Annotated in this window: 51 protein-coding genes and 1 tRNA gene (1 of these 52 cut by a window edge); 19 read left to right on the forward strand and 33 right to left on the reverse strand. The window is 67.6% G+C overall.

Annotated features, from left to right (window positions below; translation table 11 throughout):
* The first annotated feature begins 111 nt into the window (after positions 1-111).
* Positions 112-924, forward strand: a complete 813-nt coding sequence (locus ASF53_RS00005; protein WP_056191948.1) for an IS5 family transposase — start codon at positions 112-114, stop codon at positions 922-924.
* 458 nt (positions 925-1382) lie between these two features.
* On the opposite strand, the gene ASF53_RS24585 is transcribed toward ASF53_RS00005, so the two are convergent.
* The 8 genes from ASF53_RS24585 to ASF53_RS00040 all read right to left on the reverse strand — a co-directional run bounded on the left by ASF53_RS24585 (position 1383) and on the right by ASF53_RS00040 (position 6774).
* Entirely contained in the window at positions 1383-2363 is a 981-nt protein-coding gene (locus tag ASF53_RS24585) for an AlbA family DNA-binding domain-containing protein (protein WP_082482264.1), read from the reverse strand.
* Positions 2364-2445: 82 nt separating this feature from the next.
* Entirely contained in the window at positions 2446-2829 is a 384-nt protein-coding gene (locus ASF53_RS24590; protein ID WP_082482265.1) for an RNase H family protein, read from the reverse strand.
* 111 nt (positions 2830-2940) lie between these two features.
* Entirely contained in the window at positions 2941-3171 is a 231-nt protein-coding gene (locus ASF53_RS25480; protein WP_156635308.1) for a hypothetical protein, read from the reverse strand.
* Positions 3101-4477 (reverse strand): site-specific integrase, encoded by a 1377-nt coding sequence (locus ASF53_RS25485; protein ID WP_156635310.1) that lies wholly within the window; start codon positions 4475-4477, stop codon positions 3101-3103. The genes ASF53_RS25480 and ASF53_RS25485 overlap by 71 nt, the downstream gene beginning before the upstream one ends.
* A gap of 45 nt (positions 4478-4522) precedes the next feature.
* Positions 4523-4609: transfer RNA gene (locus ASF53_RS00025), tRNA-Leu, on the reverse strand.
* A gap of 34 nt (positions 4610-4643) precedes the next feature.
* Positions 4644-5831 (reverse strand): FAD-dependent oxidoreductase, encoded by a 1188-nt coding sequence (locus ASF53_RS00030; protein WP_056191961.1) that lies wholly within the window; start codon positions 5829-5831, stop codon positions 4644-4646.
* Between the two features lie 16 nt (positions 5832-5847).
* Positions 5848-6114: a zinc-finger domain-containing protein gene (locus ASF53_RS00035; RefSeq protein ID WP_056191964.1), complete on the reverse strand. Its 267-nt coding sequence runs from the start codon at positions 6112-6114 to the stop codon at positions 5848-5850.
* A 231-nt stretch (positions 6115-6345) separates the two neighbouring features.
* A complete protein-coding gene (locus ASF53_RS00040) occupies positions 6346-6774 on the reverse strand; it encodes a bleomycin resistance protein (protein WP_056191967.1) in 429 nt (142 codons plus the stop codon).
* A gap of 467 nt (positions 6775-7241) precedes the next feature.
* Between ASF53_RS00040 and map the strand changes: the two genes are divergently transcribed.
* The 5 genes from map to ASF53_RS00065 all read left to right on the forward strand — a co-directional run bounded on the left by map (position 7242) and on the right by ASF53_RS00065 (position 13766).
* Positions 7242-8096 (forward strand): type I methionyl aminopeptidase, encoded by an 855-nt coding sequence (gene map / locus ASF53_RS00045; protein WP_056191970.1) that lies wholly within the window; start codon positions 7242-7244, stop codon positions 8094-8096.
* A 14-nt stretch (positions 8097-8110) separates the two neighbouring features.
* Entirely contained in the window at positions 8111-8857 is a 747-nt protein-coding gene (gene radC / locus ASF53_RS00050; protein WP_056191974.1) for a RadC family protein, read from the forward strand.
* A 302-nt stretch (positions 8858-9159) separates the two neighbouring features.
* Positions 9160-10599 carry a circularly permuted type 2 ATP-grasp protein gene (locus tag ASF53_RS00055; RefSeq protein WP_056191976.1) on the forward strand — a complete coding sequence of 480 codons (1440 nt, stop codon included), beginning with the start codon at positions 9160-9162 and terminating at the stop codon, positions 10597-10599.
* Positions 10600-10706: 107 nt separating this feature from the next.
* Positions 10707-11651, forward strand: coding sequence for an alpha-E domain-containing protein (locus tag ASF53_RS00060; protein WP_056191979.1), 945 nt, complete (start codon positions 10707-10709; stop codon positions 11649-11651).
* Positions 11652-12302: 651 nt separating this feature from the next.
* Positions 12303-13766 (forward strand): MFS transporter, encoded by a 1464-nt coding sequence (locus tag ASF53_RS00065; protein WP_056193736.1) that lies wholly within the window; start codon positions 12303-12305, stop codon positions 13764-13766.
* 113 nt (positions 13767-13879) lie between these two features.
* On the opposite strand, the gene ASF53_RS00070 is transcribed toward ASF53_RS00065, so the two are convergent.
* Genes ASF53_RS00070 through ASF53_RS00080 form a run of 3 tightly spaced genes read right to left on the reverse strand, consistent with a single transcriptional unit; the run spans position 13880 to position 14997 of the window.
* Positions 13880-14131, reverse strand: a complete 252-nt coding sequence (locus tag ASF53_RS00070; RefSeq protein WP_056191982.1) for a hypothetical protein — start codon at positions 14129-14131, stop codon at positions 13880-13882.
* 40 nt (positions 14132-14171) lie between these two features.
* Complete coding sequence (locus ASF53_RS00075; RefSeq protein ID WP_056191986.1) at positions 14172-14612, reverse strand: hypothetical protein; 441 nt, start codon at positions 14610-14612, stop codon at positions 14172-14174.
* A gap of 7 nt (positions 14613-14619) precedes the next feature.
* Positions 14620-14997, reverse strand: coding sequence for a hypothetical protein (locus ASF53_RS00080; protein ID WP_056191989.1), 378 nt, complete (start codon positions 14995-14997; stop codon positions 14620-14622).
* A gap of 225 nt (positions 14998-15222) precedes the next feature.
* On the opposite strand from ASF53_RS00080, the gene ASF53_RS26200 reads away from it, so the two are divergent.
* From ASF53_RS26200 to ASF53_RS00095, 3 genes are all read left to right on the forward strand, one after another.
* Positions 15223-15735 carry a hypothetical protein gene (locus tag ASF53_RS26200; RefSeq protein ID WP_200943143.1) on the forward strand — a complete coding sequence of 171 codons (513 nt, stop codon included), beginning with the start codon at positions 15223-15225 and terminating at the stop codon, positions 15733-15735.
* A 363-nt stretch (positions 15736-16098) separates the two neighbouring features.
* Entirely contained in the window at positions 16099-16977 is an 879-nt protein-coding gene (locus tag ASF53_RS00090) for a transglutaminase family protein (RefSeq protein ID WP_056191994.1), read from the forward strand.
* 123 nt (positions 16978-17100) lie between these two features.
* Positions 17101-17847: a proteasome-type protease gene (locus tag ASF53_RS00095; protein ID WP_056191997.1), complete on the forward strand. Its 747-nt coding sequence runs from the start codon at positions 17101-17103 to the stop codon at positions 17845-17847.
* A gap of 110 nt (positions 17848-17957) precedes the next feature.
* Here ASF53_RS00095 and ASF53_RS00100 read toward each other — a convergent pair whose 3' ends face one another.
* Together ASF53_RS00100 and ASF53_RS00105 are read right to left on the reverse strand one after the other, a co-directional pair.
* Positions 17958-18668: an SIR2 family NAD-dependent protein deacylase gene (locus ASF53_RS00100; protein ID WP_056192000.1), complete on the reverse strand. Its 711-nt coding sequence runs from the start codon at positions 18666-18668 to the stop codon at positions 17958-17960.
* Between the two features lie 8 nt (positions 18669-18676).
* Complete coding sequence (locus ASF53_RS00105; RefSeq protein WP_156635357.1) at positions 18677-19948, reverse strand: hemolysin family protein; 1272 nt, start codon at positions 19946-19948, stop codon at positions 18677-18679.
* 332 nt (positions 19949-20280) lie between these two features.
* Here ASF53_RS00105 and ASF53_RS00110 point away from each other — a divergent pair, with 332 nt between their 5' ends.
* Entirely contained in the window at positions 20281-23349 is a 3069-nt protein-coding gene (locus tag ASF53_RS00110) for a glycosyltransferase (RefSeq protein WP_056193745.1), read from the forward strand.
* Positions 23350-23439: 90 nt separating this feature from the next.
* Positions 23440-23670 (forward strand): hypothetical protein, encoded by a 231-nt coding sequence (locus ASF53_RS00115; protein WP_003597189.1) that lies wholly within the window; start codon positions 23440-23442, stop codon positions 23668-23670.
* Between the two features lie 122 nt (positions 23671-23792).
* On the opposite strand, the gene ASF53_RS00120 is transcribed toward ASF53_RS00115, so the two are convergent.
* A complete protein-coding gene (locus ASF53_RS00120; RefSeq protein WP_056192005.1) occupies positions 23793-24044 on the reverse strand; it encodes a hypothetical protein in 252 nt (83 codons plus the stop codon).
* 376 nt (positions 24045-24420) lie between these two features.
* Between ASF53_RS00120 and ASF53_RS00125 the strand changes: the two genes are divergently transcribed.
* The gene (locus ASF53_RS00125) at positions 24421-25647 is read left to right on the forward strand and encodes a GGDEF domain-containing protein (protein WP_056192007.1); all 1227 of its coding nucleotides are present in this window, start codon (positions 24421-24423) and stop codon (positions 25645-25647) included.
* Between the two features lie 77 nt (positions 25648-25724).
* Here the strand turns inward: ASF53_RS00125 and ASF53_RS00130 are convergent, their stop codons facing one another.
* From ASF53_RS00130 to ASF53_RS00145, 4 genes are all read right to left on the reverse strand, one after another.
* Positions 25725-27191: a DegQ family serine endoprotease gene (locus ASF53_RS00130; protein ID WP_056192010.1), complete on the reverse strand. Its 1467-nt coding sequence runs from the start codon at positions 27189-27191 to the stop codon at positions 25725-25727.
* A gap of 300 nt (positions 27192-27491) precedes the next feature.
* On the reverse strand, positions 27492-28280 hold the full coding sequence (locus tag ASF53_RS00135; RefSeq protein ID WP_056192013.1) for a phasin family protein: 789 nt from the start codon (positions 28278-28280) through the stop codon (positions 27492-27494).
* A 163-nt stretch (positions 28281-28443) separates the two neighbouring features.
* Positions 28444-28800: a phasin gene (locus tag ASF53_RS00140; RefSeq protein WP_056192015.1), complete on the reverse strand. Its 357-nt coding sequence runs from the start codon at positions 28798-28800 to the stop codon at positions 28444-28446.
* A gap of 229 nt (positions 28801-29029) precedes the next feature.
* Positions 29030-30334: a glycosyltransferase family 4 protein gene (locus ASF53_RS00145; protein WP_056192018.1), complete on the reverse strand. Its 1305-nt coding sequence runs from the start codon at positions 30332-30334 to the stop codon at positions 29030-29032.
* A 214-nt stretch (positions 30335-30548) separates the two neighbouring features.
* On the opposite strand from ASF53_RS00145, the gene ASF53_RS00150 reads away from it, so the two are divergent.
* Together ASF53_RS00150 and ASF53_RS00155 are read left to right on the forward strand one after the other, a co-directional pair.
* Positions 30549-31820, forward strand: a complete 1272-nt coding sequence (locus tag ASF53_RS00150; protein ID WP_056192021.1) for a glycosyltransferase family 4 protein — start codon at positions 30549-30551, stop codon at positions 31818-31820.
* An 87-nt stretch (positions 31821-31907) separates the two neighbouring features.
* Positions 31908-32087: a hypothetical protein gene (locus ASF53_RS00155; protein WP_056192024.1), complete on the forward strand. Its 180-nt coding sequence runs from the start codon at positions 31908-31910 to the stop codon at positions 32085-32087.
* Between the two features lie 45 nt (positions 32088-32132).
* Here the strand turns inward: ASF53_RS00155 and ASF53_RS00160 are convergent, their stop codons facing one another.
* From ASF53_RS00160 to ASF53_RS00170, 3 genes are all read right to left on the reverse strand, one after another.
* Entirely contained in the window at positions 32133-34067 is a 1935-nt protein-coding gene (locus ASF53_RS00160) for a C1 family peptidase (protein ID WP_056192026.1), read from the reverse strand.
* A 405-nt stretch (positions 34068-34472) separates the two neighbouring features.
* Positions 34473-36161, reverse strand: a complete 1689-nt coding sequence (locus ASF53_RS00165; protein WP_056192029.1) for an acyl-CoA dehydrogenase family protein — start codon at positions 36159-36161, stop codon at positions 34473-34475.
* A 162-nt stretch (positions 36162-36323) separates the two neighbouring features.
* The gene (locus ASF53_RS00170; protein ID WP_056192030.1) at positions 36324-37214 is read right to left on the reverse strand and encodes a DMT family transporter; all 891 of its coding nucleotides are present in this window, start codon (positions 37212-37214) and stop codon (positions 36324-36326) included.
* Between the two features lie 107 nt (positions 37215-37321).
* Between ASF53_RS00170 and ASF53_RS00175 the strand changes: the two genes are divergently transcribed.
* Complete coding sequence (locus ASF53_RS00175; RefSeq protein WP_056192034.1) at positions 37322-38269, forward strand: YihY/virulence factor BrkB family protein; 948 nt, start codon at positions 37322-37324, stop codon at positions 38267-38269.
* Here the strand turns inward: ASF53_RS00175 and ASF53_RS00180 are convergent.
* The 4 genes from ASF53_RS00180 to ASF53_RS00195 all read right to left on the reverse strand — a co-directional run bounded on the left by ASF53_RS00180 (position 38181) and on the right by ASF53_RS00195 (position 42612).
* Entirely contained in the window at positions 38181-39221 is a 1041-nt protein-coding gene (locus tag ASF53_RS00180; RefSeq protein WP_056192037.1) for an alginate O-acetyltransferase AlgX-related protein, read from the reverse strand. The two genes, ASF53_RS00175 and ASF53_RS00180, sit on opposite strands and share 89 nt — an antisense overlap.
* Positions 39222-39464: 243 nt before the next feature.
* Positions 39465-40874 carry a sulfate adenylyltransferase subunit CysN gene (cysN, locus tag ASF53_RS00185; RefSeq protein WP_056192040.1) on the reverse strand — a complete coding sequence of 470 codons (1410 nt, stop codon included), beginning with the start codon at positions 40872-40874 and terminating at the stop codon, positions 39465-39467.
* Positions 40874-41803, reverse strand: coding sequence for a sulfate adenylyltransferase subunit CysD (gene cysD, locus ASF53_RS00190; protein ID WP_056192043.1), 930 nt, complete (start codon positions 41801-41803; stop codon positions 40874-40876). Before cysD ends, cysN begins: the two co-directional genes overlap by 1 nt.
* Complete coding sequence (locus ASF53_RS00195) at positions 41803-42612, reverse strand: phosphoadenylyl-sulfate reductase (protein WP_056192046.1); 810 nt, start codon at positions 42610-42612, stop codon at positions 41803-41805. The genes cysD and ASF53_RS00195 overlap by 1 nt, the downstream gene beginning before the upstream one ends.
* Positions 42613-42876: 264 nt before the next feature.
* Between ASF53_RS00195 and ASF53_RS00200 the strand changes: the two genes are divergently transcribed.
* The 3 genes from ASF53_RS00200 (at position 42877) to ASF53_RS00210 (ending at position 47300) form a co-directional block, all read left to right on the forward strand.
* Entirely contained in the window at positions 42877-43380 is a 504-nt protein-coding gene (locus ASF53_RS00200; protein WP_003603570.1) for an Lrp/AsnC family transcriptional regulator, read from the forward strand.
* A 112-nt stretch (positions 43381-43492) separates the two neighbouring features.
* A complete protein-coding gene (locus ASF53_RS00205) occupies positions 43493-45268 on the forward strand; it encodes a diflavin oxidoreductase (RefSeq protein ID WP_056192049.1) in 1776 nt (591 codons plus the stop codon).
* 193 nt (positions 45269-45461) lie between these two features.
* A complete protein-coding gene (locus tag ASF53_RS00210; protein ID WP_056192052.1) occupies positions 45462-47300 on the forward strand; it encodes an NADPH-dependent assimilatory sulfite reductase hemoprotein subunit in 1839 nt (612 codons plus the stop codon).
* Between the two features lie 166 nt (positions 47301-47466).
* Here ASF53_RS00210 and ASF53_RS00215 read toward each other — a convergent pair whose 3' ends face one another.
* From ASF53_RS00215 to curA, 7 genes are all read right to left on the reverse strand, one after another.
* Positions 47467-49647 (reverse strand): TonB-dependent siderophore receptor, encoded by a 2181-nt coding sequence (locus ASF53_RS00215; RefSeq protein ID WP_056192055.1) that lies wholly within the window; start codon positions 49645-49647, stop codon positions 47467-47469.
* Between the two features lie 309 nt (positions 49648-49956).
* The gene (gene panC, locus ASF53_RS00220; RefSeq protein ID WP_056192058.1) at positions 49957-50811 is read right to left on the reverse strand and encodes a pantoate--beta-alanine ligase; all 855 of its coding nucleotides are present in this window, start codon (positions 50809-50811) and stop codon (positions 49957-49959) included.
* A 75-nt stretch (positions 50812-50886) separates the two neighbouring features.
* Positions 50887-51246, reverse strand: coding sequence for a hypothetical protein (locus ASF53_RS00225; protein ID WP_056192061.1), 360 nt, complete (start codon positions 51244-51246; stop codon positions 50887-50889).
* A 265-nt stretch (positions 51247-51511) separates the two neighbouring features.
* Positions 51512-52117, reverse strand: a complete 606-nt coding sequence (locus tag ASF53_RS00230) for a helix-turn-helix domain-containing protein (protein WP_056192064.1) — start codon at positions 52115-52117, stop codon at positions 51512-51514.
* A 102-nt stretch (positions 52118-52219) separates the two neighbouring features.
* Positions 52220-53272, reverse strand: coding sequence for a GSU2403 family nucleotidyltransferase fold protein (locus ASF53_RS00235; RefSeq protein WP_286134028.1), 1053 nt, complete (start codon positions 53270-53272; stop codon positions 52220-52222).
* Between the two features lie 285 nt (positions 53273-53557).
* A complete protein-coding gene (gene ssb / locus ASF53_RS00240) occupies positions 53558-54127 on the reverse strand; it encodes a single-stranded DNA-binding protein (protein ID WP_056192069.1) in 570 nt (189 codons plus the stop codon).
* Positions 54128-54333: 206 nt separating this feature from the next.
* Entirely contained in the window at positions 54334-55350 is a 1017-nt protein-coding gene (gene curA / locus ASF53_RS00245; protein WP_056192072.1) for an NADPH-dependent curcumin/dihydrocurcumin reductase, read from the reverse strand.
* Positions 55351-55443: 93 nt separating this feature from the next.
* On the opposite strand from curA, the gene ASF53_RS00250 reads away from it, so the two are divergent.
* Complete coding sequence (locus ASF53_RS00250) at positions 55444-55851, forward strand: DUF4174 domain-containing protein (protein ID WP_056192075.1); 408 nt, start codon at positions 55444-55446, stop codon at positions 55849-55851.
* A 52-nt stretch (positions 55852-55903) separates the two neighbouring features.
* Here the strand turns inward: ASF53_RS00250 and ASF53_RS00255 are convergent, their stop codons facing one another.
* Positions 55904-56461, reverse strand: partial view of a hypothetical protein gene (locus ASF53_RS00255; protein WP_056192079.1) — the 3' portion only. The gene runs 3 nt beyond the window's last position; only the last 558 of its 561 coding nucleotides appear in the window; its start codon lies beyond the right edge, outside the window; its stop codon occupies positions 55904-55906.

Below are 56461 nucleotides of genomic sequence, written 5' to 3' on the forward strand. Positions count from 1 at the left end.
AGAGCCCGTCCGATAATGTCTGGAGAGCCCGTCCGATAATGTCTGGCCGGGGTTGAGTGGCCGGGATGGCGGTGATTCCAGAAGGGTGCTGAAGCCTGATCTGGACGTGCCATGTGGACCCCGACCACTCGCCGGCAGCATAACCGTGCGCGCTTGCGATACGAAACCGACCTGACGGATACGGAATGGGCGGTGGTCGCGCCCTTGATGCCAGAGCCCGCCTCGCGTGGTCGCCCGCCCGTCTGGACAATGCGGGAGGTCTTGAACGCAATCTTCTACGTGCTGCGCGGCGGCATCGCATGGCGGTTGATCCCAAAGGATCTTCCTCCGCGCAGCACGACGTTCGGCTACTTCAGCCGCTGGCGGGACGAGGGATTGTTCGGGCGGATCAACCACACCCTGGTCATGGCCGACCGGGAGCGGGCCGGTCGCGAGGCCTCGCCGACGGCGGCCGTGCTCGACAGCCAGAGCGTGAAGACCACCGAGAGCGGCGGCCCGYGCGGCTACGACGCTGGAAAGAAGGTCAAAGGCCGCAAGCGTCAGGCCATGGTCGACACAGACGGGCGGGCCCTCGTGCTCGATCCGCAGGCCGCCGACATTCAGGATCGCGATGGGGCCGGACCGGTGCTGCGCCTGTCGCGGCGGACCTTCCCGTTCATCGTCAGAGCGTTCGCCGATGCAGGCTATGCCGGCGACAGACCCGCGACCGCCACCGTCATCACCATCGACATCGTGCGCAAACCGAAGGATCAGGTCGGCTTCGCCGTGCATCCACGACGATGGGTGGTGGAACGCTTCTTCGGATGGATCAGCCGCAACCGACGCCTCTGGAAGGACCCGGAGGCGACCCTCGCCTCGGCCCAGGCCTTCCTCTACGCCGCCGCCGTCATGATCCTCGTCCGAAGGCTCGGGCGAGCATCATGACTTATCGGACGGACTCTACCCTCGCCTCGGCCCAGGCCTTCCTCTACGCCGCCGCCGTCATGATCCTCGTCCGAAGGCTCGGGCGAGCATCATGACTTATCGGACGGACTCTTAGGGCCGATGCCCGGTGCAGCGCCATTATTGGCTGCGCGCGAAGCTCAACGCATCCTCAATGGCCAAGTCAAAGTCGATTTCAACCCCCACGGGCCCGCTGAGACCAAATGAACAAGTTATATCGTCTTGTACTTTGTTCCAGAAGTCCTTCAGCGCGCCCCTCGGCGGCATCTGATAGTCCGACACTCTATTATTTTGCTCAATGGGAGCGACGAAAACGAGTCCGCTATATCCGTCCTCGCCCCTGATGGCGAGTTGAGTTCCTGACGGAAACCGCCATTCAAAATCTAGAGCGAAATCCAATTCCGGACGCCCAATCAGGCACCTAAACACCTCAACCCTAATTAATGACTGTGAAAAAACCATTGTATCTTTGGATATGGAAGGCCAAATTTGGTTGGGCTGGAAAATAAACGCTGCTGCGATACATAAGTCGAATCAATTAGGCCATCGTACCGCATGGAGTGAACAATTTGGTCGTGCTCATCTGGCTTATCAATTGAGCGCAGCCCTCGCAGCATCGGCCTCCAAATTGGAAACTCACCTGGTGAGAAATTTGCCGTCCTTCCAGTTGTGTCCACTACCCTGGAGAGCGAGGGAATTTTTAATTCGTACCGACGGAGGCTCGTTATTTCATCTATTGATACCCTATCGAGAGGGTAGGCAGATGATCGAAGGCCGCACAGCGTGACAGGGTAGGATACATTTTCGCTATCGCTGACCCACGCATTGCTCGGCTGTTCGATCACAAATGCATTTCTTCGCTGTTCTATAACATCTCTGATTGAATCATTTTCCCGTGCCTTTGCCACGCATAAATCTTGCACTTGCCGCATGGTCATCGGCACCGATTTGTCCCCTATGCGGAGGTAACATTCCCTTTCATCTTTGTCTCGATGCGGGGCAGCATGAGAGGGCGGCACACGAAAAACGACAACTCCATCTAAACCATCCCGCTCAATCCCGAGGACTTCGAGCGATGTTAGTGGTGGATCGACGCTGGCGGTTATGCTCGCACCCAGCCTATCAGCAAGCTCCCGACAATTCGGCACGCAGACGACGCCACGCGCACGGGCATCACCATCCTCATCGATTCCTAGTATAAGGGTCCCGCCTGCCGTATTCGCGAAGGCTATTAGCTCCTTGGTAATGTCTTTCTTTGCCGTATTTCCAATTTTGCCTTGACCGGACATCCAGGTATCCGGAGCCCCGTCTCTAGTGGAAAGGGTTTTTTTGAATTCGAGCGTTCTATCTTCCTGAGCGCCTCGTGCAATCAGCGCATCAATGTCATCTGACGTCACTTCGGCAAGCGGCTTGCGAAACATTGCTGCCCCTATCTTCAACGCCCCTACGGTAGCATAGGCATCCCGCACGAACAGCGCCGAGCGATCCGTCCTGAGTGGTTGCTCACGCCTTCCTCCACGTCACCCTCCGGTGCTTCTTCACCGCCTCGATAAGCGCCTCCCAAAGCTCCCGGTGCTCGACCCGTCCACCGCCGCCTTTGCGCCAGCCGTTCGCCTGCCACTTGGCGATCCACTCGTTCATGCACTGGACCACGTAGTTGCTGCCGATCATGGTAAGGCTCGCACCGGCCTTCACGCGCAGGACGCCTTCCAGGGCGGCCGTCAGCTCCATGCGGATGTTCGTGGTGTTTGGGACGTCGCCTGTCGGGGTGTCCTGCTTCCGGGTCGCCGGCTCCCACAGGTGGGCCTTCCAGTTCCCTGGTCCGGGGTTGCCCTTACAGCTACCGGTGAACGTCACGGTCACTTCTCGCGGGGTCTCTTCAGTCATCGGTTCATTCCATGCGTAAGGGATGGGCGGAGCCCCCGCGAAGGGGCCCCGTCCAGGTGATTGAGAGGGTCGTGATGGTGATGATGGTGATGCGCGGACGGGCGGCGGCTGTTACCACTTGCTGTCCCGGAGCTTGATGGACGGCTTGAACGGGCTGGCCTTCGGCTTGAGAGCCTCGCCCAGGCGCTCCAGGCCCTCGGTCTCGGCTTCCTGCTGAACCTTGGCGGTCCTCGCCGCGTCCTCGCGGATGCTTTCGAGCTGGCGCGGGCTCTCACGGTCGATGTTGCGGTTGATCTGTTTTACCTCCGCGGGCGAGTGCCCGGACAGGTTCGGCTTGCTCATGCCGATGGTCGTGCCGGGGATGACGAAGAGCGGATCGTAACGCCCCGTAATCCGCTGGCGTGTCTCGGCATCCACCGCCGCCTGACGCGCCGCTTGGGCACGCTGCAAGTCCGCGATGCGGAAGACCCCGTCCGAACGGTCGTCCACCGGAACGCCATCGGCCTTCCGCACGATGTGCCAAACATCGCCCGCGCCGATGACGTTGCGGACGGTCAGCCCGTTCGCCTCGATGCCCTCGGTCTTCCGATCCGGCCGTGGTCGCGTTGAGGATGATGCGCCACTCCTCATCGAGGAACTCGCGTTCGCGTACCTTCGGGGCGGCCTTGCCCACCGTGACGCTCACGCCCTCGAAGGGGTTGAGCGGGATGCGCTTGTTGTCCCGCGCCCAGCCGAACGCCACGCGTGCCGCCCTGAGCCACACGTCGTTGACCACTCCGGCCGTTCGCTCCGGGGTCACGAGGGTGCTCTTCCAGGCGATGGCATCCTCGCCCGTGATGGTCGCGATGTCCCGGCCCTCGAAATGCGCCTCCATTCCCCTGAACACGGCTCGCCAGCGGTTCACGGTGGAGGCCCCAGGTTTGCGCTCGAAGACCCACGCCTCGAAGAGGGACCAGCACGTGAGGCCCGAAACCTTCGCCGTCCGCTTCGGGACGAAGTCGGGGCGCTTCTCGGCATGGGGGTCGGGGGCGTAGTTGCCCTCAGCGCGCCGCCTGAGCGCGGCAGCGGCGGCAGCTAGGTCGCGCTCCACGATGTCGAGGAGGGCATCCGTGGCCTCCTGTGTGAGATTGACGCCCTGTTCCCCGAGGAAGGTCGTGACGCGCCCCACTTCGTTGGTGACGCCCCGCCGATGGCGCTGCTGGGTCTCGGTCTCCTCTTCGTCGTCCTCGTGGCGTGAGCCCCAGGAGCGGGCCGCCTCAAGTCGCTCGATGATGTCTTCGCCTACGCCCTCGGGCTCATCCTCGTGGCGGGCAACGAACCACGCGTACCACTGGCCCGCCAGCCCGTGCGCCTCGCGCGGCGTGAGCCCGTGACCCTCGCCCCTCGTCGCTGCTCTCAGCGCCTCGATGCGGCCCGTTACGGTCGCGTTCCAATCTCGTAGCTCAGCCTTCGCCGCGCCTGTGGACAGGCTCCCAGGGCGACGGAAACGCTCCTCCCGGGCCACGCCGTAAGCCGCCTTGTAGGCCGCTCGGATGTCCTTCGGGATGCCTTTACGGGCGAACCAATCGCCATTCGAGGCGCGGCTCAGAGAGGTCATGGGAACGGCCACTTTGTAGCGCCCTTTGTAGCGGTGGGCGCCGAAAAACACCTGTGTCTCAGTGTGTTACTGATGGTGCTTACAATTTCAACAGTTTGGTGCGGACGGCGGGACTCGAACCCGCACAGCCTTGCGGCCGCAAGATTTTAAGTCTCGTGCGTCTACCGGTTTCGCCACGTCCGCATCCCGGCAGCGGTAGCGGTCCGGGGAGGCCAGATCAAGCGGGTGGGTGCCAGCCGTAGACCCAGGCGTAGCGCGCGCTCATGCCTTCGGGGCCGGTGCGGCGCATCACCGTGTCCCGGGCGAAGCTGATCAGCCGGCCGGCATGGTAGAAGCGCCCGTTACGGCGAGCGGCCCGCTGCACCGCGCGCACGCGGGACTGGCGCGCCGCGGCATAGGCCGCCAGCGCCTCGGGCACGCTCGCCTGGGCCGACAGGCTCGCGGCCAGCACCGCCGCGTCCTCAATGGCGAGCGCCGCGCCCTGGGCCAGGAATGGCAGCACCGGATGGGCGGCATCGCCCAGAAGCGCGATCCGACCCCGTGCCATCGGCCGCACCGCCGGCCGGTCCACCAGCGACCACACCATCCAGCTATCGGGCAGGGTCAGCAGCTCCGTCAGCGGCGGGGCCGCATCGGGAAAATGGTCGCGCAGGACCATCGGGTCGCCGATCCGGCCCCAATCCTCGTCGCCCTCGCGCTCGGGGACGATCGCCACGACATTGAGCCGCTTGCCGCCGTTGATCGGGTAATGGACGACGTGGCGCCGGTGCCCCAGCCAGAGCCCCGTCTCGGCGCCCTGAAGCGCTTCGGGCGCGGCCTCGCGCGGGATCACCGCCCGCCACGCCGCTTGGCGGTGAAGCCGCAGCGGGCGTGTGTCGAAATGCTGGCGCAGGCTCGAGCGCACGCCGTCGGCGCCGATGACGAGGTCGGCGTTCAGGGTCTCGGTACGGTCCCCATCGATGGTGCGCACCGTCAGACTGACGCCGTCCTCGGTCTCGCTGAGGCCCGAGACCTCGCGCCCGACGCTGAGGCGGATGCCGGGGCGCCCGCGCACGGCATCGAGCAGGATCGTCTGCAGGTCGGCGCGATGCAGAACGTAGTAGGGCGCGCCGTGACGCTCGCGGATGCTCGCGCCCAAGCGGATGCCGCCGATGACGCGGCCGGTGGTCAGGGCGCGCACGGTGACGCCGGGCGGCTCGTCGCCGGCCCGGCGCAGGGCCGCACCGAGCCCGAGGCCGATCAGCACCGCGCTGGCGTTCGGTGAGAGCTGGAGGCCGGCGCCGACCTCGGAGAACCCGGTGCGCCGCTCGATCAGCGTGACGGTATGGCCGGCCCCGGCGAGCGAAAGCGCGGCGGTGAGCCCGCCGATCCCGGCGCCGACGATGACGATGGAGAGCGCCGCCACGGACGGCCCGCCCCGGTCAGGCGGCCTTGGAGGTCGTGTCGGGCGTCTCGTCGTGCCACACGCAACCCGCCGGCTCCGCCGTGCCCGCCTTCAGCTTCGGGTCGTAGCGGAACAGGGTCGAGCAGTACTGGCAGATGATCTCGGTATCGCTGCCCATGTCGAGGAAGACATGCGGATGATCGAAGGGCGGCAGCGCCCCGATGCACATGAACTCCTTGGAGCCCACCGCGATCACGCTCATGCCGGCCTGATTGTGGAAGTGGGGAACCGCCTTGTCAGCCATCGCACGTCCCTGAAACCGAGGCCGTGGTCTAGCGCGTTCGCGGCCGCACGCCTAGGGGCCGGCCCCTAAGCACCTGACGGTGCGTAGAGCCGCTGGGCTGTCAGGCGGACCTTGGCGCTCTGGCGCAAACCGGACGCCCACATCAACAGGGACCGCTTTGACGTCCGTGTGCCTCCGTCGGACCGGTGCCCATAAGACCATGGTCCGAGAACAAGCTTCGATGGTGCAAAGCTAGTCGGTTAGTGTGCGCGGTTCGAGTACCTCGACGAACCGTAAAAGGTACCCGTCCGGGTCCTGCACCAACATCTCGATCTGTCCGTGTTCTATGTCCTCGGCGCGATACCAAGCTTCTTTGGGCTCCTCGAAGACCGGGAGTCCTGCCGCTCTGAGTCGGGCGTGGATTGGCGCGACTTCGGGGACTTCGATCTGAAGGTTCATGCCGCGGCCGAAGGGGCGATCGAGGGGGGCTGTTATCCAGCATTCGGCGTGCAGCTGCTCCAGCATGAGCTGCGCTCCGCCTAGATCGAGATAGGCGAACTTATCTTCCGGCCTCACGAACCGGACTGAGAAGCCGATGATGTCACAGTATAACCTCTGACTGGTTTCAATATATTCACATACGAGATCTGGTACAAGGGCCGCCCATTTTTCTTCGATCATCTAATTATCCTTATTCTGTTGTGTCAGTTTCTGCTGACTGGCTCTCTCGGCGCAATGCAGCTCGCTTGAAATCAATGAATTATCGGGCAAAATGAAATTTAGTAGAGGAGGGATATGTAATATCAGCCAAGTCCGAGCTTGAGAGGGCTCGATCAAGGTCAATCGTCGATCTGGAAGTGCCGAAATTTCTGGATAGCGCCGCGAGCGCAACGGTTCTGGCGTGGCGACGTTCGAAACCTTCTGAGCCAGAGCCGCCGGGGGGCGGACGGAGCCGGGGCTTCTTTGCCGTGGGGATCTGAGGGCGTGGTCACCCCGTCGGCGCCAGGTCAAACGCGCGATCCTCCTTTGCCTTGGCAAGCAGGGCGATGCAGCGGCAGCGATGTTTGCGTCCGGGTTGGCGCCGGCCCTGGGGCGGCGTAAGACGGGGGCGTCCGCCTCGAACGTCCCTCGCTAAGCGCCCGATCCCCATGAGCCGTGAAGAGCAAGCCGTCGCCGAAGGCGCGCGCCGCGCCCCGGAGCCGCCGATCCACGGGCCGGAGGGGTTCGAGGGGATGCGCCGTGCCGGGCGCCTGACCGCGGAGGCGCTCGATCTCCTGGTCGAAGCCGCCCAGCCCGGCGTGACCACGGAGTATCTCGACAAGCTCGCCTTCGAGTTCGGCATGGATCACGGCGCTTATCCGGCCTCGCTGTTCTACCGCGGCTACCGCAAGTCGATCTGCACCTCGATCAACCATGTCGTTTGCCACGGCATCCCCAACGACAAGCCCCTGCGCGACGGCGACATCGTCAACCTCGATTGCTGCCTGATCCTCGACGGCTGGCACGGGGATTCGAGCCGCATGGCCTATATCGGCGAGGTGCCGCGCAAGGCGCAGCGCCTGTGCGAGATCACCTACGAGGCGCTGATGCGCGGCATTCGCGCGGTGAAGCCCGGCGGCTCCACCACCGATATCGGCCGCGCGATCCAGACCTACGCGGAATCCGAGCGCTGCTCGGTGGTGCGCGATTTCTGCGGCCACGGGCTCGGCCGCGTCTACCACGACGCGCCGACCATCCTGCACTACGTCGAGGCGAGCTACGACGTGCCGCTCAAGGCCGGCCAATTCTTCACCATCGAGCCGATGATCAATCTCGGCCGGCCCGCGGTGAAGGTGCTCTCCGACGGCTGGACCGCCGTGACCCGCGACCGCTCGCTCTCCGCGCAGTTCGAGCACACTGTGGCGGTGACGGAAGATGGCTGCGAGATCTTCACGCTCTCGCCCAAGGGCCTCGACCAGCCCAAGCCGCATGGTCTCGAGGCGAACGGCCCGCAGGCCGACTGACGGCCCGCCGGGAGATGGCCCGCCGGACGGCCGAACCGCCCGCCCTGCCGGGCCTTGCCGAGGCGGCGGCTCCCGCGCCCGCCGAGGAGACGCCGCATTATCACGGCCACCGCGAGCGCCTGCGCGCCCGCTTCGCCCAAGCCGGCGCCGAGGCACTGGCCGATTACGAACTGCTCGAACTCACGCTGTTCCGGTCGATTCCGCGGCGGGATGTGAAGCCGCTGGCCAAGGCGCTGATCCAACGCTTCGGCTCGTTTGCCGAAGTCGTTAGCGCCGAGCCCGCCCGGCTCATCGAGGTGGAGGGCGTCAGTGCCGGTGTCGCCGCCGACCTGAAACTCGTCGAGGCCGCCGGCCGCCGGCTGGCCCGCGGTGCCATCGCCGCCCGCCCGCTGCTGTCGTCGTGGGGCGCCCTGATCGAGTATCTGCGCGCCACCATGGCCTTTTCGGGCCGCGAAGAGTTCCGGGTGCTGTTCCTCGACCGGCGCAACCACCTGATCGCCGACGAGGTGCAGGGCCGCGGCACCGTCGATCACACGCCGGTCTATCCCCGCGAGGTGGCACGACGCGCGCTCGAACTTGCCTCCACCGCGATCATCCTGGCCCACAACCACCCGTCCGGCGACCCGACGCCCTCGAAGGCCGACATCCGCATGACGCGGGAGATCGTTTCGGTGCTCGATCCCCTCGGCATCGTGGTGCACGACCACGTCATCCTCGGCCGTGACGGACATGCCAGCCTGAAAGGGCTCAAGCTGTTCTGAGGCGCCCGGCCGTCCGACCGAGACCCGCAGAGCTTGGCATGTCCGGAGGCATTTCCCTGACTAGTTGCATAAACCTGCAACAGGGCGTCGCTCTCAGGGATAGGCTTGAGCGCGGTGTCCGCTACATCGACCGGAGGGTCGTCCCGTGTCGCTCGCATCGATGAGCGCGTGGGGCGATCTCCTGCCCGCGGCGCCTCGTGCCGCGGCAGCCGGGGAGGGGACAGTTTCAGGGCGGGCAGGACACCTGCCGCGTGGCCTGCCTCTTGCTCCGGCAACGCGAGACATCAGGGGGAATCGCGCGGATGGCGCACACGGCGTTCGACGAGATGAACGGGGGCGGGGCGGGGCAGCTCGAACCGGCGGCCGTGCGCGAGGCCTATGACATCCTCAAAACGTGGCTCGACAAGACGCCGCCGGAGCATTTCAACACCCGCCGCAGCCAGGCCGAGATGCTGTTCCGGCGCATCGGCATCACCTTCGCGGTCTATGGTGCCAACGAATCGACCGAGCGGCTGATCCCGTTCGACATCATCCCGCGGGTGCTGACCAAGCCCGAATGGGATTTTCTGGAGCGCGGCCTCAAGCAGCGGGTCACCGCGCTGAACGCCTTCATCAACGACATCTACGGCGCCGAGGAATGCATCAAGGCGGGGATCATCCCGCCCGACCTCGTCTACCGCAACCCGCATTACCGCATGGAGATGCGCGCCTTCGACGTGCCGCACGACCTCTATGTCCACATCGCCGGCATCGACATCGTGCGGACCGGCGAGAAGGACTTCTTCGTGCTGGAGGACAACGCCCGCACCCCGTCCGGCGTCTCCTACATGCTGGAGAACCGCGAGGTGATGATGCGGCTCTTCCCCGAGCTGTTCTCGCGCCACCGCGTCGCCCCGGTCGAGAACTATCCCGACGCCCTGCTCGCGACCCTGCGCAGCCTCGCCCCGGCTTCCGCCACCCGCGACCCGACCGTGGTGCTGCTGACCCCCGGCCGCTACAACTCGGCCTTCTACGAGCACTCGTTCCTGGCCGACAAACTCGGCGTCGAGCTGGTGGAGGCGGGCGACCTCTTCACCAAGGACGAGGTCGTCTACATGCGCACGACCGAAGGTCCGCGCCGCGTCGATGTGATCTACCGCCGCCTCGACGACGATTTCCTCGATCCGCTGGTATTCCGGCCGGATTCGGTGCTCGGCGTGCCGGGGCTGATGAACGCCTACGAGCGGGGCAATGTCACGTTGTCGAACGCGGTCGGCACCGGCATCTCGGACGACAAGGCCGTCTACAGCTACATGCCGGAAATCGTGAAGTTCTTCACCGGCGAAGACCCGATCCTGCACAACGTGCCGACCCATCGCTGCCGGGAAAAGGAGGCCTTTTCCTACGTGATGGACAACCTCAAGGATCTCGTGGTCAAGGAGGTCAACGGCTCGGGCGGCTACGGCATGCTGGTCGGCCCGCACGCCACGCGGCGCGAGATCGACGAGTTTGCCAAGAAGCTGCGGCACGCGCCCGACAACTTCATCGCCCAGCCGACGCTCTCGCTCTCCACCTGCCCGACCTTCGTCGCCTCGGGCGTTGCCCCGCGCCACGTCGATTTGCGGCCCTTCGTGCTGGCGGGTGCCGACGAGATCCGCATCGTGCCCGGCGGCCTGACCCGGGTCGCGCTCAAGGAAGGCTCGCTCGTGGTCAATTCGAGCCAGGGCGGCGGCACCAAGGATACCTGGGTGCTCGATGCCTGAGCGTTTCGCCCGATTCTTATCCAATCTTCAGGCGGGCCGGGCAGCGACGGTGATGAAACACCGCGCATCTGCCGCCCTGGTCGCCAACGCGCCCGCGAGCTGACGCCATGCTGTCCCGGACTGCCGACAACCTCTACTGGCTCTCGCGCTACGCCGAGCGTGCGGATTTTCTGGCCCGCATCCTCGATGCGGCCCTGCGGCTGGCCGCCCTGCCGTCAAGCTATGGCGGGCGCACCTCGAACGAATGGGCCTCGGCCCTGTCCTCGGCGGGCGATCCCGAGCTGTTCAAGACGCTCTACGATTCGGTCAACGAGCACACGGTCTGTAACTTCCTCGCCTTCTCGCCCCACAACCCGTCCTCGATCCGCTCCTGCATCGCCACGGCGCGGGAGAACGCCCGCTCGATCCGCACGGCGCTTACCACCGAGATGTGGGACACGATCAACGGCGCCTATCTCGAACTGCGGTCCTACGAGGGCCGCGACCTCTCGCGCGACGAGTTCACGCAATTCCTCGATTGGGTGAAGCGCGTCTCGCTGACCTTCGACGGCTCGGCCTACCGGACGATGCTGCGCAACGACGCCTACTGGTTCACCCGCGCCGGCACGGCGATCGAGCGGGCGGACAACACCGCGCGCATTCTCGACGTGAAGTACCAGATCCTGCTGCCGGCCTCGGAGCGGGTCGGCGGCTCGCTCGACTACTTCCAGTGGACGACGATCCTGCGCGAGGTCTCGGCCTTCAACGCCTATCACTGGGTCTACCGCGAGAGCATCAAGCCGGTGCTCGTCGCCGACCTGCTGATCCTCAACCCCGAAATGCCGCGCTCCCTCGCGAGCTGCTACCGGATGCTGGTGGAGCATCTCGATCTGATCGCCGACGCCTACGGCCGCCGTGGCGAGAGCCAGCGTCTGGCGAGCAATCTGCGGGCGAAGCTGCGCAGCGCCGATATCGAGCGCATCTTCGCCTCCGGCCTCCACGAGTTCATCCAGGGCTTCATCGTCGAGAACAACAGTCTCGGCGCGGCCATCAGCGACCAGTATCTGGTGTGAGAAGTACCGGCCGATACGGCGTCCGTTTCGATAGAGCGGACGCCGTATCGGCAAGCCCGTGCGGTGCCCGCGCCAAGACACCGACCGCTGGGGGCCAGGCGCTCGAAAAGCCAGCCTGAAGGCGGTTGTCCACCGGGCTCCGAGGCCGGGCGATCGCGCGGCGCCGCAGTTTGAGGCACGCCGGATCTGCCCAACATCACGCAGGCGAGCAGGCTTTGAGAGTGCCGCCGCGCGCGATTCGGATATCCGCCCCTCGCCATCGTGTGATGACTCCTGAAGCTCTCGCTTGTGCGTGCAAGGCCAAAGTCGGTGGCCATATTGCTGCGCTGCACATCAGGTTTGTCGAGTAAAACACTCGACCGGGCAAAAAATCCGAAAAAATGTGTCGGTTCACGGCAAGTCCGGCTCGGTCACTCCATCAAAATTGTCGCAGGTCGTAGCCTGAGCGGGCACTCGGCACGGCCCCAAAGAATAAAAATAATCGATCGTACATTCTGGGGAGATGATCGCCGGCCGTCCTCCGATGGAAATCAAATCCCGTTCGACCGCTGCTGCGCTCGAAGAACGGGTGGCGCCTCTGCGCCATGAATGTCCTGCCCAAATCCTGTTCTGCTCGGCTGGCTCTGTGAGGATCTGCAAACGATGCTGTCGATGCATGTTGATGCTGAGAAGGATTGGAAGGCCTCGGACTGTACCGTCACCGAGCCTTCGACGATCCGGCGCGCGATCTCGGCGGCTTCGATCGGGAATGTCGCCGAATGGTATGATTTCGGCGTTTATGCGTTCTTCGAGCCGACGATTCAGAAGGTGTTCTTCTCGAATCTCTCCCACACGATGGGGGAAATCGCGACCTTCGGGCTGTTTGCCGTCGCCTTCCTGATCCGGCCGCTCGGCGGCATGTTCTTCGGCCCGCTGGCCGACCGGATCGGCCGCAACAAGGTTCTCGCGGCCACGATGATCCTAATGGCCGTCGGCACCTTCGCGATCGGCTGCATCCCCAGTCAGGAGAGCATCGGCATTGTCGCGCCCCTGCTCCTTCTGGTCGCCCGCCTGATCCAGGGCTTCTCCACCGGCGGCGAGTATGGGAGCGCCATGACCTTCATCGCCGAGTACGCCCCCGACCGGCGGCGCGGCTATCTCGGCAGTTGGTTGGAGTTCGGCACCTTCACCGGCTACCTGCTGGGCGCGATCGTCGTGACCGTGGCGGGTCTCGCCCTCACCGAGCAGCAATTGCTCGATTGGGGCTGGCGTCTGCCCTTCTTCCTGGCCCTGCCGCTCGGCCTCGTCGGCGTCTACCTGCGTTCGCAGCTCGCCGAGACCCCCGCCTTTGCCGCGCTCGAGCAGGAGACCGAGGATCGCGAGAAGCGCCTGCGCGCGGGACAGACCGCGAAGGATATTCTGGTCCTCTGGCCCTACGTTCTCGTCTGCATGGGGCTCGCCCTGGCCTGGAACGTGCCGAACTACATGCTGACCTCCTACATGCCGACCTACGTCACGCAGACCTTGCCGATGATGCAGCAGGCCGGCGGCATCTCGGCGACGGAGTCGCAGGTTCTGCAGATCACGGTGATGGTGCTCGCGCTCCTGTCGATCCCCTTCATCGGCCGCCTGTCCGACCGGTTCGGACGCAAGCCCTTCGCGCTGGCCGGGGCCGTCGGCCTCGTCGTCCTGGCTCTGCCGATGATCCTGCTGATCCGCAGTCAGAGCGAGGCCGCGGTCTTCCTCGGCCTGCTGATCATGGGGCTGCTGCTGATCTGCTTCAGCGCCACAATGCCCTCGACCCTGCCGGCTCTCTTCCCCACGAATCTGCGGGCGAGCGGTCTGTCGATTTCGTTCAACGTCTCCGTCTCGCTCTTTGCCGGAACGACGTCGGTCGTCGTCGGATCGCTCGTGGCCTATACCGGCGACCTCAACTGGCCCGCCTATTACCTGATGATTGCCGGCGTGATCGGCGTGGTCTCGATCCTGCTCATCCGCGAACCCAACGGGAAGAGCATGTGGGGGTCGCCGCCGGCCGCGGCGAGCGTGCAGGAGGCGCACGACCTCGTCGAGAGTGACAATCCAGGTTCGGTCGGGCCGGTGCCGGGTGCCGCCATTCGCGGCCAGATGGCCTGAACAGCGCACGTGCCGGAAGCCGTGCCCGATTCACCGGGCACGGCTTTGTCGCTCTCACGTCGTCCAGGGGCTTCCGGTCAGACCGAGCCCGCTCGAAGCGGAGCGCCGTGCGGTCAGTAACCGTACCGGTCGTATCGACGTCCCGCGCCATACCGGGAATCGCGATACGGCCGGCCATAATGGCCGCCGAAATCGTGCTTGCGCCGCCATCCATGGGCGGGCGCCCAGGGCGGCGGACCGCCGCGATGGAAGCCGCGCCCATCGCGCGCCCAGGGCGGGTCAGCCATGGCGGCCGAACTGGTGCCGAGGATGCCGCCGGCAAAGGCCAGCACGGACAGAAGGGTCAGGGTCGATTTGCGCAGCATCGGGCCTCCTGTGGTCGCATGGGAGAAAATCGGTTCGGCCTCACTGGCCGGTCGTCGCGCCCGTGGTGGTGGTCGATTTCACGGGCTTCGAGCCGGGCTCGTGGGACATGGTCTTGGTGCGCGACTCGACGCTCTCCCCATCGCGGACCTTGGTCTTGGTCTGCGACTTCGAGAACGTGCCGCCGTCATGGGACATGGATTTGGACTGGCCGTTGAGGCCGCCATTCCCGGTCGCGTTCACATGCGAGCGGTCCATGGTCTTGCCGCCGGCGGAGCTGCCACCGGTCGCTAGCGACGAGCCGGTGCCGCCATTCGCACCGGTCGAGGTGCCACCGGTGCCGACGGTCGAGGCGGAAGTGTCGCCGGACGCCGCCGAGCCGGCGCTGCCCGCCGTGGCGCTGCCCTGCGCCTGCGCGAGGGCCGGGGCGAGGATGAGGACGGCGAGCGCCGTCGTCCGGGTGATTGTCTTGGCGATGCTCATCGAACCCTCACTTCTTGCTCGGCACGGTGACCACACAGTCGCCGTCACCAGTCGTCGTCATCGTGCTGCCGTTGCCGGTGCTCGAACTGGAGGCGGAACTGCTGGTCGTGCCGCTGCCCGATCGCGTCGTCACGGACGGGCCTCCGGTGGTGGAACTCTTCACCCCGTCGGGGCCGGCCGTGACCGAACTCGACAGCGTGCCGGAGGTGTTGGCATCGTCGGATTGGACGATCCGGCACGGCTTGCCGTTGGGGCCGGTCGTGACGGTCGTGCTGCCCGCGACACCGTTCGGGCCCGTCTGGACGGTGCTGGTCTGCGCCTGACTCGCGGCGATGCCGGCCAGAACGAAGGCGGCGCCGAGAAACGGTCGGATCACACGTGCCATGGTGCGTCTCTCCTCAGATTCTGAGTGCCCCTCACAAGACCCGCATGCCGCAGCCGCAGTGGCGATGGTCGGCGCCCGGACGTGGTGTGAGGCCCTCTGAGACGGGCGCGGTTCGGATGAACCGCGCCCGCAGTCACGCTGGCCGAGGCTTAGCGCTTGTTGTGACCCGGAGCGTTCTCCGAGTTTCCGGGGCCGCTCTTGTCATGACCCGGCGCGCTGCCAGACTTGCCCGCGCTGTCGGACGTGCCCGACGAGGAGCCGCCCGAGCCCATCGAGGAGCCGCTGCCGCTCCCCATCGACGAACCGCTGCCGCTCTTGCCGGCCGAAGATCCGCCCGTGCCGACCGTCGAGGAGCTGGTGCCGCCGCCGGCCGAGGAGCCACCGGTGCCGATCGTCGAGCCAGAGCCGCCACCCGAACCGGCCGAAGACCCACCGGTCCCCACCGTCGAGGAGCTGGTGCCGCCGCCCGCCGACGAGCCGCCGGTGCCGGTCGTCGAGGACGACTGCGCCAACGCGAGCGCGGCGCCGCCGATGACGAAGGTGCTGGCGAGAGCGGCAAGACGAATATGCTTGAGCATGTATTCCTCCAAGTGTTTCGGTTGTTGCGGGACCAAGAACGGAGGGGTCCGGAATACCGTTCCAGAAAATCTGCATCGAAATCGAACAAAACGCTGCAATGAACGGCAGATTAACGCAGGCTTTTATTTGAAATGGCAAAAACTGTCCGCTTCGTCGTAACGGGGCGACGAGAGCGAAGTGCAAAATCGAGGTCGCAGGATTGCGATGACCCGTTGAATCGTCTCCCGGCGGCGTGAGCTGTCGGCTCGGGCGCCAGAAACGGTGCTCCCCGCCATATCGTTCCGGGCCGTTGCCGGACTCAGGGCCAAGTCAGCTCAGTCCGCCGTTGGCAGGGCTGTTCGCGTACCGAATCCCTCGCTCGGAGCGTTCTCCCTACCTCGTTTCGCAGCACCGCTCCGGGCCGGTGCCGTGACGGGAGGCGCCGAGAAAACGCGCTCTGCCAAAGCTTTGAGCAAGCCTCCCGATTTCCAAAGCGCGGTCCTTGCCCTAGCTTGCCGCGAGTTGTCCCGGCAGGATCAAGGCATGCGCATCCGGATCGTCCACGATACGGTCTATACCTACCAGCAGCCCGCGCGGGGCCTGATTCAGATCCTGCGGCTGACCCCCCGTGACCATGACGGTCAGCATGTGCGCGAGTGGCGGATCGAGCCCTCCGTCAACGGACGGCTCACCGCTCGCGAGGACGGGTTCGGCAATCTCGTCCACTGGTTCACCGCCGACGATCCCACCGACGCGCTCACCGTGCGGGTGACCGGCGAGATCGAAACCTTCGAGACCAGCGGCGTCGTGCGCGGCGCGGTGGAGCGCCTGCCCGACCTGTTCTACCTGCGCGACACCCCCCTCACCGAGGCGAGCGCCGAACTCAAGACCTTCGCGGAGAAGGTCGCGGGTAAGGGCGAGCGTGAGGCGCTGCCGGTGCTGCACCGCTTGCTCGCCGCCGTCCACGATGCCGTGACCTTCGAGCCGGGCCCGACCAGCGCCAGCACCAGTGCCGCCCAATCCTTCGAGGTCGGGAAGGGCGTGTGCCAGGATCTCACCCACATCTTCCTCGCCGCTGCCCGGCACTTGGAGATCCCGTCCCGCTACGTCTCCGGCTATTTCCGCCGCGACGACGGCGCCGACGACCAGAAGGCGGGGCATGCCTGGGCGGAATCGCTGGTGCCGGGCCTCGGCTGGATCGGGTTCGACCCGGCCAACGGCATCTCCGCGACCGAGGCGCATGTGCGCGTCGCCGTCGGCCTCGACTATCTCGGCGCCGCGCCGATCCGCGGCAGCCGCGTCGGTGGAGGCACCGAAACTCTCGATGTGGCCCTGCGGGTCGAGCAGGTGCAGTCGCAGCACCAAGCGCAGTCTCAGGGCCACGGTCAGCAGAGCCAGAGTCAGAGCTCGGGCCAAAGCTGAACGGGCACCGGGCCTTGGGCCCGGCTTTTAAAAAAGTTATCTTGCCGGGCCGGCTCCGAGCGTGCGATGCGGGCCGCCCGAACCTGCCCGGCGCACGGGCCCCTGCCTGAGGCGGCGACCGCCATGACCTACTGCGTCGGAGTGCTCGTCGAGGACGGGCTGGTGATGATTGCCGACACCCGCACCAATGCGGGGCTCGACAACATCTCGACCTACCGCAAGCTGCACATGTTCAACACGCCGAACGAGCGCGTGATGATGCTGGCCTCGGCCGGCAACCTCTCCATGACGCAGTCGGTGCTCAGCATGCTCCGCGAGGGCGTGGACGACATCGAGGGCGAGGCGCCGGCCAAGCTCATGGACGCGGCCACGATGTTCAAGGCGGCCCAGCTCGTCGGCCGCGCGATTCGCCGGGTGCGCGAGATCGAGGCGGCCGGGTTCGAGGCGGCCAACCTCCGCATGGAGGTCTCGTTTCTGTTCGGCGGGCAGATCGGCACCGAGCCGATGCGGCTGTTCATGATCTACTCGGCCGGCAATTTCATCGAGTGCAGCCGCGAGGCGCCGTTCCTCCAGATCGGCGAGCACAAATACGGCAAGCCGATCCTCGACCGCGCCGTGACCTTCGAGACCGACCTTTACGACGCGCTGAAGGTGGGGCTGGTCTCGATGGATTCGACCATGCGCTCGAATCTCGGCGTCGGCCTGCCGATCGACATCGCCGTGCAGCGCCGCGGCGCCCTCGACCTCGAAGTGAGCCATCGCATCGAGGCCGGAGAGAGCTACTTTCACGATCTGCGCGAGCGCTGGTCGGCGGCCCTGCGCGCGGCGCATCGCGCGATTCCGCGGCCGCCCTACGGGCCGCAGCGGTAGAGCGCATTCCGACGAAGTGGCGACCGGTTCGTCGATGAGAATACGCATTCAATCAAAGACCGAGAGACCCCGGCCTGATGCCATCAGGCCGGGGTCTCTCGGCTGCGACGCTACCCGCGCCCGCCCAAGACCTCTTCGACGAAGGCCGGCACGGTCTCGCTCGCGCGCCCGAGCCGGGTCGCTTCGAACAGGCCGGCATTGTCGGCGGCCTCGAGGGTGAGGGCGAGCGTCGGGATGCCGAAGGCGCGGGCCTGCGCCACGTAGCCCGCCGCCGGGTAGACCGCACCGGAGGTGCCGATCGCCACGAACAAGTCGGCCTCGGCGAGCGCCTCGTCGATCGCTTCGAGGTGATGGGGCATCTCGCCGAACCACACCACGTCGGGCCGCATCTCGCCGCTGTGACCGCAATGCGGGCAGGCAGTCTCGACGGTGAGATCCTCGTGCCAGACGGTGTCCGTTACGCAGGCGGTGCAGCGGGCCTTCAGCAACGCGCCATGCATGTGCACGACGTGGCGTGAGCCCGCCCGCTCGTGCAGGTCGTCGATGTTCTGCGTGCACAGAAACAGCCGGCCGCCCCGCTCCGCCAAGCCGGCTTCCAGCCGGGCCAGCGCCGTGTGCGCGGGGTTCGGCGTGGCGGCGCGGGCGTCGCGGCGGCGATGATTGTAGAAGTCGTGGACCAGCGCCGGGTCGGCGGCGAAGCCTTCGGGCGTCGCGAGGCGCATCGGGTCGAACCGGGCCCAGGCGCCGTCCGTGTCGCGGAACGTGCCGAGTCCGCTCTCGGCGGAGATTCCGGCACCCGTCAGAACGAAGATGTTGGACATTAAGCGGCTCAAGCGTCGGGCAGGCGGGTGGCGAGCACCTTGTCGATGCGCCGCCCATCCATGTCGACGACCTCGATCCGCCAGCCTTGCGTCTCGATCGCATCACCCTCCGTCGGGATGCGCCCGAGCTGGACGATGAAGAAGCCGGCCAGGGTGGAAAAGTCATCCGAGCGCGGGCGCTCCGGAAAGCCGAGGCGGTCGAATGCGTCGGTCGCCGATAGCATGCCGTCGATGAGCAGCGAGCCATCCTCGCGCTCGATCACCATCCGCTCCTCGCCGGGCTCCGGGATCTCGCCGGCCATCGCCTCCAGCAGGTCGGTCTGGGTGACGATGCCCTCCAGGCTGCCATACTCGTCGACGACGATCGCCATGCGCACCGGCTTCGTCTGGAACATCTCCAGCACCTTGAGGATCGCCAGACCCTCATGGACGACGATGGGCTCGCGGGTCGCTCCCTTCACGTCGAGCGGCTTGCCGTCGAGGAACTGGTCGAGCAGATCCTGCTTGCGCAGCACGCCGACGACGTCATCGATCTGCGCGCGGCTGACGACGAGCTGCTCGTGACGGCAGGCACGCACCGCCTCGATGATCTGCTCCTGCGAATCGTCGAGATCGACCCAGTCCACCTCGTTGCGCGGCGTCATGATCTCGCGGATGCGCCGCTCGCCGATGGCGAGGATGCGCGCCACCGCATCCTCCTGCGCCTCGTGCAGCAGGCCTGCTTCGTGGCTCGCGGTTACGAGCAGGCTGAGTTCCTTCGGGGAGGGGAGGTTTCCCTCGCCCTCGCCGGGCCGCAGGCCGAGGAGCCGCAGCACCCCGTTGCCGAGGCTGTTGAGGAGGTGGATCGCCGGGCCGAAGACCAGCAGGAACAGGGTCAGCGGCCGCACGATCACGAGCGCCGTGCGCTCGCTGCGCTGGAGCGCGAGGCTTTTCGGCGCCAGCTCACCCAGCACGATGTGCAGGGTGGTGATGACGGCAAAGGCCAAAGCCACGGCCAGCGTGTGCGCGGTCGGGCCGGCAGCGGTCTCCGGCAGCCAGTCGAGGAGCGGTTCGATCAGGTGGGCCAGGGCTGGCTCGCCGACCCAGCCGAGTGCCAGCGAGGAGAGGGTGATGCCGAGCTGCGTCGCGGCGAGATGCGCATCAAGCCGGTCGGTGGCGCGCTGAAGCGCCTTTGCATTGAGCCGGCCCTCGTTGACGAGTTCAGCGACCCGGCTGCGCCGCACCGCGACGAGGGAGAATTCCGCCGCGACGAAGAAGCCGTTGGCGAAGACGAGCGCGATGACCGCGACGAGGCCAACCGCCGAAGACCAGAGACCGTCCGAAATCGTGCCCTCCCGGGCGATGCCGCAACTCAAAGCCGCAACCCGATGGCGGCACCGATGCTTAGAGCCGAACCCGGTCACGGGGGAAGAGGTTCGGACGCATTCTCGCGTGGGCGACCGCGCCCGCGTCACGACATCGGCCGGCGTATCGTCATTTTCGTGGAAGCCGGCCGCCACCCTTCTGTATGGGGAGGGCGTCGCCCCGGCCGCGCCACACTTCGTTTCCATGCGTTTCGAAGGGCAGAGTCCGGCGGCGGAGCCCGGTCTCTGTGGTGTCGAGGAATGTGGCCGTGATCAAGCTGCCGAAGCTGTTTCGGCCCCGGCACCGCGATGCCGCGATGGCCGCCCCCTTCTTCGATCCCGCCTTCTACCGCTCGGCCTATCCCGACGTGGCCGCGGGCGGCGGCGATCCGCTCCGGCACTACCTCGACCATGGCTGGCTGGAGGGCCGCGACCCGTCCGCGGTGTTCTCGACGCTGTTCTACGCCGACCGTCACCTCGCCGACCGGGCGTCGATCAACCCGCTTCTCCATTATGCGGCGCTCTCACCGGCCGAACGGCTGCGGGTCGCGACGCAGCCCGGCCCGGATTTTCCCGCACTCCAGGCCGGCGTGGCCGAGCCCTATTTCGATGCGCCGTACTATGCCCGCCTCGCCGGTCTCGAAGGGGGCGAGGACCCGCTCGCCCATTACCTGACCAAGGGCTGGCGCCGCGGGCTCGACCCGAACGACGCCTTCTCGGGCGACGCCTACCTCCAGCGCCACGCGCATATGCGCCGGCTCGGGGTCAGCCCGCTCTATCATTTCGCCGCGACGCGGCGGCTCCAGGCCTCGGAGGCGGCCGCACCGCCCGCGCGCCGCGCCAAGCCGCAGGCGGCGGCGCTCCCCGCCGATCCGGCGGAGGCCTCCGACGCGCAGATCTACGAGACGGTGGCGGCGGCCTTCGACCGGGAGCACTACCTCGACACCAACCCCGACATCCGCCGCTCCGGCGTCGATCCGGTCCGCCACTTCCTCGATTTCGGTGCCCGCGAGGACCGCGATCCGAGCCCCGACTTCTCTGTGCGCTTCTACCGCAAGCATTACCGTCGGGAGATCGGGGCCGGGGTGAACCCGTTCTTCCACTACCTCGCGGTCGGCCGGGCGCGCGGCTTCCGCCCGACGCCGTTCGGTCTCGGAACCTGGCCCGCGCAAGTTGCGCCGACACCGGCCGAATGGGAGCAGGTGCGGCCTGCCGCCGATATCGCGGCGGCGCGGGTCGTGCTGATCATGCCCGTCTACAAGGGCTACGACGACACCCTGCGGGCGATCCACTCGGTGCTGAGCGCAAGGCAGGCCACCGCCTTCGCCCTTCTCGTCATCGATGATTGCAGCCCCGATCCACGCCTGAGCGCCGCTCTGGCCGAGCTCGGCGGCCGGGGCCTGTTCGCCCATCTCGTCAACGAGGCGAATCTCGGCTTCGTGCGAACCTGCAACCGCGGCCTGGAACGGGCCACGGGCAAGGACGTCGTGCTCCTCAATGCCGACGTGGTCGTCTACGGCGACTGGCTCGACCGCCTGCTCTGGCACCTCGACGCCGACCCCCGCGTCGCGACGGTCACGCCGTTCTCCAACAACGCCACGATCTGCAGCTATCCGCGGCCGAACGTCGATAACCAAGCCCAGCTCGAGATCACACCGGCTGAGATCGACGCCTTCACCCGCGCCTGCAACGCCCGCACGAGTTCGCCGGTGCCGACGGGCGTCGGCTTCTGCATGGCGATGCGCCGGGAGGCGATCGCGGCGGTGGGGCTCCTCGACGCCGAGACCTTCGGGCGCGGCTACGGCGAAGAGAACGATTTCTGCATGCGCGCCCTCAAGGCGGGCTTCATCAACCTCCTGGCCCACGACATCTTCGTGTTCCACTCCGGCAGCGTCTCCTTCGGCGCGCTGCTGGCGACCAAGGGTGCGGACATCTTCCGCGCGATCCTCACGAAGCACCCGGACTACCAGCGCCGGGTCCATAACCACATCGAGGTCGATCCCGCCCGCTTCGCCCGGCGCCGGCTCGACCTCTACCGCTTCGCCAAGCGCGCCACGGCCAGTGCCGGGCGCGGCCTCGCCCTGATCGTGACCCACGAGTTCGGCGGCGGCGTCGAGACCCATATCGAGGCGCTCAGCGCCCGGCTCGCCGAGGCCGGTCTCGCCGTCGTCTACCTGCGCACCGACGAGCCCGGCGGGTTCAAGCTCGGCCTGCCCGGTGGGAGCGCGATCGACTTTCCCGTCTCGATCCTCGATCCGCTCTCCCTCGACCGGGATGCGGATCTTCTCGCCGAACTGATCGGCTGGCTCGGCCCGGCGATGGTGCATGTCCACTCGCTGGCGGGGCTGGATGCGCCCTCGACCCGCGTGGCGATGCGGCTGATCGAGGAGGCCGGCGCCGGCTACGATGTGACGCTGCACGACTATGCCGCCGTCTGTCACCGCAACAATCTCGTGCGGCCCGAGGGTGTCTATTGCGGGCTGGCCGAGCCCGCCGCCTGCCGCGACTGCATCCGCCTCGATCGTGACGCCGACGGGATCGTCCTGCCCGATCCCGCCGAACGGCGGCGGATCTGGGCCGGGTTCCTCGACCGCGCCCGGACGGTGTTCGCTCCCTCGGCCGATCTCGCCGATCGCATCGGCAGCACGCTGCATCTCGACCGCATCGTTGTGCGCCCGCACGAGGAGGCGCTGGCCGGCGTCGAACTCAAGGCGCGCCAGCGCCGGGAAGGGCCGTTGCGGGTCGCGGTGATCGGATCGATCGGCGCGCATAAGGGCTACGACATCGTCCACAACCTTGCCCTCGATGCCCGGCTGCGGCAATTGCCGATCGTGTTCACGATCGTCGGCCACTCTGCCGAGCCGCGCGCCATGGAGGCAGCGGGCGTGCGCGAGACCGGCCTCTACGGCAGCGATGCGGCGGCGCTCGCCGAGATCGCCCGGCTCGATCCGGACCTCGTCCTGCTCCCGTCGATCTGGCCCGAGACCTACTGCTACACGCTCTCCCTGGCGCTGGCGGCGGGGGTACCGCCGGTGGTGTTCGACCTCGGCGCCCAGGCCGAGCGGCTGCGCGAGAGCGGGGCGGGCCATCGCCTCGACCCGGCCCTGGCCGACGACCCGCAGCGGCTGAATGCAGCCTTGCTCGCGCTTCCCGTCGACGCGCTCTGGGCCGCCCGCGTGCCGTTCCGGCCGACCGTCTACCCGCGAATTCTGGAAGATTATTACGGGCTCGACGCGGCCGCCCTCTCGGCCATCGCGCCCGAGGCGGGAAGGGGAGAGGCCGCCCCGGTCGATCGCCGGGACGGGCTGCGCGCCGCGCGATCCCCCCACATGTCATAGACGGGGCTGCGACTCAGCGGCTACAACGGTCAAGCTAGGCGAGTCTCGCGCGGTCTCGCCCGGCGTTCGTTGCAAGCCAAGGGGAAGCCCATGACCACGCAGAACCTCAATGTGACCGCCCGCGAACGCGACACGCTTCTGGCGGCGTTGCGCTACTATCAATTCTACCGGATGCAGGGCCACCCGTTCGACCCTCGCAAGGATGACCTGATCGACACCATCGCCGCCAGCAGCGGCGAGGCCCTCGACGTGACCGAGATCGACGATCTCTGCGCGGGCCTGAACGGCAACCGCCACGCCCTGGCCAGCGTCGCCGCCTGAGAAGCCTCCGCGGCGCCCGCCGAGGCCCGATAGAGTTCCTCAGGTCAGCAGGGCGTTGAGAAGAACGGCCGCTCCGAGGCCGAGCACGAACGCCGCCGCGAGCAGCGATGTGTCCGCGGTGGTCATCGGGAGGCGTCGCCCGCCGAGATGCCGACCAGAAGCGGCCGGCGGGTCACCACGAACTGCCCCGGAACCGGCGCTCCGTCGTCGATCCGGGCACTTACCGGAACCGCGCCGCCCGCTTGCGGCAGACGCTGGGTGAAGGCCTTCGCCGAGCCTGCCGGACTCGGCACCGCTTCGACGAGGGACGGCGCGAGAAGGGCATAGGCTGCCATCACCGTTCCGGCCGCCGCGATCTTGATCAGGTCCCGCATGATGTCCGCCCCACCGTTCGGAGCCCTTCCGGCTCTCGTGTGGCGCCGTTCTACGGACGCCGGGTTGCTGGCGGATTGCTTCGTACGGTTACCGGATTGCGTCGCACCTTTCCGGCGCAACATCGGAAACAGACCGTTCTTTCCGCTCGTTCGCCCCGATCCGTAACGCCAAGCCGCGGCCGGGGACGCGCGCGAGCGCACATGGCGCGTCGGTGTCCGAAACGGGCGTGACGGCCTGCGCGTCGCGCGGGGCTCGGGCCGCTTCATCCCCACAACAAAAAATAACGTATGCTGGCCTCAGGTTCAGGGCCTTTATAAGTGTTCTTTACCGCTCGGGCGCATCGAGTCCGGTGGTACGATCAGAGACCCTGAACCCATGCTCCCAGCCGTCGCGAACCGGGAGGCGGCCGACGCCGCCACGGACCTGGATCGCCTTCTGCGCTTCAGTCCCTCGGTGGCGGAGCGTTACGAGAGCGAGCATGGGCGCACACGCGCGTCCGACCTGCGCCGCAACGCCCTCGTCGGCCTCTTGGTCTACAACGTCTACAATGTGACCTCTTGGTTCCTGATGCCGGACATCGCCGTCCTGGGCCTTGTGCTGCGTCTCGTGGTGTTCACGCCCGTGGCGCTGTTGCTGGTCTGGGCAGTGGGCCGGGTCGGCGCGGCCCGGCGCGAACACCTGATGCTTGCCGGGATGGTCGGCGGGATCCTGCCGACGGTGATGCTGTTCTGGCTCACCCAAGCACCGCTCGGAGCCTACTCCTTCGCGGAGATTCTCCTCGCCATCATGTTCGGGAACATCGTTCTCACCCTGCGCTTTCCGCACGCCGTGGTGGTGACCGCGACCAGTTTCGTCGTCGCGCTGCTCGCCCTCGCGGTGAAACCCGGACTCGATCCCGGGCTCGGCGTCGCCTTGGCGCTCCAACTCGCGACGACCTGCGGGTGCAGTCTCTACGCCAACTACCAGATGGAGGCGCGACGCTGCCGCGACTACCTCACGGGCCTGCGCGCCCGCATGCTGCGCGACATCGCCGAACACGCGCGCAAGCGTTTCGAGGACCTGTCGCAGACCGATGCCCTGACCGGTCTTCCCAACCGGCGCGCCCTCGATCTCTGCCTCGACACTTGGCTGGCGGAGGGTGGTCGGGTCGCCTTGCTGATGATCGACATCGACCACTTCAAGCCGTTCAACGACACGCTGGGCCACCCCGCCGGCGATGAATGCCTGCGCCGCGTGGCCGAAACGCTGGCCGCTTCCACCTTCGATCGCGCCGACCGCCTCTGCGCCCGCTACGGCGGGGAGGAGTTCGCCGTGGTCCTGAGGGGCGGAGGATCAGCGGAGGCGATAGCCCTCGCCGAAGAGGTCGTCCGCGCCGTCGCGGCGCTCGGATTGCGTCATCCCGGCCGCCGCGACGGCATCCGGATCGTCACGGTCAGCGTCGGCGTGGCGCTGAGCGCGCGCGCGGCGGATGTCGGGCAGGCCAACCCGAAATTGGCGCTTCTGGCCATGGCGGACCGCGCGCTCTACGCGGCCAAGCAAGGCGGACGCAACCGCGCCGTCGGCGGCAAGGCCACGCCCCCCTATTTCCTGAAAGCGGGGTAGGCCCCGCGATCGCCTTGCTCCGGGCCCCGGTCTCGAATCGTATTTGAGAGCCGGGGGCGGCCGTTCGGGACGCGAGTCTACCCGCCGAACACCGAGGTCAGGACTTCGCCGCCCCGGTTGATCGCGACCTCCCACAGGCCGAGATTGCGCTGCGTTACCCGCTCCAGATCCTTGGTCGAGGTGATCGGCATGCCGTTGATCGCCACGATCACGTCACCCTTGCGGAAGCCCGCCCGGCCGGCGAGCGAACCGTCTTCGACGGTGGTCACCGCCACGCCCTCGTCCGGCAGGTCCGCCTGAAGCTCCTCGCCCACCGCGGGCGAAGTGTTGACGAAGGTCGCGCCCGCGAACGGCGTGCGGGTGCGGACCTTGAGGCTGTCGCGGGGCCGCGTCTCCGGCGCCGGTCCGAGCTTGATCTGGATCGTCTGCCGCTTGGTGCCGCGCAGGATGCCGAAATCGGCCGTGCCGGAAATGCCCTTGAGGGCGTAGCGGTAGCCGAAGGCTTCCGGATCCTCGACGGCCTGTCCATCGACCGTGAGGATCACGTCGCCGCGCTTGAGGCCGGCTTCCTCGGCGGGGCTCTTGGCCTGCATGCTCGCCACCAAGACACCGGTCGGCCGGTCGAGCCCGACGCTCTCGGCGATATCCGGGGTCACGCCCTGCACCCGCGCCCCGAGCCAGGGCCGGCGCACGAGGCTGCCGCCGCTCTTGGCGGTCTCGACCACGGCGCGGACCATGCTCGCCGGAATGGCAAAGCCGATGCCGTGGCTGCCGCCGGACTGCGAATAGATCGCGGTGTTGATGCCGACGAGATGCCCCTTCAGATCCACCAGCGCGCCGCCGGAATTGCCCGGATTGATCGCCGCATCGGTCTGAATGAAGAACTGATAGTCCGACGAGCCGACCTGGGTGCGGGCGAGGGCCGAGACGATGCCCTGCGTCACCGTCTGGCCGACACCGAAGGGGTTGCCGATCGCCATCACGAAGTCGCCGACTTCCAAGTGGTCGGAATCGCCGATCGGCATCGCGGCGATATCGGCCGGGCCCTTGATCTTGAGCACGGCAAGGTCGGTGCGGGGGTCGCGCAGCACGATCTGCGCCTCGAACTCGCGCTTGTCGGCGAGCGCCACCTTCACCTCGTTCATGTTCTCGATGACGTGGTTGTTGGTGATGACGAGGCCCGAGCCGTCGACGATCACGCCCGAGCCCAGGGAGCGCTGTGCCCGCTCGCCGGGCATGCCGCTGGGGCCGCGGCCCGGACGGTCCTCGCCGAAGAAGCGGCGCATGAACTCTTCCATGGCGTTGGAGCGGGCGGAGCGCTTCTCGACATGGGAGGCATAGACGTTGACCACGGAAGGCGCCGCCCGCTTCACCACGGGGGCGAAGGAGAGCTGGATCTCGCCCTTCGACAGGGGCACCGCTTTATCGGGAGACGCCTTCTCGGCGGCGGGCTTTCCGGGCGTGTTCGCCATCTGCGCGCCCGCGGGCGTGGCGACGAGAAGCACGGATAGGAGGCAGGCCGGCAGGAGCGGCGAGGAGGGCATGCGAGGTCTCCGGAGGTCGCTGGAGCGGTGGCGGGCTATGTAGACGCTGCGACCGCAGGGCGCGAGGGGCTGGCGCAGCATCAGCGATGCCGACCGCGATCACCCTGCTGTCCGACCCAAAACAAACGCCGGCGCACACCCCCGGAGAGGCGTGTCCTCGGCCCGCTTCGGCTCAGTTCGGGCGCAGCTGGGGCGCAGAATGCAGAGCGCTTTTCACCCCCGGATGATCTGAGGGCGAACGAAAAAGGGCAGCCGCCCGATGGCGACTGCCCCGATCGCGTGTCTTGGCCGGTGCGGAAGTCAGTGCCGGTGGGCGGTGTCGTGCAGGCGGTTGGCGCTGCGGACGATCTCGCTGAAGCAGCTCAACGAGGCGTCGGCGGCGCGCTGCATCTCCGTCACCTGAAGGCGGATCGCCTCCGCCGGGGACTTGGCGCGGGCGAGCGCCTGGAAATGGGCGAGCACCGCTTCGCTCTCGCCGCGGGCGAAAGCGAACAGCTTCGCGTTGATCTCTGTGAGCGGCGCGAGCGTGGGCGCGAAAGCGAAATTCGCACCGATGCGGACGCTGTGCGTCTTGGGCCGGGCGTCGTCGGATGCCTTGGCTTCGGGCTTGGCCTCGGCCAGCGCCGGCAGCAGCGCGGTCTGGGCAAGCGTCTCGGTCGCCGTTTCGACGGCTTCGACCGCCTCAGCCGCAACGACCTCCGGTTCGGCAATCACAGCAGGCGCCTCATCCGACGCGGCGGTGACCGTCTCTTCGGGAGCCTCGGCCGGCTGGTCGTCCGCAGCGGACTGCACCTCGGCCGGGGCCGGCTCGCCGGACGCTTCGACAGCCTCGTCTGCGGGGCTCTCGGCGATCTCGACCGCTTGGGTCTCGACCGTTTGGGCCTCCGCAGCCTGAGTCTCCGCGGCTTGCGCCTCTACGACCGGGGCCTCGGCGGTCTCCGGCGCGTGCGTTTCAGGCTCCGAGCCCGCGTCGGCCGGCGTCTCGGCCAGCAGCGCATCGGCGACCTCGGTCGGCGTCGCGGTGACGGTCGGCGACGGGGTAGTGGCGGACGCTCCGGGTGCGCGTCCCCTGCGGCGGCTCGACGACATGGGCCTTCTCCTCGTTCGAAACCCTCTGCCTCAGCGCGGTTCCGAGCCGAGCCCGGAGCGCTGCGACGGAGCATAGCGTTGAAGCACGAGTGTGCCGAGCCCGCTGAATGCGGATTCGGCCTCTCATGCTCCCCAGCGGGCCTGAGCCCGCAGCCGGACCGGATTAGCGGCCAGCGGCGCTCTGAGCGAGGGCACCGTATTCCTTGGCCTGGGCCTGGAACGCGGCGAACTGGGTCTTCAGGAACTCGGACTGGATCTCGAAGGCCTCGCGCGGGTCCTTCGCGCGCACGACGCGCTGCACGTAGTCGAAGGCGGCGTCGGCGTTGGTCTTGGTGTGGTCGAGGCTCTTGAGCACCGCGGCGTTCAGCGTCGACTGGACGGTCGTGGCCGAGTTCCGGAGCTGCTCGGAGGTCTTCACCGCACCGTTCAGGAACGTGCCGAAGGCGTTGCGAGCTTGATCGACGCTCTTGTCGGCGAAGTCGCGGAACTCGGCGGGGATCTCGAAGCTCTGGGTGCTCATCTGTCTCTCCTGTCAGACGGACCGGGAGAATTCGGTTTCAGGGAGCATCGAAAGCGTCCCTGCGACTAACCGGCCCGCACCTCATATGTTGCGGTGCAACATAAAAGTCAAGGACAGTTTCGGGTGCTCGAACAGCAATATCCAGCCGCGCACCGAATGGAATTAAGGTTTTGTTATAAATCGCGATTCGACCGGGCGACCCTCATACGGGACGGCGCTGCATCTGGCACTATAATGGCAGCGAACGCCCTTTGCCAAGGGTGTTGCCCAAGGAATGGACAACCGCAGGCTCGGCGGCGGACGGGCTCATATCGCACTGCCGCATTTTGTATTCGTCCCCGATTCGCCGATACAGCGCCAGCAGCGAATGGGCGTGGGCGGCGAGCGTCAGCGGCGCCTGCCAGTACCGGTCATAGGCCTCCCGGCCGAGGCGGGCGGTCAGCGCGTCGTCCTTGAGCGCCTCGAAGGCGCCGGCCAGCGCCGCCACCTCCGGCTCGACGACGAAGCCGGTCTCACCGTCCATCACCTTCTCCGCCGCACCGGAGCGGCGCGACGCCACGACGGGAATGCCCTGGGCCAGCGCCTCGTAGACCGTGAGCGGCCCGGTCTCGACCCAGCGCGAGGGTGCGCAGAGCGCACGCGCGCGGCGGCTAAGGATCGCCTCGACCGCCTCCGGGCTTCGCCAGCCGAGCATTTCGGCGCCCTCCGCCCGCAGACGCGCTTCGAGCGGGCCGGCGCCGATGAAGAGCGCGGGCAGTCCGGCCTGTCGCGCGGCCGCGGCGACGAGATCGGCGCCCTTTTCCGGGGTCAGGCGCCCGACATAGACGATCGCATCGCCCGAAGCCGGCATGGCCGGCGCGCGCTTCTCCACCCGCACCGGGTTGTCGATGCGGTGATGGCGCAGGCGCAGGGCCCCGGACCGTCCCGCCACCCGCGCACGGCTGCCGTCGCAGACATGGACGACGTCGAGGTCGGCCCCTCTTGCCGCGACCCGCAGGGCGGCGGCCCGACCGACGCGCACCAGCTTGTGCAGCCGGCTCTTCGGATCGCAGGCGGCCGCGAGGCAGGCGCCGGAGAGCGGGACCAGCGCGCAGGGCTCGGCCCGGTCGAAGCGGTAATCGACACCGTTCGGGCAGGTGAGGGCGTAGTCGTGCAGGGTCAGAACCAGGGGAACGCCGCGGCCGAGCAGCACCGGCAGCACGGCGGGTGAGAGCGCGCGGGTCCACTGGTGCAAGTGAAGACAGTCGGGCGGCACCGGCAGGCTGTAGAGGGCGCCCGCGAGCCGCGCGGCGGCCTCGCCGTTCCAGATCCCCGACGCCGCGCCGCGCCATGCCGGCAGCGACCACACATCCGGCAGACCAAGGTCGATACGGTGCAGGCGCGGATGGTCGAGCAGCGGATCGACGGGCCCGGTGATCGCCTGGATGTAGGTCACCTCCGCGCCGGCCTCCGCCAGCCCGCGGGCGGATTCCATCGCGACCTTCTCGGCGCCCCCGCTCGCGGCGGCGAATTCGGCGAGGATCACGACGTGCATGGTGGCGCCCCGTCCGGAAGCGCGGGCACCGTCCCGAAGAGAAATCTTCGGACGAAACGATGCTCTCGCGGTGAGGCCGCCCTGGCGCGGCGCGTGTCCGTTCAGGGTTTACGGGAGATCAACTGCCGGCTGGTAAACGTCGGCCAAACACCGATCCTCCGTGAGACACCGTGCATCGGGCGGGTCACGAGGTGGCGAGGGAGCGAGAATCGCCGTGCACGTCGTCCTCGTTCTCGATCATGCCCATATCAATGGCGGCCAAGCCAAAGTCGCCCTCGACTCTGCTGTGGGCCTGCGCCAACGCGGCCACCGGGTCACGGTCTTCGCCGCGGTCGGCCCAATCGATCCCCGACTCGCCGAGAGCGGCGCGCGCGTCGTCTGCCTCGGGCAGGACGACATCGCCTCCACCACCAACAAACTCGCCTTCGCTGCCCAGGCGATCTGGAACCGCCGCGCATCCGCACGCCTCGCCGCGGAACTGGCGCTGTGCGATCCCCGCGACACGCTGGTCCATGTCCACGCCTTCGCCAAGGCGCTCTCACCCTCGATCGGCACGGCGATCCGGCGCTCGGGTCTGCCGTGCCTCTACACGATGCACGAGTTCTTCCTCGTCTGCCCCAATGGCGGCTTCTACGAATATCCGGCCGACCGGATCTGCCACCGCACGCCGATGTCGGCGGCCTGTCTCACCACGAATTGCGACGCGCGCTCCTATCCGCGCAAGCTCCTGCGGGTGGTGCGCCATCTCGGCCTGGAGCACGTCGCCGGCCTGCCCAGCCTGTTCCGCCACGTGGTCACGATCAGCGCGCTCCAAGAGCGGGTGGTCGCGCCGCTCCTGCCTCCGCGCACGGTGTTCCACCGGATCGACAATCCGATCTCGGTCGAGCGGCAGCCGCTCGAGCATGAGGGCCGGGGTGATGTTCTGTTCGTCGGCCGCATCTCGACGGAGAAGGGCGCCCCGGTCTTCGCCGAGGCCGCGCGGCGGGCCGGCCTCCGCCCGGTCTTCGTCGGCGACGGTCCGAACGCGGCGGAGCTGAAGGCGCGCTATCCCGAGGCGGTGATGCTCGGCTGGAAGACCGGGCCGGAGGTGCAGGCTCTGATGCGGCGTGCCCGCGCACTGGTGTTCCCGAGCATTTGGTACGAGGGCCAGCCGCTCACCGTCTACGAAGCGCTGGCCTGCGGCTGCCCGGTCATCGTCTCCGATGCCTGTGCCGGGCGCGAGGCGGTGGAGGACGGCGAGAACGGGTTCTGGTTCCGCTCCGGCGATGCCGGCGCGCTCGCCGCCCACCTCACCCGGCTGTCGGACGACGCGCTCGCCGCCCGAATGGCCGAGCGCGCCTACGAGCGCTACTGGGCGGCGCCGCTCAGCGTGGACGCGCATCTCGACCGGCTGGAGCAGGTCTACGGCCTCGTGATGCGCGAGGCGCCCGCCCTTCGCCCGGTCGAGGGGCCGGGTTTGCGCGGCGCGGCATCCGCCGGCCTGTAAGCCGCGACGCAACAGGAACGCTCGCCTCGCGTTGGTGCGCATGAAGGCCGCGACACGCGGCGCGCTCGACAACGGAGACCGATCCCCATGTCCGAGACCACCAAGCAGCCGACCGACGAGACCAAGCCCAAGGGCTTCCAGCAGGACGGCAAGGGCGACAAGTCGATGCCCGAGAATTCGAAGGACGAGAAGGACGAGCGCCTCGACGAGGCGCTGGAAGAGACCTTCCCGTCGAGCGATCCGGTCTCGGTGAAGATCACGAAGTAAGGGGTTGGAACGGAGCCGGGCGATAAGGCGCCCGGCTCCCGCGCCTTATCGTACAAGGGCGACGTTCAGCTTGGCCCGGCGGCGCTGCTGCGCCAGGCCCGACTTGGCCAGCATCGATTGTGTTGCGCCCGTCAGGTCGAGGGTGATGTCCTGCCTGAGGATGCGGCTGAGCGTTGATTGCAGTGTCGTGCCGTCGTTGTCGAAATCCCCGTGATGGACGGATCGACTCTTCTCGCTCGGTGAGAGGAACCAGTTGCACGCCTGCGGTCGCCAGAAGGATTTGGGGATTGTCTGGGCGAACTTGGCCATTCCCAGGATCGGAACGCCGTCCCGTACGCCCGGAATACGTGGGCGTGCTTCAAAGGCTGCGCTGACAAGATACAGCAACGACTTGTGGTAGATGTTGGCGCAATGGTCGTTCTGCTCGGTGGCGTCGTCGAGCGTGTAGAGATCAAAGCTCTCGATCTTGCCGGCCTCAATGAGCGGTTTGAAGACGGTATCGAACAAGTCCATCGTGCAGGCGGGTGCCCAAAGCGACAGGCTCCTGATTTTGACGCCGCCATCGACGAGATGCTGCGCCAGCAAGCCATGCAGGATCGAGCCGGCGCTATGGCCTACGAGGTGGATCTCGTCGATCCCTCCGTCTTTGTAGAGCTCGATCAGGTGGTCGGCCATCAGCCGTGCGCCGCCCTTCTTGTTCTTCGTGGCGCCTTCGGCGTTCTCTTTCATCTCGTCCCAGAGTGCCTTGCCGCCGAGGAGCCGCGCCAGGGGTTCGAGGGTGTCGTCGAGGCGATCGAGCATGAAGTCTTTGGCGCGATCGAGGAAATCCTCGTCGCGCCGGCCACGGACCGCCTCCCTGAGGATGTTGCCGAGCGTCGTCCAAGCATCCGATCGCCAGATGAGGGAGAGCGGATAGACCTCGGCCTTGAGCAGGGGTTCGCGGTTGTTGGCGACGGTCTGGATCGCAGCATCCTGCGAGACGAGGCCGCCATGCGCGTAGATGACGACTTTCTTCTTCGCCCAGCCATCCATGCGCTTGGGCATCTGTTCGGTGATGAGGCTGCGCAGGGCGCTCGGCGTCAGGCCGTAGGAGCCTTTGTCGTCGAGGAGCCCGTCATTCTTACAGGCGATGATGTAGGGGCGTAGCGAGGCGTAGACCTGACTCTCATAGCTGCGCGGCGCGCCGACCATCATCTCTGATGAACCTACGGGCCGGCCGACTGCGACCGGTGCGCCGAGGGCCGCCACCCAGACATCGGTGCCGTTACTGAGCCAGTCGGCGTAGGTCAGGAGAGCGATTCCGCCTCTGCCCCAGCGCGGCCCCCAGCTATTCTGAATCCAAAAGCCCTCCCGGTTGTATCCGACGACGGCGAAGGCATGGCCGCCGATTACGCCTTCCTCGAAGACGATGGCTTCATCGCCTTCTTGGACCCGTTGCCACCCCGTGTGCACGGTGGCCGTCGCAAATAGGACGCCGGTCTCGCTGATGGCCGCGTGCATCGCCACCAAGTCTTTGTGGTTGACCCTGAAATACGCGCCCAGCGGACGCTCCAGGGCGTCGGCGGCGCGGGTCTCGGTGAGCGTGACGTCCCCCTTCTTGTCTTTCCAGAGCCTCTCCGCGCAGAGCCCGTGCTTGTGCCAACCCTTCATGGCCCCCCGGGCGCTGGACCCGTCATACTCCTCGCCCGGCCACTCGTCGTAGCGCTTGGCCATCGCGTAGAGCATCCAGGCGCTGACCGAATCGGCCGTTTCCGTGCCGCCCCGCGCCTTAATCAGGTAATTCGCGACAGTGGCGAGGCCGTACCCGGTACAGGCCCCCTCCTTACCCTGATCGAGGATCGGGATTTTGTGACTTCGAAAGCTCTCGATGTCCGAGATTGCCCTCACCGCAACGAGACTTGAGATGTACAGCGTATCGCGGAAGTCGATTGTGTCTGGAAGCGCATCGAATGTGCGTTTGGCGGGTGTTTTCATATCCATGAAACCCTCCCTGTCACGCGACGGAGGAACCATGCCGTTCGCGAATCCGCGACATTAAACGCTTGGGGTGATTTTCGCGAGAGTTCTCACAACTTCAGATTAGCAACTCTAGAATTTTCATCAAAGCGTGTGCCGTGAAATTTGAAAGACGGCGAAATGCCTGATTTTACGCGCGATTTCAATTTTGCACATTTGGATGCCGTCACTGGTGCGCCCGGCTCTGTAGACGACAGATCTCGGAGGGACGCTGACCAAAAGGAGTAATTCGATCGGAAATTGGCCTCGGCGGGTTCGATCGGTTCGTCCGACCTTCACGCGGATTTCGAGTCGGCGCGGCGAAAACAAAAGCCCCACCCGGCACAGGGCCAGGCGGGGCTGTTCTTGTCGAGTCCGTCGCTGATGCGCTTACTGCTCCAGCAGGCGCCGGGCGATGACCTGGGCCTGGATCTCGGCGGCACCCTCGAAGATCGAGAGGATGCGCGCGTCGCACAGCACGCGGCTGATCTTGTATTCCAGCGCGAAGCCGTTGCCGCCGTGGATCTGCAGGGCGTTGTCCGCCGCCGCCCAGGCGACGCGGGCGCCGAGCAGCTTGGCCATGCCGGCCTCGAGATCGCAGCGCTTGCCCTCGTCCTTCTCGCGGGCGGAGAAGTAGGTGAGCTGGCGGGCGATGTTGATCTCGACCGCCATCATCGCGAGCTTGTCGGCCACGCGCGGGAACTCGACCAGCGCCTTGCCGAACTGCACCCGCTCCTCGGCGTAGCGCAGGCCGATATCGAGGGCTGACTGCGCCACGCCGATGGCGCGGGCCGCGGTCTGGATGCGGGCCGATTCGAAGGTCTGCATGAGCTGGGCGAAGCCCTTGCCCTCGATCTCGCCGAGCAGGTTGTTAGCCGGCACGGCGAAGTCCTCGAAGGAGAGTTCGTACTCCTTCATGCCGCGGTAGCCGAGCACCTCGATCTCGCCGCCGGACAGGCCCTGGACCGGGAAGGGCTCTTCGTCCGTGCCGCGGGGCTTCTCGGCGATCAGCATCGAGAGACCGCGGTGGCCCTTCTCCTCGGGCTTGGTGCGCACGAGCACGGTCATGATGTCGGCGCGCACGGGGTGGGTGATCCAGGTCTTGTTGCCCGAGATCTTCCACTGGTCGCCGTCCTTGACGGCCTTGGTGCGCAGGCTCGCGAGGTCGGAGCCGGTGTTCGGCTCGGTGAAGACGGCGGTCGGCAGGATGTCGCCGCTGGCGATGCCCGGCAGGAAGCGCTGCTTCTGCTCCTCGGTGCCGCCGCACAGGATCAGTTCGGCGGCGATCTCCGAGCGGGTGCCGAGGGAGCCGACGCCGATATAGGCGCGCGACAGCTCCTCCGAGACCACGCACATCGCGGCCTTGGGCATGCCCATGCCGCCGTATTCCTCGGGGATGGTGAGGCCGAACACGCCGAGTTCGGCCATCTTCTCGATGATCGACATCGGGATGTAGGCGTTCTTCAGGTGCCACTCGTGGGCCTGCTCCACCACCTCGGCCTTGCCGAAGCGGCGCATCTCGGAGCGGATCGCCTCCATATCCTCGTCGAGGCCCGAGGCGCCGATGGTGGCCGCCCCCGCGCTCGTGGCTTCGCGAATCTTGGCCACCAGCGCGGCGCGGTTGGCCGGCGTGTTGCCCTCGGCCACCATGGCGTCGATGGCCGGCGTCCGGAAGGACGCGAGTTCAGCGGCGGTGAAGCCGAGCGCGGTCGGACGGACCATCTCGCCCTGGCTCATCGGAATGCCGCCGAACATCTGGTCGAGATACTCGCCGACGCCGATCTTCACGAGCAGCGCCTCGGTCTCGCCGAAGCTGCCCTCGCCCTTGAGCCGCTCGGCGTAGTCGGCGAGCTCGCGCACCGCCTCGCCGTAGGTGGCGAGCCAGGACAGGCCGTGGGCGGCGTGCTGCTCGCGCTCCAGCGCGCCCGCGTCGAGCTTACCCTCGGGGCCCGTCACCCGCGCCTTCACGCGGGCGGTCGCCTCGGCGACGAGGGCCTTGGCGCCCGCGGCGGCGTCCTTGGCCAGGGCGACGAAATCGTTCGGGTCGTTGGCGGGCTGGACGGCGGGGGAAGCTGCCATGTGGGACTCTCTTTTCAAGCGCTCCGAGCCGAAGTGGGTGGCGTGGCGGAGCGCGGTTCTCGGGAAACCGGTTAGATGCTTCCTTTATAGGCCGGATCGCCGGCACAATAGTGGTTTCTCATCGCCGCATCCCCCGTCTTTAGGCTGAATTCATCATACGGTTCACCGTGTTGCGCGTGTCTGCGGTCCGCTCGCCAAGCCGACGCCGGCGGCCGCCACCGCCATGCCGGCGATCTGCACCGGGGTCAGGGCCTCGCCGAAAAGGGCGTAGGCGATGGCCGCCGAGACCGGTGGCACGAGGAAGAGCAGCGAGGCGACGCCGGCCACCGCGCCGCGCCGGATCAGCGCCAGCAGCAACAGGATGCCGCCGACCGAATTGACGAGGACCGACCACGCCATGCCGAGGCCGAGCGGCAGGCTGAGGGTAAGATGCGTCTCGCCGGCGATCAGCGCGAGCGGGACCGCGAAGGCGGTGCCGCCGATGAATTGCAGGCAGGCATTGGTGACGAGGTCGGCACCCGCCCCCTTGCGCTTCTGCCAGAGCGTGCCCGCGGTCATGGCCAGCATCGCGGTGAGACACACAGCGAGCGCATCCGGCGGGATGCCGGCGGCATCGACTGAACCGAGCTTCGGGGCGAGCACCAACCCCGCGCCGAGAAAGCCTAGACCGATGCCGGCCCAGCGCCGGGGCGCGACCCGCTCGCCGAGCAGCGGTTGCGAGGCCGCCGCCGTGAGGAGCGGCTGAAGGCTGCCGACCAGGGCGGCGATGCCGGCGGGCAGGCCCCGATGCACCGACCAGAACACCCCGGCGACATAGATGCCCTGCATCAGCACGCCCGCGACCATTCCGTCGCGCCAGCCGGCGGCATCACGCGGCCAGCGGGCGCGCCGGAGGGAGGCAATCCCGGCCAGAACGAGCGCGACCAGCGGCAGCCGCAGGGCGACGAAGGCCAGCGGTTCGGCATAGGGCGCCACGTAGCGGGCGGCGACGAAACCGCTCGCCCAGATCAGCACGAAAGCGGCCGGGATCAGGCTGGAGAGAATGCTCGACATGGCGCCCGGCAGGCAGCACGCAACCGACCTCATGGCAATCGGAGAAACCTGAGGGCGGCCATGCTCGGCCAGCGCCCGAGATTGACGCGCACCGCCCATTGGCCCGTATGGAGCGGCCCGCCTCGACTCAGCCGAAGAAGCCGTCTCCTCCCTTGAGCCGATTCAAGAAGATCCTCGACGTGACGGGCATCGCCGCGCAGCGCTTCGTCGCCCATGACGGCTGGGCGATCGCCAGCCACATCGCGCTGTCGATGCTGACCTCGCTGTTCCCGTTCCTGATCCTGCTCGCGGCGCTGGCCGGCCTGGTCGGCAGCAAGTCGCTGGCGGACGAGGCCGGCACGCTGATCTTCGATGCGGTGCCGCGGGAGGTGGCCAAACCCATCGTCGGCGAGGTGCACCGCCTGCTCACCGAGCAGCGCGGCGGGGTGCTGACGCTCGGCGCGCTGCTGGCGCTCTACTTCTCGTCCTCGGGGGTCGAGTCGCTGCGGGTCGGGCTCAACCGCGCCTACGGCATCCGCGAGATGCGGCCGTGGTGGCTCACCCGGCTCGAATCGATCGGCTACGTCGTCTGCGGCGCCTGCGCGATGCTGGCCTTCGCGCTGCTCGTGGTGCTCGGGCCGCTGATCTGGCGCCAACTCGTCTTCGTCGCGCCGGGGCTGGAGCCGCTGGGGCTCACCGTCGCCATCGGGCGCATCGGCGTCACCGCCTTCCTGATCGCGCTGGTGCTGGTGATCGCGCATAAATTCGTCGCGGCCGGGCGGCGGCCGGTGTTGTCGGTCCTGCCGGGCATCGTCGTGACGCTGTGCCTGTGGTTCCTCGCCGGCCTTGGCTTCGGCTTCTATCTCGACCGCTTCTCGAACGCCTACGCCTCGACCTATGGCGGCCTCGCCACGGCGATGATCTTCCTCGTGTTCCTCTACTGGCTCGCGGCGATGTTCCTGTTCGGCGGCGAGGTGAACGGCACGATCATCGCGGCGCGGCGTCAGCGGTTGCAGGCGCGGATGCGGGCGCGTCAGGCGGAGGCGGCGCGGGTAAGCGCGAATCCGCTGCCGTGATCTCGCCCATGAGTTTGCGCTCGCGGGCCAGTTCCGCGAGCCGCTCGATCCGGATACCCTGCGGCGGCAGGTCGATCACGAAGCGCTCGGCCATCTCGCCGAGGACGAAATCGGGGCGGACGGCTTCGAGATAGTGCCAGTCGATCCCCGTCGACCACAGGAAATGCACCTCGCGGAACGTGTCGGCGAAGAGTGCGGTGAGCGTCGCGACCGGGCTGTGGGGGGTGTGCTGCGCGTAGGAATCGCCGAAGATCACGAGGCGGCGCGGATCGGCCCCCGGATCGTCGTTGCGGAACACCGCATGCGCGCCGAGATGGGCATCGCCACCGCGCCCGAGCCCTTCCATCTCCAAGAGCAGGCCGTTGGCGTGGATGCGCCGGGCCTCGCTCGCGATCGCGCTGCCTTCCGCCCATTCCGAGCGGTGGGGCATGAATTTGAGGCCGAGATCGCCCGTGAAAGGGAGGGCGGTGCGCGCGCGTCGCGCCTCGATGTCCGCGCGCGGGGGCACGCCCATCCGCGCCAGGATCGTGCGGTAGGCCAGCACGCAGCCTTGATGCGTCCAGTGGGTGTCGGTGCGCAGGTAGAGCGGCGGGCCATCCTTCGCCGCGCGGAAGGCGCCCGTGAGATCCACCCAGGCGCGGGCACCCGGCGAGGCGGTGAGCCAGCGGGCGAGGCGGAGCGCGGGCGCGCGGGCCGGGTCGAAGGCGAGCCCCTCGGCCAATTCGGGATAGACGGTGAGCTTTTCCGGGGCGAGGGCGTGAAAGTAGGTCGCGCCGAGCCGGGCGCAGCGCCGCATGCGGGTCTCGATAATCCGCCGCCAGCGCCACAGCGTCCGCCGCGAGACGCCCGGCCGGCCATACTGGTCCAGCACCCGGTTGTTGCCGCGAATCAGGAACAGCCAGCCGTCCCGGCCCTCGTACACGTCGGCGGCCGGATCGGGGGCGGAGGTCATGGGGTGGTTCTAGCGGGGCGGACGCCGAGCGCCAAACCCTCCCCCCCGGATCTCGGGCTTGCCCAAGATCCGAAAGCGTCTGCCCAAGGCGGGCAGGCCCGACTTGGGTGGGGGAGGGGGCCCGCTTCAGCGGGCGGGAGAGGGGAGCGACGCTTCCGGACAGTGCGGAGCCGGCCCCTCACCCGCCCCCCTTCGGGGGCCACCCTCTCCCGCAGAGGGGAGAGGGGTTCTACCGTGAGGGCCTTATCCGCCGAACAGCCGCTTGAGGCCGGCCAGCAAGCCGCCGCTACGGGCGGGCTCCGCCGAAGCCGTCACAGACGCGGTCGGTGCCGGAGCGACCTTGCTCGACGCAACGACCGTCTGGACGAGGCCGAGCGCGGCCGTGTCGGTGGTCTCGCGGTCGATCAGGATCAGGCTGCCGGTGTCGCGGTTCTCGGCATAGGGATCGACGGCGATCTGCCGGTCGAGGGTCAGCGTCACGTCGCCGATATCGTTGACCGCGAGCTTGGCCGCCGGGCCCGCCTGTCCGGTCTCCGGATCGATCCGGCGGTGCACCGCCTTCACCACCGCGTTGACGGTCTGCGTGCCGACCTTCGCCCAGAGGTTGGCGCCGGGGACGAGATCGGATTCGGCGGCCCAGAACAGGCGCACGTCGAGGCTGTCGGTCAGCGTCAGCGGCGCGTCCGAAGTCGCGATCACCGCGCCGCGCGAGGCATCGATTTCGTCGGCCAGCACCAGCGTGACCGACTGACCCTCGCTCGCCCGCTTCAGATCGCCGTCGGCGGTGAAGATGCGGGCAATCGTCGAGGTCTTGCCGGAGGGCGCGACGGTGACGGCATCGCCCGGCGCGACGGAGCCCGAGGCGATCAGCCCCGAGAAGCCGCGGAAGTCGGAGTTCGGGCGGTTCACCCACTGCACCGGCATGCGGAAGGCGGCGGCGCGCTCCTCCGACTTCACCGGCACGTCCTCAAGGTAGCGCAGCAGCGGAACGTCCGTGTACCACGTGGCGGCGGCGCCTGGCAGGACGACGTTGTCGCCGTTCTTGGCCGAGAGCGGGATCGCCCGCACCTCGATGAAGTTCAGCGGCGCGGCAAAGGCCTGGAAGCCGGAGACGATCGCCTCGAACTTGTCCTGCGACCAGCCGACGAGATCCATCTTGTTGATGGCGAGCGCCACCCGGCGGATGCCGAGCAGCGAGACGAGCAGCGCGTGGCGCCGGGTCTGGCGGGTCAGCCCGTGACGGGCATCCACCAGGATCACGGCGACGTCGGCGGTCGAGGCGCCGGTGGCCATGTTGCGGGTGTACTGCTCGTGGCCGGGGGTGTCGGCGACGATGAACGAGCGCCGGTCCGTCGAGAAGAAGCGGTAGGCGACATCGATGGTGATGCCCTGCTCGCGCTCGGCCTGGAGACCGTCGACCAGCAGTGCGAGATCGACCTCGCCCCCTTGCGTGCCGTGCTTGCGCGAATCGCGCTGGAGCGCCGTCACCTGATCGTCGAAGATCTGCTTGGTGTCGTGCAGCAGCCGCCCGATCAGGGTGGACTTGCCGTCATCGACCGAGCCGCAGGTGATGAAGCGCAAGACTTCCTTGTTCTGGTGCTGGCGCAGGAAGGCGTCGTAGCCGAACGCTTCCGGAGACTGATGGATGGTCATCAGAAATAGCCCTCCTGCTTCTTGCGCTCCATGGCGCCGGCGCCGTCCTTGTCGATGACCCGGCCCTGGCGCTCCGAGGTGCGGGCGGCCAGCGTCTCGCCGATGATCTCCGGCAGGGTCGCGGCCGGGCTCTCGACCGCGCCGGTCAGCGGGTAGCAGCCGAGCGTGCGGAACCGGACCTGCCGCTGCTGCGGGGTCTCGCCCGGCTCCAGTGGAAAGCGGTCGTCATCGACCATGATGAGCTGGCCGTCGCGCTCGACCACCGGCCGCTCGGCGGCGAAGTAGAGCGGCACGATCGGAATGTTTTCCTGCTCGATGTAGAGCCAGATATCCAACTCGGTCCAGTTGGACAGCGGGAACACGCGAAAACTCTCGCCGCGCCGCTTCTTGAAATTGTAGAGGTGCCACGGCTCGGCGCGCTGGCGCTTCGGGTCCCAGCGGTGCTGGCCGTTGCGCAAGCTTACGATGCGCTCCTTGGCGCGGCTGGCCTCCTCGTCGCGGCGGGCGCCGCCGAAGGCCACGTCGTACTTGTACTTGTCGAGCGCCTGCCGGAGGGCCTGCGTCTTCATCACGTCGGTGTGCACTTCCGAACCATGGCTCACCGGGCCGATGCCCTTGGCGAGCCCGTCCTGATTCGTGTGCACGATGAGTTCGAGCCCGAGTTCCTTGGCGCGCCGATCGCGGAAGGCGATCATCTCGCGGAACTTCCAAGTCGTGTCGATGTGCATCAGGGGGAACGGCAGGCGCCCCGGCGCGAAGGCCTTCAGCGCCAGGTGCAGCAGCACCGACGAATCCTTGCCGATCGAGTAGAGCATCACCGGGTTCTCGGCTTCGGCGACCGCCTCCCGGAAGATGTGGATGCTCTCGGCCTCCAGACGCTGCAGATGCGTCAGGCGGGTGCGCAGGGGCGCGGCGACGGCGGCGCTCATCAGACCAGTTCCCTTCTGTGTTCGCGTGAGGTCGCGGCGCTGGCCGGCTCCTCGAAGGCGGCGGCCTCCTGTCCGGGCGCCACGTCGCCTTCCGGCCTGTGCAGGTGCAGGCCGCACTCTTTCTTGGATTCCTGCTCCCACCACCACCGGCCGGCGCGCTCGTCCTCGCCGACCTTCACGGCGCGGGTGCAGGGCGCGCAGCCGATCGAGGGGAAGCCGCGATCGTGCAGCGTGTTGTAGGGAATGAAGTTGTCGCGCACGAAGCGATCGACGTCGGCGCGCGACCAGTCGGCGAGCGGGTTGACCTTGATCAGCCCGCGGCCCTCGTCGGCTTCCGCCAGCGGCGTGTCCGCCCGGTTGGCGGATTGCCCGGCGCGAAGCCCCGTGAACCACGCCGCCGCGCCGCTGAGCGCCCGGCCCAACGGCTCGACCTTGCGGAAGCCGCAGCAGGCCTGCCGCGCCGCGATCGAGTGGCGAAAGCCGTTGATGCCTTCGCGCGCGACGAACTCTTCCTCCGCGATCCGCTCCGGCGCGTAGGCTCGGATGCGGATGCCGTAGGCGGCCTCCGTCTCGGTCCAGACGTCGTAGGTCTCGGGGTAGAGCCGGCCGGTATCGAGCGTCACGATCTCGGTGCGCCCCTTGTTCAGGGCGAGCGCGTGCGTGAGCGCCTGATCCTCAATGCCGAGGCTGGTGGTGAAGACGAGCCGGCCCGGGATGCGGTCCTCGACGAGGCGGATACGCCCCCGGAGGTCCAGCCCCGCCATGGCTTCGGCGAGGTCCCCGGCCGCTCGAACGAGAGCAGCGGTCATGTGCGTAAAATCGGATTGCCTGCTTGTCGGAGCTCTGAAATGTTCGCTATAACGAACGCTGTCAAGGCGCCGGGACCCTTGCGGTGCTTTCGCGCACGCAATCCTCTGCTGCGCCGCGAATGAGCCTGCAACGGTCGCCGCGGCGGATTGTTGCCCAATTAGAAAAGAATCTTCTCAACGAGGCGCCCGATCGGGCTCGTCGCCCGGTCGTCCGGGTGGCGCCCTCGTGAGACTATCCTCGCCACAAACTCCGGAGAGGCCCCTTTGGACTCGATCGACCTCAAGATCCTCGCGCTCCTGCAGAAAGACGCCACGCTCTCCATCGCCGCCATCGGCGAGCAGGTCGGGCTGTCGCAGACCCCGTGCTGGAAGCGGATTCAGCGCCTTGAGGCCGATGGCGTGATCGATCGGCGCGTGGCCGTGCTCGATCCCGTCAAACTCGGGCTCGGCCTCACCGTCTTCGTCTCCATCGAGACCGCCGACCATTCCAAGGATTGGCTGGAGCAATTCGCCGACCGGATCGCGGCGATGCCGGAGGTGCTCGAATTCTACCGCATGGCCGGCGACGTCGATTACATGCTCCGCGTCGTCGTGGCCGACATGGCGGCCTACGACACGTTCTATAAGAACCTGATCGCGACCCTGCCTCTCAAGAACGTGACCTCGCGCTTCGCCATGGAAAAGGTGAAGTCGACCACCGCCCTGCCGCTGCCGGCGCCGCCCCCGCGGGGACGGGCCGAGCCGCGGCTGGCGGTGGTTGGAGAATAAAATTCCTTATTGCGACGCAACAGCGAACAATCTCTTCTCTCTGCGGGGCGTTCTTTAAAACGGACGTTTCGACGTTGACAGCGGCGCTCCGGCGGACGACATGGCACCCACAATGTCCAGGCAAGCACTCCTCCCCCGCACGGCTCCCTTCGGAGATCAGGAGCGGGCCCATCTCGACGCGGCGCTCGGAGCGGCGACGCCGATCCAGCGCGCGTGGCTGACGGGCTTCCTCGCCGGTCTCGACGCGGCCGCCGGCCAACCCGCCACCGCGGCCGCCGCCCCGGCCGCGCCCCCGAAGGCGGCCGAGCCGCTGACGATCCTGTTCGCGTCCGAATCGGGCAATTCCGAAAAGCTCGCGGGCGACGTGAGCAAGCTCGCGCGCAAGCAGGGCTTCAAGCCGAAGATCGTGGATTTCGCCGATCTCGATCTGGCCACCCTGCCCAAGGCCGGCAAGCTCATCGCCATCGCTGCGACCTGGGGCGAGGGCGAGCCCCCGGCCCGCGCCGTGCGGGCCTATGGCGAGCTGATGTCCGATGCCGCGCCGCGCCTCGACGGCCTCACGTTCGGCGTGCTGGCGCTGGGCGACACCAGCTACGCGGAGTTCTGCGCCATCGGGAAGGCGCTCGACGCGCGCTTCGAGGCGCTCGGCGCCAAGCGGGCCTATGACCGCGCGGATCTCGACCTCGATTTCGAGAAGCCCGCCGCCGAGTGGATCAAGGGCACGCTGAAGGCGCTGGCGCCGGCCGAAAGCCCGGCCGACAACGTCGTGGCGGTGGATTTCCGCGCTGGCGCCGAGGACGAGGATGGCGAGGTCAGCCGCGAGCCGGCCGTGGTCGAGGTGATCGACCACGTGAACCTCAACTCCTCGCGCTCCGACAAGGAGACGATCCACCTCGCCCTCGAATTCGAGGATGGGGCGCCGGCCTACGAGCCCGGCGACTCGCTGGAAATCTTCCCGGAGAACGACCCGCAGCTCGTGGACGAGATCTTGCGCGCGACGGGCCTCAGCGGCGACGAGGCTCTGCGCAAGGCGCTGCTCGCCGAGCGCGATATCACCACGCTCTCGCCCACGACGGTCGAGCGCTTCGCCAAGGCCACCGGCCATGCGGATGCGCAGAAATTCGTCGAGAGCGGCGAGGTGAAGGCCTGGATCGAGGGCCGCCACCTGATCGACCTGATCGAGCGCTTCCCCGCCCCGCTGACGGCCGAGCACCTCAACACCGTCACCCGGCCGCTGCCGCCGCGGGCCTATTCCATCGCCTCCTCACGCAAGGAGGTGGGCGACGAGGTGCATCTCACCATCGCCGCCGTGCGCTACGAGACCCATGGCCGCGCCCGCTCCGGCGTCGCCTCGGTGCATGTCGCCGACCGCATCAAGAACGGCGCCAAGCTGCGGGTTCGGGTGAAGCCGAACAAGCATTTCCGCCTGCCCTCCGACCCGTCGACCGACATCATCATGGTCGGCCCCGGCACCGGCGTCGCGCCGTTCCGCGCCTTCGTGCAGGAGCGCCGCGCCACGGAGGCGCCCGGCCGCTCGTGGCTGTTCTTCGGCGACCGCCACTTCACCCACGACTTCCTGTACCAGCTCGAATGGCAGGACGCGTTGGAGGATGGCTCGCTGGCCAAGATCGACGTGGCCTTCTCCCGCGACCAGCCGGAGAAGATCTACGTGCAGGATCGGATCGACGCACATGCCGCCGAGGTGGTGGCGTGGCTTGATGGCGGCGCCCATTTCTACGTCTGCGGCGATGCCAAGAACATGGCCAAGGACGTGCGCGCCGCCGTGGTGCGCGCCTTCGAGAGCGTGAAGGGCCTCAGCAGCGCCGATGCCGAGGCGCATGTCGCGTCGCTGGAGCGCGCCCGGCGCTACCAGCAGGACGTTTACTGAGAGCACGCCGTAAGCCCTCTCCCCTCTGCGGGAGAGGGTGGCCCCCGGAGGGGGTCGGGTGAGGGGAACCCGGCTTCCGGAGATTTCGCGGCGGACGCGGCCAAGCTGCACCGTCGCTCCCCTCTCCCGCCTCGCATCCGCGAGGCACCCTCCCCCGCATAGGGGGGAGGGTCGAAGATATCGGATCACCACCATGGACGACCACAAGCCGATCGAAACCCCTGACGGCCCCGCCGTGGACACGCCCGGCATCGGCGCGCGCCGCTACGAGACGCCGCCGACCGAGCTTCCGATCACGGAGGCGGAGGCCGCGCGGGCCGCCGGGCTCGCCCATAACGAGCACCTGAAGATCGCCAGCGGCTATCTCCGCGGCGGGCTCGCCGACGGGCTGCTCAAGCACGCCACCGGCGCGATCTCCGAGGATGACGGCCAGCTGGTCAAGTTCCACGGCATGTACATGCAGGACGACCGGGACATCCGGGCGGAGCGCACGAAGAAGAAGCTCGAGAAGGCCTACAGCTTCATGATCCGCCTGCGCATCGCGGGCGGCGTCATCACGCCGAAGCAGTGGCTGATCCTCGACAACATCGCCACGACCTATGCCGGCAGCGCCCTGCGGGCGACGACCCGGCAGACGTTCCAGTATCACGGCGTCATCAAGTCGAACCTCAAGCGCACCATGGCGGCGATCGACTCGGCGCTGCTCGACACCATCGCCGCCTGCGGCGACGTCAACCGCAACGTCATGGCCGCGACGAACCCCGCGCAGGCCGGCGCCCACAAGGTCGCGCTGCAGCTCGCCAAGGACATTTCCGACACCCTGCTGCCGAAGACCGGCGCGTGGCGCGAGATCTGGCTCGACGGCGAGCGCGTGGTCGGCGGCGAGGACGCGGCCGAGGTCGAGCCGGTCTACGGCAAGACCTACCTGCCGCGGAAGTTCAAGACCGTGGTCGCGGTGCCGCCCTCCAACGAGGTCGACATCTTCGCCCACGACCTCGGCTTCATCGCCATCCTCGACAAGGCGAACAAGGTCACGGGCTGGAACGTCACCGTCGGCGGCGGCATGGGCATGACCCATGGCGAGGCCGACACGTTTCCGCGCACGGCGGATGTCCTCGGCTTCGTGGAGCCCGAGGATGCGCTGAAGGCGGCGGAAGCCGTGATGACGGTCCAGCGCGACTGGGGCAACCGCAAAAACCGCAAGAACGCCCGGCTCAAGTACACGATCGAGCGCTTCGGCCTCGACGCGTTCCGGACCGAGGTCGAGAAGCGGATCGGCAAGAAGCTCGGCGCGCCCAAGCCCTTCACCTTCGACGGCAACGGCGACCGCTACGGCTGGGTCGAGGGCGATGACGGGCGCCACCATCTTACGCTCTACGTGCCGTCGGGCCGGATCAAGGACATCGAGGGCGGGCCGCAATTCCTCTCGGGCCTGCGCCGCATCGCCGAGGTGCACGAGGGCGACTTCCGCCTCACCGGCAACCAGAACGTCATCATCGCCAACGTGCCCGCCGGCAAGCGCGCCGAGATCGACGCGCTGGTCGATGAGTACGGCCTGACCCGTGGGGCTTCGGCCCTGCGCCGCAATTCCATGGCCTGCGTCGCGCTGCCGACCTGCGGCCTCGCACTGGCCGAGAGCGAGCGCTACCTGCCGGATCTCCTCACCGAGCTGGAGGAAAGCCTCGCCCGCCACGGGTTGCAGGACGAGCCGATCACCATCCGCTCGACCGGCTGCCCGAACGGCTGCGCCCGGCCCTTCATCTCCGAGATCGGCCTCGTCGGCCGCGGCCCTGAGCGCTACCACCTCTATCTCGGCGCCGCCTTCGACGGCTCCCGGCTGAGCAAGCTCTACCGCGAGGACGTGCTCGCCAGCGAGATCAGGGACACGCTGGAGCCGCTGTTTGCCGCCTATGCCAAGGACCGGCAGCCCGGCGAGCACTTCGGTGACTTCGTGATCCGCGCCGGCTTCGTGGCCAAGACCAGCAACGGCCCGGACTTCCACGAGCATACGGGCCCGCTGCGGGCGGCCTGATCGGCCCGGCGCGATCGAGCGCATCGTCCTGGAGACCGGATCCGGGACGATGCGCTTATTTTTGTATTTGCATCACCTCTTTCCGAACGCCGGCAATCACCGTTCGGGTCGATCCTCTACCCTCGGAGACGGCCCGGTGCTCGCGAGCCGTCCCCGAAGCCGAATCTCACCATGAGACCCGAGCCGTCACCAGCGCCTGGAAGGGCTCGCCGACGGCTACCAGCACGTTGCTGGCCCCCGAGGACGGGTAATAGGTCTCGTCGAGGAAGTTCTTGAGGTTGAGCTGGAGCGCGGCCGGGAGGCCGTTCACGCTGGTCCGGTAGCTCAGGAAGGCATCGCACACGACGTAATCGGGCAGGGTGAAGGTGTTGGCCGCATCGCCCGGCCGCTCGCCGACATAGCGCGAGCCCATCCCGACTTCGAGGAAGCCGTCGCCGAACTGCACCGAGCCCACGGTCGTGGCCGGGGCCACGAGCCCGACCTGATGCGTCACGAAGAGCGTTGCGGTCGTCCGCGGCGTGTTGAGCAACTGGTTTCCGGCCAGCAACGGATCCTCGGTGACGATGGCATCGGTGAATCCGTAGCTGCCGATCACCGACCAATCCGGCAGGATCTGCCCCGCCACGTCGAGTTCGAAGCCGCGCGAGCGCGCCTTGCCGGCGGTCGCCGCCGTGCGGATGCCGTTCACGACCTGCGTGACGAGCACGTTGGTCTTCTCGGTGTCGAAGACCGCGCCGGTCACGAGCAGGCCGGTCCCCAACTCCGCCCTGACGCCGACCTCCCAAGCGTCGCCCTCCTCGGGCAGCAGCGCCCCGGTGCGATCGAGGTCGGTCACGTTCGGACGGAAGGACTGGGTGTAGCTGCCATAGACCGAGAGGTGAGGGGCGATTTTGTAGACGAGGCCCGCCCGCGGCAGCGGCTTGATCCCGTTGATATCCGTCGAGACGACGGCCGGGACCCCTGCAAAGGCGAGTTGATCGAAGAACTGCGCGCTCGCCCCGGCCACGAGGGTGAGCTGATCGGTGAGATGGATCGAGTCCTGAAGGTAGAGGCTCGTGTTGATGAGCCGGTCGCGGTTGTTGCTCGCCGGCAGCGACAGGCGGTTCGAGGCGGCGATCTGCCCGTAGACCGGATCGAAGACGTTGAAGCCGTCCTGGTTGGCGCCCCGGTAGCTCTCCCGGCGATAGTAATCGACGCGCTCGTGCATCGCCCCGACCAAAAGGTCGTGGCGCAGGCCCAGCGCCTCGAACCGGCCCACGAGATCCACGCGGGCAACCTGGGAGTTGAAGTCGGCGCCGCGGGTCGCGTCGGCCCGGCGGGTGAGGAAGCCGGTGGCCGCGTTGTAGGAGACCGGACGGATCTGGTTGTCGTCGTAGGTCAGGTTGCTGGCGGTGAAGCCGACCTGCATCTTCCAGGCGTCGTTGAAGCGGTGCTCGATATCGAGGCTGCCGAGATGGCTCATCGCCTCGACCCGGCTCAGGGCCTCGTCGAAGCGCCGCTCCCGCGGGACCCGAAGGGGACGGCCGGTGCGGGGATCGAAGGTCGTGCCCCGGTCGAACGGGATGTTGTAGTGGGCGAACTCGTAGCCGATCGTGACGGTGGTGTCGTCGCCCCGCCATGTCAGCGAGGGCGCCGCGACCTGGCGCTGGATCGTGCCGAAGTTGCGCCAGTAATCGTAGTCCTGCACGTCGCCCACGATCCGGTAGGCGAGGTTGGTCCCCTCGATCGGCCCGGTCAGGTCCGGCTGGATGATCGCGCCGCCGAAGCTCGTCGCCGTGACGTCGAGGCTGTTCCGCCGGGTGAAGAGCGGCCGCTTCGACACGAGGTTGATCAGGCCGCCGGGTTCCGAGATGCCGTAGAGCAGCGAGGCCGGCCCCTTGAGCACTTCGACCCGCTCGATGCTGTGGCTGAAGTTCTGCTGGAGAACCGTGCGGCGCCCGTCGCGCAGGATCGAGCTGTCGCGGGTGGTGCCGAAGCCGCGGCGGACCACACCCTCCTGCGTGCCGCCGAGGCTGTTGGTCTGGGCGATGCCGCTGACGTTGCGAAGGGCCTCGTCCAGGCTGAGCACCCGCTGGTCGCGCAGGACGGCCTGGGAGACGACGGCGATGTTGGCCGGGGTGTCGAGCAGCGGCGTCTCGGTGCCGGTTCCGAAGCTGCTGCGCCGCGGCTGGTAGCCGATTGCGGCGGTGCCGTCGCCGGTCACGGTGAGTTCGTCGAGCGTGACGCCGGCCGCCGGCTCCTGAGCCTGGGCGGTGCGGGCTGAGACCAAGAAACTCGTGGTCGACAGCAACAACAACAGCGTGGCTGCCATGCAGCGACGCTGCACGATCACGCAGGAAATCCGCATCGGCCCGGTCTCTTCTTTGGTTGAGTCCGGACTGTCATTTGATGGTTTGGTGTCTAAATCAAATGATATCTTTTATAACTTTTCTAGATCAATGATTTAATGCTGTGGTTCATGAGGTATTTTTCAAAGATGTATTGAATTGCATGGGCGCAATAGCAGTCAAGTTCCGCCATTGCCGAATGTCACTGTTTTCTGGTGTCAATCCTCCCGAAGGGGCGCTCCGGCAGGGCCGGAAAGGCGCCCGCCGAAGCCCGGATCCATCATCCTGAAGTAATCAGGCAGAATCGGGCTCACCCGCAGCGAGTGGGGTCAGACCGGCACCGCCACGTTGTCGATGAGCCGCGTCTTGCCGAGATAGGCCGCCACCAGCACCCGCGCCTCCCGCTCGGCCCGTGAGACGGGCTGAAGCGTGTGCGCGTCGCGGACTTCCAGATACTGCACCGGGCCGAACCCCGCCGCCTCCAGGGCCGCGACGCCCTCGGCGATGAGCGGAGCCGCCTCGGCGCCGCGGGCGAGGCGCTCGGCGATGTCAGCGAGCACCGCATGCAGGCGCGGCGCGATCTGACGTTCACGCGGGTCGAGGTAGCGGTTGCGCGAGGAGAGGGCGAGGCCATCCGCCTCGCGCAAGGTTGGAACGCCCTCGATCGTGACCGCCATGTCGAGGTCGCGGACGACCGAACGGATCACCTGCAATTGCTGGAAATCCTTCTCGCCGAACAGGGCGATGTCGGGCTGCACTTGGTTGATGAGCTTGGTCACGACCGTGGCGACGCCGGAGAAATGGCCGGGCCGGACCGTGCCGCACAGGCCCTCCGCCGCGGGGCCCGGCTCGATGCGCGTCGAGAACCCCGTCGGGTACATGGTCTCGACGGAGGGGAGCCACGCCGCATCGGCCCCGGCCTGGGCGAGCAGCGCCACGTCGGTCTCGGTGTCGCGCGGGTAACGCGAAAAATCCTCGTTCGGACCGAACTGGGTCGGGTTCACGAAGATGCTGACGATGGCCCGGCGGCCGATCGCCTTGGCATGCGCTACAAGAGCGAGGTGGCCCGCATGCAGCGCCCCCATGGTCGGCACCAGCACGATCCGGTCGCCGCCCTTCCGCCACGCATCGACCTGCGCACGCAGAGCCTCAAGGGTGTCGAAGCGGAGGGTCGTGTCGGACATGGGGCGGCTCGGAGCAGGAAAACGCGCCGCACAGGTAAGCGCCCCCGCCGCCGGATGCCAGCGGGGCGGCTCCCGTTATGGGCAATAGCGCAAGGGCCGGTCGAACGGGTCGTCGTAGCCGGGGCCGGGGCGGAAGCCGTAATAGCTCGGCTTACCCAGTCCGTATTCCGAGCCGACATAGCTCGGATCGTAGGGGGCGTTGGTCGGCACCGGCACGATGCGCGGGGCGCAGCCGACGAGAGGGCGGGGCAGGGGGCGGGGCGGCCGGTCGCCGTCTGCATCCCCGTCGCCCCGCGGGAAGAAGCGCGGCGCCAAGGGCGCTCCCACGGGCGGGCCGGGCTCGAACACCGGCAGGTCGGCTGCAAATCCGGGACCGGCGAAGAGGCCGAAAAGGGCGAGGAGAGCGCCGCGCACCCGCTGCCGACCGGCCGTCATCGCATCACTCTCCCACTCCGTCCCACGATGCCTTGCAGCTTATGGTGAACGGATCGTTATCGCGCGGCGCGCTCACGCAAGGCACTCGCTTGAAGCGATCACCCTGATTTTCTTACGGCCTCAATCGCCGGCGCCCGCCTCCGCGGGCTTAGGCTTCCGCTCCGCTCGATACTTTCCGGGGCTCACGCCCCAAAAAGTCCGCTCCGCGCGGCGCTCTTCGCGCCGCGAAGCCGCTCATGCGGCTTCGAGCGATCGCGCTACGCGCTCACACCCGCGGATAGACGATGACGGAGAGATAGGTCATCGGCGTCTTGATGAGCTTGGCCGGGCCGTGCAGGCCGTTCGAATCGAACATCAGCGCGTCGCCGGCTGCCAAGTGATAGTCCTGGCCCGAGTGATGGTAAATCACCTCGCCGGTCAGCATGTAGATGAACTCCGTCCCGACATGGCGGAAGCTCGTATAGGCCTCGGCCTCGTCCTGCAGGGTGATGAGATAGGGCTCCACCACCACGTCGCCGCGGATGCCGGCGCCGAGGAGCTCGTAGAGATGCCCGACCTTGGTGCCGCGCCGCTCGATCGGCACGCCCTGGCCGCGCTTCACGTAGCTGCAGTCACGGGTCTCCTCGAAGGCGGCGAAAAGGGCGGTGATCGGCACGTTGAGGGCCGAGGCGATCGCGTTGATCGAGGCGAGCGAGGGCGAGATCGCCCCGTTCTCGATCTTGGAGATCATGCCCGGCGAGATGCCGGCCGCGCTGCCGAGATCGGCCACCGACAGGTCGCGCTCCCGCCGCAGCAAGCGGACTTGGTGGCCGAGCGCCTTTTCCAGGGGGCGCTCCTCCGCGACGGGCGCATTCGACGCTGTGTTCAGCATGGATCCCTGGCTGCTCCTTCCGCCGTCACGGCGCGAAATGATTATGGTACAGGATTTCGACGCCGCCACCGGCAACGGCTGGATGAGGACCGAACCAGTCGATCACCATCCCGGTTCAAGCCCCCCGTCGTCGCGGTCTGGCTGCTCGGACCTGCTTTCGGGCCCGGAGTTGAGGTTCGCGGCCGCTCGGCGCAGCGCGGCGGGAAGGGCCGAGAGATCGTCGGCATCGAAGCGCAGGTTCGGCAGCCTCTCGGCCACCATCCCGGCGACGAGCTTGGCTTGCGCCGCGTCGCGCTGACGCTTGGCCGGTGCCCGATCCGCCCTGGCCGCGAGCCACGCCTTGTGGAGAGCGAAGGCGCGCGGATCGGGGACCGCCATGTCGAGCGGATATCCGCGATCATCGATCACGACCACCCGCTGTTTCGGACTGTTCACGAGCCAGGCCAATCCCTCGATCTCGACAGCGTGAAGATCGTCATCGCCGCCGAGACGGGAGTGGCCCGCTTCCGCGAAGCGGTTTCCGGAAACCGGCTTGATCCGATCGACCATGAATCCGTCCCGGTTCACGGCCCGGAAGCTCCTGCGACCCATGAGCGAGAATGACGTGTCTGCTTTTCGCAAAAGCCCGAGCAGGCCCTCTGACGAGACGGCAGGCGCGGCGATTTTGAGCGACCGGCGAGCATCAAGGAGCAGATCGACGTCACCGGTCGCGACCAAGCCGCTGTCGATCCGGACCCCCGCCATGCGCTCGTAGGCATAGAGCGCGTTCGTACCGACGACGTGGATCGCCCGTCCGAGCAGTCCCGATCCGTCGAGCTGACGCAGCACGCGCGCGCCGATGAGCGGCACACGGCCGATCCCAAGGGCCCGGTTGACCGGAGCCATTTCATCGAGCCGGGTGGCGAGGCCGCGAACCAGATCGCGCTCGCGCGCCCGCCCGTTCCGGAAGCTTTCGTAAGTTTTCTCGGTTTCGGGAGATTTCGGGCCGAGCGAACGGCTCACGCCGTGAACTTTTCGGTACAGGTAGGTGCCGCCCGCGATCGTCTTCCACGACATCGAGCCGGGAAAGCGTGCATCGAGTTCGCTGCGCGCGGATCGATAGCCGTTGAATACCTGCTCCGCATCGATCGCCTGACGGATCTGCTCGTTACGCAAGCTTCTGAAAAGCATGCATTTAACCCCATCGGATGCAACAGCGCGCCTTTGAGGGTTAAGTATGGACCGCTGGCGTGAGAAGCGGAAGTGCTCCTCCCAAGTGCTTGTACCAGAACGGCTTAACTCCGCGACTTCTGCTTTACGGGATTGCGGGGTTAAAGCGGTGCGGCAGGGGCCGGAATGCTAGGCGCCGCGCGAGGCCGAGCAAGGTCCGATGAAGCAAAAAGGGGACCGGCGCTGCCCGCGCCGGTCCCCTCACAGAGCCGTTCCTTGGTCCAAGAGATCCTAGAACGGAATGTCGTCGTCGAGGTCGTAGTTCGGCTTGGCGCCGCCGCCCGAGGAGGGCCGGCGATCGCCACCACCGCCACCGCCACCGGAGCGGCTCGAGCCGTAATCGTCGCGCCCGCCGCGGTCGCCGCCGCGATCACCACCCCGGTCGCCGCCGCGGCTGATCTGGCCGCCGCCGTCGTCCTCGCCCGCGAAGTCGCCGCCGCCACCACCGCCACGGCCGTCGAGAATCGTCATCTCGCCGCGGAAGCGCTGAAGCACCACTTCGGTGGTGTACTTCTCCGCGCCCGACTGGTCGGTCCACTTGCGGGTCTGGAGCTGGCCCTCGATGTAGACCTTCGAGCCCTTGCGCAGATACTGCTCGGCCACCCGAGCGAGGTTGTCGTTGTAGATCACGACCGAGTGCCACTCGGTCTTCTCTTTGCGCTCGCCCGACGCCTTGTCCTTCCAGGACTCCGACGTCGCGATGCGCAGGTTCACCACGGGGTCGCCCGAGGCCAGACGCCGGGTCTCGGGATCGCGCCCGAGATTGCCGACCAGAATCACCTTGTTGACGCTGCCCGCCATCTCATCTCTCCATCCGGTCCGATCTCACAGGGCATTGTACGTCACGCCCGCGATGGCCGCGACTCTTGAGCGTGCCGCTTCATCTCGGCAAGCCGTCCGCGGCCGTTGTGCCCGCTAACCACCGCGTGCCGTGGTCAGCGTCAATGTTCTATCTCTGTTCTCATTGCGCGACAAGCGGCGTCTCGCTCGTCGAGGCGCGGTCCCAGTCAGGCGACCTTCACGACGAGCTTGCCGAAATTGGCGCCCCGCAGCATTCCGGCGAAGGCGGCCGGCGCGTTCTCCAAGCCCTCGACCACGTCCTCGCGCGCCTTGACTCGCCCGGCCCGCAGCCAGCCGCCGACATCGCGCACGAAGTCGCCCTGCATCGCGGCAAAATCCGAGACGATGAAGCCGCGCAGCGTCAGCCGCTTGGTGAGGATGGCGCGCATCAGCACCGGTGAGCGGTCGGGGCCGGCGGGGAGTTCGCTCAAATTGTAGCTCGCGACGAGACCGCAGACCGGCACCCGCGCGAAATCGTTGAGAAGCGGCAGCACCGCGTCGAACACCGCCCCGCCGACATTCTCGAAATACACGTCGATCCCGTCGGGACAGGCGCGGGCTAGCGCGTCGGGGAAGTCGGCGGCGCGGTGGTCGATCGCCGCGTCGAAGCCCAGCGTCTCGGTTAGATAAGCGCATTTCTCCGCGCCCCCGGCGATGCCGACGGCCCGCGCGCCCTTGATGCGGGCGATCTGGCCGACCAGCGAGCCGACCGGCCCGGTGGCGGCGGCGACCACGACGGTTTCCTTCGGCTGCGGCCGGCCGATCTCCAGAAGCCCGGTATAAGCGGTCATGCCGGGCATGCCGAGGACGCCGAGGAACTGGCTCGGCGGCCCGTCGGCGGGGTCGATGCGCCGCAGATTTTGGCCGTCCGAGACGGCGAATTCCTGCCAGCCGGCATAGGCCAGGACGAGATCGCCCTCGGCGAAGGCCGGGTTCTCCGAGGCGACCACCTCGCTCACCGTCTGGCCGACCATGGTCTCGCCGATCTCGACGGGCTTGGCGTAGGATTTCGCCGCGCTCATCCGCCCGCGCATATAGGGGTCGAGGGAGAGCCAGCGGGTCCGCAGCAGCACCTCGCCCTGTTGCGGCGTGGGGGTGCGCCCTTCTTCCAAGCGGAAATGTTCGGGCTTCGGCTCGCCATGTGGGCGCGCGGCCAGCACGATCCGACGGTTGACGACTGCCATGGAGCCCTCCGGGGTTTGTTCGGGGTGGAACCGGGCAGATGGGTCGCGCGCTGGTTCCGGCAATGCATGGCAGCACAGCCGTGGAGATTCGCGATGGCCTGGAAGACGGCGGCCGTGACGGCGGCGATGCTGGCGGTAGGGGGCGCCGCCGGCGCGGCGGGGGACGATCCGCTCGCGGGCTATCGCTGGCAATCGCGGGTGCTGGTCCTGGCCGCGCCGGATGCCGAGGACGCGCGGCTGAGGGCGCAGCGACAGGCGCTGGCATCGGTGCGGACGGGCGCGTCCGAGCGCGATCTCGTCACGGTCGAGGCGGTGGGGAAGGGGGCGGCGGCCTCCGCCCTGCGCCGGCATCTCGGCCTGCCGGACAACGACTTCCGGGCGGTGCTCGTCGGCAAGGATGGCGGCGCCAAGCTGACCTCGGAGGAGCCGATCCCGCCCCAGCGGCTGTTTTCCACCATCGACGCCATGCCGATGCGGCAGGACGAGGCGAAGCGGCGCTGACCCTCATAAGAAAAAGGGGCCGCGAGCGGCCCCTTCCTGGTCTCCGGTGCGATCAGTAGCAGCGTTCGACCAGCACCCGGCGGTAGCCGTAGGGCGTCCAGGCCAGACGCGGGACGGTGTAGCAGCCACCCCCGGCGAAATACGGGTCGTAGCCGACATTCGTGTAGCCGTAGGGGCCACCCCAGCCGCCGTAGCCACCATAACCGCCGTAGAGGCCGCCCGCCGCGAGGCCCAGACCGAGCCCGAGGCCGACGCCCCCCAGGCCGATACCGCGCCGGTAGCCCCAGCCGCCGCCCCGCCAACCGCCATATCCGCCGCGCCAGCCGCCGAAGCCGGCACCGCGATAGAAACCGCCCCGTCCGGCAAATCCGCCGCCGAAACGCGGGCCGCCGAAGCCGCCGCCGAAGCGCGGACCGCCAAACCCACCACCGCGGAAACCGCCGCCGGCGAAACCGCCGCGGAAGCCACCGCCGCCAAACCCGCCACCGCGGAAGCCGCCGCCACCGAACCCGCCGCCGCGGAATCCACCGAAGCCCGGACGGGCATCGGCGGTGGCCGGGATCATCATCAGCGCGCTTGCCATCACGGCCGATGCCAGAACAACCCGTTT

It is taken from the genome of Methylobacterium sp. Leaf123, from assembly GCF_001423405.1.
Lineage (GTDB): Bacteria > Pseudomonadota > Alphaproteobacteria > Rhizobiales > Beijerinckiaceae > Methylobacterium.

What these genes read in the sequence shown, in the direction of transcription:
- ASF53_RS00195 (WP_056192046.1), bottom strand. Translation starts at nt 42,612, where the DNA reads ATGACCGCTGCTCTCGTTCGAGCGGCCGGGGACCTCGCCGAAGCCATG.
- ASF53_RS00140 (WP_056192015.1), bottom strand. Translation starts at nt 28,800, where the DNA reads ATGAGCACCCAGAGCTTCGAGATCCCCGCCGAGTTCCGCGACTTCGCC.
- ASF53_RS00250 (WP_056192075.1), top strand. Translation starts at nt 55,444, where the DNA reads ATGGCCTGGAAGACGGCGGCCGTGACGGCGGCGATGCTGGCGGTAGGG.
- ASF53_RS00115 (WP_003597189.1), top strand. Translation starts at nt 23,440, where the DNA reads ATGACCACGCAGAACCTCAATGTGACCGCCCGCGAACGCGACACGCTT.
- ASF53_RS00060 (WP_056191979.1), top strand. Translation starts at nt 10,707, where the DNA reads ATGCTGTCCCGGACTGCCGACAACCTCTACTGGCTCTCGCGCTACGCC.
- map (WP_056191970.1), top strand. Translation starts at nt 7,242, where the DNA reads ATGAGCCGTGAAGAGCAAGCCGTCGCCGAAGGCGCGCGCCGCGCCCCG.
- ASF53_RS00205 (WP_056192049.1), top strand. Translation starts at nt 43,493, where the DNA reads ATGTCCAGGCAAGCACTCCTCCCCCGCACGGCTCCCTTCGGAGATCAG.
- ASF53_RS00095 (WP_056191997.1), top strand. Translation starts at nt 17,101, where the DNA reads ATGACCTACTGCGTCGGAGTGCTCGTCGAGGACGGGCTGGTGATGATT.
- ASF53_RS00180 (WP_056192037.1), bottom strand. Translation starts at nt 39,221, where the DNA reads ATGACCTCCGCCCCCGATCCGGCCGCCGACGTGTACGAGGGCCGGGAC.
- ASF53_RS00155 (WP_056192024.1), top strand. Translation starts at nt 31,908, where the DNA reads ATGTCCGAGACCACCAAGCAGCCGACCGACGAGACCAAGCCCAAGGGC.
- ASF53_RS00130 (WP_056192010.1), bottom strand. Translation starts at nt 27,191, where the DNA reads ATGCCCTCCTCGCCGCTCCTGCCGGCCTGCCTCCTATCCGTGCTTCTC.
- ASF53_RS00210 (WP_056192052.1), top strand. Translation starts at nt 45,462, where the DNA reads ATGGACGACCACAAGCCGATCGAAACCCCTGACGGCCCCGCCGTGGAC.
- ASF53_RS00135 (WP_056192013.1), bottom strand. Translation starts at nt 28,280, where the DNA reads ATGTCGTCGAGCCGCCGCAGGGGACGCGCACCCGGAGCGTCCGCCACT.
- ASF53_RS00035 (WP_056191964.1), bottom strand. Translation starts at nt 6,114, where the DNA reads ATGGCTGACAAGGCGGTTCCCCACTTCCACAATCAGGCCGGCATGAGC.
- ASF53_RS00070 (WP_056191982.1), bottom strand. Translation starts at nt 14,131, where the DNA reads ATGCTGCGCAAATCGACCCTGACCCTTCTGTCCGTGCTGGCCTTTGCC.
- ASF53_RS00125 (WP_056192007.1), top strand. Translation starts at nt 24,421, where the DNA reads ATGCTCCCAGCCGTCGCGAACCGGGAGGCGGCCGACGCCGCCACGGAC.
- ASF53_RS00100 (WP_056192000.1), bottom strand. Translation starts at nt 18,668, where the DNA reads ATGTCCAACATCTTCGTTCTGACGGGTGCCGGAATCTCCGCCGAGAGC.
- ASF53_RS00075 (WP_056191986.1), bottom strand. Translation starts at nt 14,612, where the DNA reads ATGAGCATCGCCAAGACAATCACCCGGACGACGGCGCTCGCCGTCCTC.
- ASF53_RS00120 (WP_056192005.1), bottom strand. Translation starts at nt 24,044, where the DNA reads ATGCGGGACCTGATCAAGATCGCGGCGGCCGGAACGGTGATGGCAGCC.
- ASF53_RS00080 (WP_056191989.1), bottom strand. Translation starts at nt 14,997, where the DNA reads ATGGCACGTGTGATCCGACCGTTTCTCGGCGCCGCCTTCGTTCTGGCC.
- ASF53_RS00090 (WP_056191994.1), top strand. Translation starts at nt 16,099, where the DNA reads ATGCGCATCCGGATCGTCCACGATACGGTCTATACCTACCAGCAGCCC.
- ASF53_RS25480 (WP_156635308.1), bottom strand. Translation starts at nt 3,171, where the DNA reads ATGAGCAAGCCGAACCTGTCCGGGCACTCGCCCGCGGAGGTAAAACAG.
- ASF53_RS00165 (WP_056192029.1), bottom strand. Translation starts at nt 36,161, where the DNA reads ATGGCAGCTTCCCCCGCCGTCCAGCCCGCCAACGACCCGAACGATTTC.
- ASF53_RS00040 (WP_056191967.1), bottom strand. Translation starts at nt 6,774, where the DNA reads ATGATCGAAGAAAAATGGGCGGCCCTTGTACCAGATCTCGTATGTGAA.
- ASF53_RS00170 (WP_056192030.1), bottom strand. Translation starts at nt 37,214, where the DNA reads ATGTCGAGCATTCTCTCCAGCCTGATCCCGGCCGCTTTCGTGCTGATC.
- ASF53_RS00055 (WP_056191976.1), top strand. Translation starts at nt 9,160, where the DNA reads ATGGCGCACACGGCGTTCGACGAGATGAACGGGGGCGGGGCGGGGCAG.
- radC (WP_056191974.1), top strand. Translation starts at nt 8,111, where the DNA reads ATGGCCCGCCGGACGGCCGAACCGCCCGCCCTGCCGGGCCTTGCCGAG.
- ASF53_RS00175 (WP_056192034.1), top strand. Translation starts at nt 37,322, where the DNA reads ATGGAGCGGCCCGCCTCGACTCAGCCGAAGAAGCCGTCTCCTCCCTTG.
- ASF53_RS24585 (WP_082482264.1), bottom strand. Translation starts at nt 2,363, where the DNA reads ATGTTTCGCAAGCCGCTTGCCGAAGTGACGTCAGATGACATTGATGCG.
- ASF53_RS00230 (WP_056192064.1), bottom strand. Translation starts at nt 52,117, where the DNA reads ATGCTGAACACAGCGTCGAATGCGCCCGTCGCGGAGGAGCGCCCCCTG.
- ASF53_RS00225 (WP_056192061.1), bottom strand. Translation starts at nt 51,246, where the DNA reads ATGACGGCCGGTCGGCAGCGGGTGCGCGGCGCTCTCCTCGCCCTTTTC.
- cysD (WP_056192043.1), bottom strand. Translation starts at nt 41,803, where the DNA reads ATGAGCGCCGCCGTCGCCGCGCCCCTGCGCACCCGCCTGACGCATCTG.
- ssb (WP_056192069.1), bottom strand. Translation starts at nt 54,127, where the DNA reads ATGGCGGGCAGCGTCAACAAGGTGATTCTGGTCGGCAATCTCGGGCGC.
- ASF53_RS00065 (WP_056193736.1), top strand. Translation starts at nt 12,303, where the DNA reads ATGCATGTTGATGCTGAGAAGGATTGGAAGGCCTCGGACTGTACCGTC.
- ASF53_RS00215 (WP_056192055.1), bottom strand. Translation starts at nt 49,647, where the DNA reads ATGCGGATTTCCTGCGTGATCGTGCAGCGTCGCTGCATGGCAGCCACG.
- cysN (WP_056192040.1), bottom strand. Translation starts at nt 40,874, where the DNA reads ATGACCATCCATCAGTCTCCGGAAGCGTTCGGCTACGACGCCTTCCTG.
- curA (WP_056192072.1), bottom strand. Translation starts at nt 55,350, where the DNA reads ATGGCAGTCGTCAACCGTCGGATCGTGCTGGCCGCGCGCCCACATGGC.
- panC (WP_056192058.1), bottom strand. Translation starts at nt 50,811, where the DNA reads ATGTCCGACACGACCCTCCGCTTCGACACCCTTGAGGCTCTGCGTGCG.
- ASF53_RS00145 (WP_056192018.1), bottom strand. Translation starts at nt 30,334, where the DNA reads ATGCACGTCGTGATCCTCGCCGAATTCGCCGCCGCGAGCGGGGGCGCC.
- ASF53_RS24590 (WP_082482265.1), bottom strand. Translation starts at nt 2,829, where the DNA reads ATGACTGAAGAGACCCCGCGAGAAGTGACCGTGACGTTCACCGGTAGC.
- ASF53_RS00160 (WP_056192026.1), bottom strand. Translation starts at nt 34,067, where the DNA reads ATGGATATGAAAACACCCGCCAAACGCACATTCGATGCGCTTCCAGAC.